The following is a 57,671-nucleotide window of genomic DNA, read 5'->3' as shown; positions in this document are numbered from 1 at the left end:
TTCTTTCCAGTCTTCAGATTTTCTCATATTTTTGGCTGGAGATATTATTGTTATCATTTTTTCCACCCTTTTCCTTTTTTTAGAATTTTTAATTATGATTTTCTGATTTTTAAACTATATTAAACCATCCTCTTTTAGAAGTCTGTATAGTGTCTGATCAAAGTTAAATTCTTTAACTAGATTATCTACTTCTTTTAGCGCTTTTTCTCTTTTTTCTTTTGATATGTTTGATTTTACTGCTCTTACTAAGATATTTTTAGGAGAGTGAGCTATGTCTATAAATTCAAGTAGCTGAGTTTTGTATCCCACGCTTTCAAGTAGGTTGGCTCTTATGGCGTCTGTCATAAGTGCTGCCACTCTTTCCTGTATTATCCCATAGTTTGTAAGGATTGATAAATCTTCTGAATTCATCTGTGCATTTAATTCATGCTGACAACATGGCACTGAGAATATCATCTTAGTGTTCCATTTTATAGCATTGTAAAGTGCGTAATCTGTTGCTGTGTCACAAGCGTGAAGTGTGATTACCATATCTACTTTGTTGTTGTATTTATATCCATTTATATCTCCAAGCTCGAAGTGAAGATTTTCGTAGTTATATCTTTTTGCTATTTCGTTACATTTTTTTATGACATCTTCTTTTAAATCAAGGCCTATCATTTTTACGTTTATTTTCTTTATTTCTACAAAGTAGTAGTAAAGTACAAATGTTAGGTAAGATTTTCCACATCCAAAGTCTAGTATTGTTAGTTCTTTGTAGTCATTTTTCCTTATTTCATGGTCTATTAATTCTATGAATTTGTTTATTTGTTTGTATTTATCGTACTTAGATTTGACTACTTTCCCATCTTTTGTGAATACTCCAAGGTCAACTAGTGCAGGTACATCCATACCTTCTTTGATTATGTATTCTTTTTCTTTGTTGTGTGATTTTGACCGTTTAGCTTTAGACGCGTTGTTTCCGCCTTTTTTTCCAAAGAATACTTTTCCTTTTTTAGATATTTTGATGTTGAAGTTTTCATCTTCTGACCAAGCGTCTAGCTGTTTGAAGTCCTCTTCCATAAATTCAAATATTTTAGCTTCTAAGTTAGCTATTTCTATATTTTCATGGAATACCTGCTTCTCTGTAAATTTTTCCACCTGATAGAATTCTCTTCCCTTAGCTTCTTTTAGGTTTATGTTTATTTTTTTATATTCCACATCTTTATTTTTTCTATTGCTTATAACTATTTTATACGGCTTTGAGTTTGATATTTCTCTTATAGCATTTTTTAATTCTTCCACAATTATTTCTCCTTTTTGTTTTTTTGTAATCCTCTATTTTTCAAGAAAATCTACTAATGCATACCAGATTTTTAAAGCTGATATTATGTCTAGTTTTTCTTCTGGCGTGTGTATGTCTAGCATATTTGGACCTATTGATATTGCATCCACACCTTCTACGCCATCTACAAAAAATCCAACTTCTAGTCCAGAGTGTACTGCTAATTCTTGAGATTTTCTTCCGAATATTTTTTCTATGCTTTCGTTGAATGATTTTCTAACTTCTGATTTTGGATTGAATTTCCATCCAGGATATGAGTATTTTATTTCTAGCTCTATTTTTAGAGATTTTGAAAGTTCTTCCATATCCGCTTTTATTTCTTCTATTCTTTTTTCTTCACAACTTCTGCACTCGTTGACTATTATTATTTCGTCTTCTAAACTATTTATTGTTCCAACATTGTCAGAGGCTTCCACCAATCCTTCTATGTCTTCACTCATCGTTAGTGCGCCATTTTTGAATTTTTCAATCCAAGATATTACTCTTTCTTTGGCATTTTTTTCTATTACTTTCTGTTCTAGGCAATCTACTTTTTCTGCTTCTATTTTTTCTAATTCTATTTTTATTCTAGTTTCTGATTTTACGTATTCTTTTATTATATTTTCTTGTGCTTTTTGAACAGTAGACATAGCTTTTTCTATGTTTTTTTCTTCTACAAGCACTATAGTTTCAGATTTTGAAGGGATTACGTTTGGAGCTTCTCCTGATTTTATAGATACAAGTTCAAATTTTATTTTATCTCCTTCAAGATATTCTAATACTTTAGCTACCAATTTTATCGCATTTGCTCTACCTAAGTGTATGTCAGAACCAGAATGCCCACCTTTTAATCCAGATATTTTTATTTTGCAAGCTACTGGATTTTCTAGTTTTGAATTTACTCTTTCAAATTTTATTCTGTTTTCAAATGCCATTCCACCAGCACAGCTTACAATCATCACATTTTCGTCTTCTGAGTCTATGTTTAATAGCGTTTTAGATTTTAGTTTACTCATGTCTAAATTCTCAGCACCTATAAAACTTCCCTCTTCATCTGATGTAAATACACATTCTAGCGTTGGATGTTTGATGTCTTTGTTGTCCATTATGCTCATCATATATGCAACTGCAATTCCATCATCACCACCAAAAGTTGTACCCCTTGCTCTTAACATTCCATTTTCTGTGTATAATTCTAGTGGATCTGTGTCAAAGTTATGCACATTTCCACCTTCTTTTACACAAACCATGTCAGTATGTCCCTGTATCATTATAGAATTTCTGTCTTCCATCCCCTCAGATGCTGGCACATACACGATAAGATTATTAAATTCATCCCGATAAGTTTTGTATCCTCTATCTTCTGCAAATTTTTTAATAAAATCTCTTATTTCCTTTTCTTTACCAGAATTTCTAGGTATGTCTGAAATCATTTTGAAGCATTCATATGTCTTGTACTCCATATTTTCAGATTTTAGGTATTCCACTAAAGAATTTACAGTTGATATTTTTTCAATCTGAGCTTTAAATTCCTGTGAGTTTAATTTGTTTTTTATGCTATCCATATTTAATTTTGTATTCGACATATTAACACCTCGATTTCTATATATTTTATTTACTATACATTTTAACTACTATAGTATTTAATGCTATTACTATCAGTTAATTTATCTAGTAGTTACTTAATTGCCATCATCTACTCCCTGGAAAAACCTAATTATATTTCCCAGGTAATATTTTTTATCTACACACGTATCACTTGAATAATTTTCATTATGATGATTTCTCACAATCTCTAAGAAAACATTATCCTCGTTTATTTCTTTTAATATCTCGTAGCTATACTCTGAATGATTATAGTAACATTGGATCTTCTTTAAATTTATATTTCTAAGCTTTCCACTAGTCAATTTATTCAGTATAACTATTATAGATTTATCTATTATATTGATTCTCTGTCTGCTCTTTCCCACATCGTGAAGCAAGCCAGCCTTTACAAGCATTGCTTTATTTTCCACAAGTTCATCACATACGGGCAATATTATATCTCTATCTAATATTTCCCCATTTGTGAGTGTATAACCGCTCTCAAAGTCATTTTCTTTTTCAACTTCATCTATTATACACTCTATCTCACGAGCAACTCTCACACTGTGTTTCTGCTCAGACTTTGAAATAGTATTAAAAACTTCATACTCTCTATCATCTAACTTTGACTTTACGTATTCGTAATCATCTTCATTAATTCTATCAGTTAAATTCATTACAAACTGTCTTACTCTCTTAGGAAGCATAATTTTCCTTCTTTCTTCTCTTGGACTTACTATTTATCTTTTTATTCTCTATAAAGTTTAACTTTTTCCTCTTTTTCATTACATTTCGCTTCTTTTTAATTATACCATATCGAGTTTTTATCTTCATTATAATGGCACACAAATATATATCTCTTTCTATTCTTCTAAACATTTAACTATACATCTTCCTCACTCTTAAAAAACAAATAATAGAATTAATCTGGCTGTTGGCAAATTTTACAACAAAGCCTTTTTATTCTCACAAAAAAAGGCTGTTGCAAAATTGCAACAGCCTGATTAATTCTATTGATGTGTTTCTTTATACTCATTATACATAGCTTCATCTTGAGCTCTTTTTTCTTCAATAGCTTCGTTAAGAACCATATCCTTAACTTTCATTAGTCTTGTCTGATTTCCTCTTTCATTTTCGTCAAGTTTCATTGTTATGTATTTGATAGTTTCCTGAAGCTGAGGTATCATTACATATTCAAGTGCATTAACACGACGTCTTGTTTTTTCGATTTCATCAGCAAGTAGATTTGCTTCTTTTTCCATAGCTGCTAGCTTTAGCATTACTGGGAACACCCTAGATAATTCACTTATAGCTGCATCTAGTTCTCCTGAAGTTGTTGCAAATCCATATGAGTATATATCTGTAACGTCATTTGTAGTTGTTTCAAAGTCAAATACTGGTACATCAACACTCATTACGTTCTTTTTGTCAACATTAACTATTACACCCTGTTTTGGATACATAAGTGCTTCTTCAACGGCTTGTGATGACATTACAGCATTTGCTATACTGAAGTTCTGATAAACACCGCTTATCATTATTTCAACTTCTTCACGTAAAACCTTATTTTCTCTTGCTAAATCTAAGAAAGTTTTCATTAGCTCATCACGTTTGTCTTTTAGAAGTTTATGTCCTCTACTGGCAACACTCAGACGCTTTTTTAAAGAAGCAAGTACCATTCTGGTAGGATTTACATTTAGTCTTGCCATAGCCTACTCCCCCTTCTTTTATTTAGCATCTGGATCATATGTTTCTTCAGGGTAGTATTTTTCTATGTTAGCATCTTTTATACGTTTTAACTCACTCTTAGGAAGTATAGTTAATAATTTCCATCCTATTTCAAGAGTTTCTTCTATAGATCTATTAGTTTCATATCCCTGATTTACATATTCCATTTCAAAAGCATCGGCAAATTTTGCATACTTTTTATCTATGTTTGTAAGTGCAGCTTCACCAAGTATTGACATAAGCTCTTTAGCTTCTTTACCACGAGCATATGCAGCGAATAACTGGTTCATTGTATCTGCATGGTCTTCTCTAGTTTTTCCTTTACCTATACCTTTGTCTTTTAGACGAGATAGTGAAGGAAGTACGTTTATTGGTGGTGTAACACCTTTACGATAAAGTTCACGAGAAAGTATTATCTGTCCTTCTGTGATGTATCCAGTTAAGTCTGGTATTGGATGAGTTTTATCATCTTCTGGCATTGTTAATATAGGTATCATTGTTATTGAACCTTCACAACCCATTTTTCTACCAGCTCTTTCATACATTGTAGCAAGGTCAGTATATAGGTATCCTGGATATCCTCTTCTACCTGGAACTTCTTTTCTTGCTGCAGATACTTCACGAAGAGCTTCTGCATAGTTTGTTATATCTGTTAATATTACTAGTACGTGCATATGTTTTTCAAATGCAAGATATTCAGCAGCTGTTAACGCCATACGTGGAGTAGATATACGTTCAACAGCAGGGTCATTTGCTAAGTTCATGAATAGAACTGTTCTATCTATAGCACCAGTTCTTTTGAAGTCAGATACGAAGTAATCTGCTTCTTCGTATGTTATACCCATTGCAGCGAATACAACTGCGAAGTTAGATTCACTGTTAAGAACCTGAGCCTGTCTAGCTATCTGAGATGCTAGTTCTGCATGAGGAAGACCTGATCCTGAGAATATAGGAAGTTTCTGTCCTCTAACTAATGTATTTAGTCCATCTATTGCAGATACACCAGTCTGTATGAATTCAGACGGATAGTCACGAGCTGCAGGGTTCATAGGTAACCCATTTATATCTAATTTCATTTCTGGTATTATGTCTGGTCCACCATCTTTTGGTCTACCCATACCATCAAATACTCTACCTAACATTTCTTCTGATACAGCAAGTTCCATACCATGTCCAAGGAATCTTACTTTACTGTCAGCTAGGTTTATACCTGCTGAGTTTTCGAATAACTGAACAAGAGCATTATTTCCATTAACTTCTAGTACTTTACATCTTCTTTTTTCACCAGAAGGAAGTTCTATTTCTCCAAGTTCGTCATATGTTACGCCTTCTACGTCTTTAACAAGCATCAGTGGTCCAGCCACTTCTGCAATAGTCTTATACTCTTTTATCAATTACTCCACCTCCTTAGCTGTTAAGTCTGCTAAGCAACTTACCATTTCTTCATCTATTGCTGCGTAAACTTCATTTACGTCTTTTTCTTCTACGTATTTAAATCTTCCTATTTTTTCTCTTACTGGAAGTTCTACTAATTTATCAAAATCAGCTCCGTTTGCTATTGCTTCTGCACTTCTGCTGTAGAATAACATTATTAATCTTAATAATAGGAACTGTTTGTTTAGTGAAGAGTATGTATCTACATCGTGGAAAGCATTCTGATGTAAGTAGTCTTCACGTATTGTTCTTGCTATTTCAAGTTTTAATCTATCTGAGTATGAAAGTGCATCCACACCAACTAGCTGTACTATTTCCTGAAGTTCTGCTTCTTCCTGAAGTAACTTCATAGCGTCTGCTCTATTTGTTGACCAGTATTTATTAACGTTTTTGTCAAACCATTTGTTTAATCTGTCTACATATAGAGAATAACTTGATAACCAGTTTATAGCTGGGAAGTGACGTTTGTAAGCAAGGTCACTATCTAGTCCCCAGAATACTTTTACTATACGAAGAGTAGCCTGAGAAACTGGTTCAGAAGTATCCCCACCTGGAGGTGAAACAGCACCTATTGCAGATAGTGCACCTTCTCTTCCTTCTGTTCCTAAGCTTACTACTCTACCAGCTCTTTCATAGAACTGAGCTAGACGAGATCCTAGGTATGCTGGGTAACCTTCTTCACCTGGCATTTCTTCAAGACGTCCTGACATTTCACGAAGAGCTTCGGCCCATCTTGATGTAGAGTCTGCCATAAGTGCTACTGAGTATCCCATATCTCTGAAGTATTCTGCTATTGTTATACCTGTATATATAGATGCTTCACGAGCTGCAACCGGCATATCTGAAGTATTAGCTATAAGTATAGTTCTCTTCATTAGTGATTCACCAGTTTTAGGGTCCTGAAGTTCTGGGAACTCACGAAGAACGTCTGTCATTTCATTTCCACGTTCACCACAACCTATATAAACAACTATTTCTGCGTCTGCCCATTTAGCAAGCTGATGCTGAACAACTGTTTTACCACTTCCGAAAGGTCCCGGTACAGCTGCAACCCCACCTTTTGCTATAGGGAACATTGTATCTATAACTCTCTGACCAGTAACTAGAGGCATATCTGGAACTAGTTTTTCTTTGTAAGGTCTTGCAACCCTAACTGGCCATTTCTGCATCATTGTTAATTCTTTTTCTGATCCATCTTCAAGAGTAAGAACACAAACTGTTTCTTCTACAGTGAATTCACCAGATTTTATTTCTTTAACAGTACCTTTTACTCCTACAGGAACCATTATTCTATGTTCTACAACAACAGTTTCCTGAACTGTACCTATTATATCTCCAGTCTGTACAGCGTCACCAACAGATACTTTAGGAACAAATTCCCATTTTTTATCTCTGTCTATTGCTGAAACGTCTATACCTCTTGATATATTAGATCCTGCAACTTCCACCATTTTTTCTAGTGGACGCTGGATACCGTCGTACATATTTTCTATAAGTCCTGGTCCAAGTTCAACACTTAGAGGAGCGTGAGTTGATACAACTTTTGTTCCTGGTCCAAGACCTGCTGTTTCTTCATATACCTGAATAGATGCTTTATCTCCACGCATCTCGATTATTTCACCTATAAGTCCCTCATCTGAGACACGAACCACGTCAAACATGTTGGCTTCTTGCATACCTTCAGCAACAACAAGTGGTCCAGATACTTTAACTACTTTTCCTTGGCTCATTTTATCACCGTTTCTTTCTATATTAATTAAAATTAATAATTTGTTTTCTTACTTATCTCCGAAAAGAATATCAGCTCCAACTGCTTTTTCTACATTCTTTTTAACTCCTGCTATTCCTATACCTAAGCTTCCGTCAACTCCTGGTATTGGGATTATAGCTGGTGTTATTAGTGATTTATAGCTGTCTATTTCTTCTATCATATCTTTGCATAGACCTTCTGTTATGTAGATAATAGCGAAATTCTCTTCAGTTACAAGCTGATGTAGAATTTTTTTAGCTTCGTCTGAGTTCATACAAGGGTATGTATCAAGTCCAACAGCTTTGAATCCTACAACACTATCTCTGTCACCTATTACTCCTATTCTATACATAACTTACTCTCAGCCTTTCTCTTATTCTATCTGATGGAAGTCCAGCTAACTTACCAGCCATTATTATTCTAGCTGCTTTTATTTCGTTTTCTTTAGCTAATATATAGCCAACTATTGCTTCTATTCCAAAAGATTTATATCTTGAATCTTTTACATATTCCATCAAACGATTATCACATAATTTTTCAAGCATTGTGAAACTGCCACTTTCTTTAAGCATTGGAATACTTTCAGCTAGGACATCTGATAGTCCATAAGAAACTAGCTTTTCAGCAAATGTTTCAAGCTGTTCATCGTATCCAGCTATAAAGAATTTTTCTGTTATATTTCCACCTTCTATAAACACTTTAGAGAAGAAGTCCCAAGACTTATTCATTCTTCTCATTCTAACAAATATTCTTAAATTAATAGTATCTATTAGAAGTTTTACATATCCTTTTAAATATGCATTTTCTGATTTTTCCGCAAGTCTTATCATATCTTTATAGCATGCTTTATCAAGAATTATATCTACTTGCTGAGGATCCTTAGTTCTTCCGAATACATCAAGAACTTCTTCTATAGCATCCTTCATTTCTGTAGACATTCCAACGAAGTCTCTTTCTCTTACCATATTAACAAGATCTTTAGTATCTATACTTCCACTTCCCATAAAGAATGGTTCAGGATCTGTTCCTAAAAATTCTGCTTTTAATATAACCTTTATATTATGGTAGTCTGACTGATATAAAAATATGTTAAAGTACTCAGGATCGTGAACTATTGATTTAACAAATTCGTAAGTTCTTTTGTGTTCCCGTGTTAAGAGCACTTCGAAATCCTGTGGTTTCACATCCGGAATAGCTCCACCGTACTCCATTTCTGTAAGTACTTTTAATGCTTCTTCCGGATTTTTACTTTCAACCATTTTTTCGATTTTGTCGTGGCTAAGCATATTTTTTTCTCCGCTTCTTACACAGGCAGTGGCAAATACGTAATCTCTATCGTTAATCTTTGCCAAATCAATCAATCCCCTTTCTTTAAAGTGGATAAGCCTTGTATTATTCGAACAATGCCTTTACCACATCAGGTGTTATTTCTTCTTTTATATCTTCAATTATAGATTCTATAGTAGCAGTTATTTCAACTTTACCAGCTACAACTTTGAATCCTCCACTAGCATTTATTGTTTTTTCTGATAATTTAAAATCATTTCCTTTTTCATTTGCCAGAACAACTACTTTTTCTCCAACAGCTTCAGCGTCTTTAGCATTGAAAAGAACTTCTCCACATTTAACACCTATGTCAGATAAAGTATCTGCTAGAAACTCTATGTATTTTTCTTCGTCCATATTGTGGACTTCTGCAACTGCTCTTTCGAAACATTCATTAACTGCATCCTGTTTAGCTTTTAGAAGCATTTTTCTTGTTTCAAGCTGAGCAAGTGAATTTCTTCTGCTGAACACTTTTTCTGATTCAGCTTTTATTTTGTTCTGGACATTTAAAAGTATTTTATCTGCATCGGCCTGTGCCTTAGCTATTATTTCTTCTTCCTGTTTTCTTGCTTCAGCAACAGCATTATCTGCATATCCCTGAGCTTCAGAAAGTATTTTTTCTGTTATTTTTTCAATACTCATTATATCCACATCCTTAAACTGTTACTGTTGTTATTATAAAGCTATTGCGTTTAACATTAAGAAAGATACTAGTAATGCTAATACGGCATATGTTTCAACCATTGCTGCATATATCATACCTTTTGCTAATTCTTCTGGTTTTCTAGCTATAAGCATTATACCAGCTGCTGCTGCTTTCCCCTGAGCTATAGCTGAGAATACACCAACTATTCCTATAGGTGCTGCTGCTGCTAATATTGCTGCACCCTGTGCAACTGTTAAATCTGCTATTCCACTTCCACCCATAAGACCTATTTTAAGCATTATGATGAAAGCTATTAATAATCCATATATACCCTGAGTACCTGGTAGAGCCTGCATGATTAGTGTCTGACCGAATTTTTTAGGGTCTTCTGCCACTACTCCTGCTGCTGCTTCCCCAGCTATACCTACACCTATCGCACTTCCTATACCTGCTATTGCTGCTAATGATGCTCCTAAAATTGCTAACATTGTACCGATTGACATATTAATCTTCCTCCTTAACTATGTCGACATATTTTGTCTTTTTATCAAATGGTTCAAACGCTGTTCCTCCGCCTTTGTAGAATTTTCCGAAGAATTCAACGTACTGTAGTCTGCTGGCGTGAACGAAACTTCCTAATGCATTTATTGCTAAGTTGAATAAATGTCCAAATACCGCAACTACTATTAATAATATAGATCCTTTTATTCCTCCGCCTGCTAAGCTACCCATTGTATTTATAACCTGAGCTATAACTCCAGTAGCAAGACCTAAGGCAAGAAGTCTTGAGTATGAAAGAATATCAGCTAAATAAGAAGTTATATCGTATAAGCTTCCTAAACCGCCTGTAATCTTTCCGAATATTCCTTTTTTCTGTCTTCCTCCTGTTAGAAGGATACCTACAACACCTATGATTGACATATATTTACCTGCTGTAGCAAATGCTGGTCCTATATTTCCACCTACACCAAATAGAACTAAACCTACTAAAAGTACATACCATAAACCTATATCAAATAATGCATCTAGAGGTTTACCGTCTCTTATTAGCATATATGCCTGTATTCCCATACCTAGGAATAAATGTATACCACCTAGTATGAATGAGAATATTAATAATTTCATAGGGTCATTTACTGGGTTAAACCATAGTGGCTTGATTACAAAGTTGTCTATTCCAAAGAATGTCTTAGCTGCAACTGTTGGTAAATCTCCAAACCAACCACCAAATAGTGCTCCCCAAATTGCTGTTGAAATACCACACCAGAAGAACATATTTATAAGTTTTTTCATCATTCCCTCTAGTCTGAATTTCTTAGATATTATAAAGCATCCAACTGCCATTATTATTCCGTATGCTGCATCACTTAGCATCATACCGAAGAATATAAAGTAGAATGGTGCTAACCATTTTGTAGGGTCTATTTCATTGTATTCAGGTAATGCGTAAAGATTTGTTATTGCTTCGAATGGATATATAGCTCCTGTATTGTGTAGTAATACTGGTGCTTCTTCTCCTTCTGGAATTTCATTAAATTCGTAATAACATTCATTTTCTTCTAGCACTCTCTGAACGCTTTTTTCTGCCGCTGCCGGCATATATCCGTCAAAATAGAAAGAAGCTTCTGTTTTTAAAAGCCTATTTCTTATCTGATTTCTATCTTTTTCTATAACAGTATCGTCGTATAAACATTCTACTTTCTTGATTTCTCCAGTCATAGAAGTTATATTTGCCTCTACTGCTTCTTTTTCTTTTGCTATTTCAGCAAGCTCTTTTTCATAGCTTCCTGTTATTTCAGCTGGTGTTCCGTACATGTTTGAGAATGTAACTTTGTTAAATCCAAACTGTCTAACACAATCTAAAACAAGTTCGATATCATCTTTTAGAGCTATTATAGATAAGTAATGTTGATCTGCATCGCTTCCGATAAGTCTAAATACTGTTCTATCTGTAGCTTCCTCTACAGCAGCTCTCATAGCTTCTATCTCTGTTACGCTAGGAACAACCCCCATTAGAATTTCAGTACTTTCTGTTTCCCTCAATTCAACAGGTATATCATAAGAAAGCCATGGCTTTAATGAAACCATATTAGTTTCTATTTTATTTTCTTGTCCTTTCAGATTCACAAGACTATTGTAAAGCTTATAAACCTTTTCTACTGTATCTTGGATAGATTCTCTATCCTCCATAACCTTTTTAAATTCTCTCTTTGTAATAGCTCTTCTAGTCTTTATAAGAGGCCCTTTAGATTTGTCGTACTGATTAAGTGTATCTAGTACTGTAGAAATCTTCTGAAGCTCTGAATCAATTCTACTTACTTCATCTTCATTGCCGTCTTTTACAACTATATTAGCCCATTCTTCATCAAGAAGTTTTTGATCCTGTGCACTTAATTCAACTACCCCAAGATCCATTAAATGTTTTATAAGCTCTTCTTTATTGTTGCTCAGTCCTATGACAGAAAGTTTTTTCATCTTAACAATTGACATTAGACTTCACAATCCTTTCTAGAACAACCTTTACTCCAGCTTGAATGTTTTTTTCAGCTTCTGATAAAATCACTCTGCTTTTTTCTGATGTTTGTTCAATAGTATCATCATATACCTTGCCAGCTTCAACTTCAGCATTGCTTATTGCTAGATTGTATTCAGCATCTGCCTTGTCTTCTGCTTCAAGCACTATCTGTGATGCTCTTTTATTTGCATCAGCTACGATTTGTTTTGCTTCCTGAACTCCATCTTTTTTAATTTTATCGGCCTGTTCTTCTGCTTCATTGATAACTTTTATTAATTCAATAGATGACATCTCTTCACCACCTGTCTTTTTGAAATTGGCCAAACTTTTTATAATATTCTTAGATTATATTTATTATATTTTTATTTTACGATTTTGTCAATTTCATAAATTTAACTTTTTGCATTGTTTTTTAGTTTATTTTTCAATTTTCTAATTTATTTTGCATAATCATTTTTCATTTCTATCGTTTTGAAATTAATTTGAATACGTTTTTCATTTTTAAGTCAGATAATAATTTTTCCCATAAAATTTTTATTATGCATAGAATTTTTATATAGTTTTTATCTGTATTCATTGAAATATCAATTCTTATTTACAATACCTATTCTTTTTCATTTGTCATAATTTTGAAAAAACTTAATTTTAACTTTGATTTTTTTTGAAACAATTTGAAGTATTACAGTTTTTATAAATATATACAACTTGTCACTTTTTGCAAGTTGTTTATACTTAAAAATTCTATTATCTGAATATTACTTCTTTTATCTTTTTAGCTATTTTTTTATCAATCAATGCTTTTTCTATTAATTTAAACCATAATTCTTATTCTTTTGTATACAATTTAGATTGTTTTTAACTGTATCTATAGATTTTACAGCATAGATACAAATCACTTTAGCCCCTCTTAGATATTTTTTTAACTTTTATTTCTTAAGCCTATATAAAATTCTCTTTCTAAAAATAGCTTTTATACTATTCAGACAATTCTAGCTAATAACTTTTACTTATCAATCGTAAAATATTAATACAATTCTTGTTTTACTAATGTCTTTTATTTAACCCTTATTAAAATTTATAAACTCAAAATATTTATAAAAATTATATACAGAAGTTCTTAGATTAAAATATCTAGAATTAAAAATAATATTCAAGATATTTTATAATGTTATTGCAATTGTTTTACGATTTATCCCACAAAAAAAGAGAGATTTATTCTCTCTCTTTTTTAGTCAGCCTATTATTAGTTTATTACTTTCTCATTTCTTTTACCATATTATCATAGTTATCAAGTCTTTCACCATAACTATCTTTCATATCAAATTCACATTCTATTCCTACTTCTTTTAATCTTTCTGATATAGCAACTTTTTCTTTAGGGAATTCTACTGGATTTATTGTCATAAATACACCATGAGCTACATTATTAAACATTTCTCTAGGCATTGAAATACCAATTTCTCCTTCAGTAAAAGCACCATATTTTCTAGCCCCTTTACAGAATAATGTAAGATTTATATCATTATTGTAGAATGGTTTTGAAATAATATCTCCACACATAGCCTGATTTCCTATAAAACTTATATTTTTAGGTGCTCCATAATAATAAGCATATCCCTGCATTATTCTCATAGCCTGTCTAGTATTACAAACAATAAATACCAAATCTGCGTTGTCTAACTCTGTTAATGGAGCTATTTCTATGCCATATACATCTTGTTCTAAATAATGTACACTTTCAACTATCGAACGGGAAACTGATTTGCTATTATATAAACCACAAGCTGCATAACTTTGACCTGAAGAAATTGTTATATCTGGTTTTGTTATACCAAGAGCAAATCCACCATATGAACAAAGTATATGTTTTTCATCAGCTTTTAAATGTTTCCCCTCAAGTCCTCTTCTACATAAAAGACATATACTTCCTTTCATTTCTGGGACATCTAATTTATCATATTCACTTTTAAATTCTATAAAACGAGCCGCTGCTACATTTCTTTCTAAATTTAATATTAAATGCAAATATTTAAAAGCATTATTTTTATCTATCATATAAAATCCTTCTTTCTAAAAAATATTAATCAACAATTATATCATCAAATTTTCTTTTTCCTTTATTAAGTTTATTATTCCAAACAACACCAATTCCCATATATGACATTATTAATGAAACTAATGGAGAAAGATAATTTAAAAATGCATATGGAGCAAATTCTAAACCAGAAACTCCTAGTGTAGAAAGACAGAATGCACCAAATGTAGTCCAAGGCATCAATGGAGCAAGCATCAATCCACCCTCACTTACTAATCTAGCTAACATTGATCGATTTAGTCCTCTTTTATCAAATTCATTTTTATAAACAGAACCATTAAGTATAAATGATAAATAAGCCTCTCCAAGACTAGCTGTTGAAATAAATGAACTCATTAAAACTACAAAAGAAAGAGAACCTACTGTGTTAATTTTTTTCAATAGACCTGAAACCAATGCATTTAGATAACCACATTTATCTAAAAGACCTCCCATACATATAGCTAAAAATGCTATTGAAAATGTATTTAGCATACTTTGAAGTCCGCCTCTATTTAAAATAGGATCAACATATTCTGAACCAGTTTCAATTACAAACCCAGAGTTTAAAGCTTCTATACAATTAGAAATAGTTTCACCTTGGAAAATTACAGATATAATCATTCCCGCAAATATTGCAATCGCCATACTTGGTAAAGATGGATATTTCTTAAATGATAAAAATAGAAGTATTAGCATAGGTAATAAAACTATAGGATTTAAATTAAAGTTCTGTGCTAGAACAGACTGTGTTTCTTTTATTATTTCATAATTTATATTTGATCCTGCAAACTTAAATCCAAGAACAGCAAAAAGTACAAATGAAATAATATATGCTGGAAGCATAGTAGTAATCATAGCCTTGATTGTATCGTATAAATCTGCTCCACATGACATAGATACTAAGTTAGGTGTATCAGATACAGGTGACATCTTATCACCAAATGCAGCACCAGAAACAATCATAGCTGCTGTAATAGGAAGTGGTATTCCCATTCCTTGACCAAGAGCAATTAAAGCTATACCAACAGTACCAACTGTACCCCAAGATGTTCCTGTGCAAAGTGCTGTTATACTACATAAAAGCAATCCTGCTGGTAGAAATATCTTAGGGCTTATTATATTAAGTCCATAATATATAATAGCTGGAACTGTACCCGACATCATCCATGATGCAATTATACCACCTATAGCTATGAAAAATAATAAACCAAATGTACCATTTTTAATACTTTCAGCCATTATATCTATAAGTTCATTAAATTTATATTTAAGCTTTAAACAACTTATTAAACAAACTAAAGTAATAATAAGTATTAAACACGCAGGGATAGAAATAGTTTTTAACCACATTACCCCAACAAACATAATAGAAATTATCATCAATAGTATCGCTACTGAAAGTCCAAAAGTTGCTGACTTATGAATCGAAGAATTATTGTTTATTTTTTCCCCCATTATTCTTTCTCCCTTTTTTATTACAATTTTTACATGCATGCGTCAATATTATACACCAAAAATCATACTAAAGCATTATTTTTTGTGTATTATACAAAATAACTATATTTTACTGTATTTATATTGATAAAACAAATACTTGTATACTGTTATCTTGAAACTAACTTATAGGCTAATACTAAAACTTAGTGTTCTGTAGTCCACAGTTTAATTTCATATAATAATCTAAATAATTTTACTACAGATTAATAACATGCCCGTCATACCAAAAAAGGACTATTGCAAATTATCGCAACAGTCCCTATGTTTTTTATAAATTTTCTATCATATTTTTAACTAGTTCGTATGACACTACATCGTAATTCATTTCATTTGGTGCACTTGCATAAGAGTAGCTTACATTATTCTTATGAGTTGTTGGATCTTCAACCCAAGCCTTACAAGAACTATGAACCTGGTTTATTCCTGTATAATCCATTATTTCATCCATATTTCCTACATTAACTCCACTACCTGCAAGTATTTCTATTTTGTCGCCGTATTTTTCTTGAAGATTTTTTATTACTTCTTTTCCTTCTATAGCTTTTGGCTCCAATCCACTTGTAAGAACTCTATCTATTCCAAGCTCGATTAAAGTTTCCATAGTTTTGTATGGATCTGCTACACAGTCAAAAGCTCTGTGGAATACAGCTTCTCCGTTGTATTCTTTTATTATTTTTACAATCTCAGCAGTTTTTTCTTTATCTACTTCTCCATCTTCAGTTAAAAATCCAAACGCTAAACCATCTGAACCATTTTTCATAAGAAGCTCTGCATCCATCTTCATCACTTCATAATCTACATCGCTGTAGTGGAAGCCCGCACCTCTTGGTCTAAGCATTGATATAACTGAAAGATTTGTATTCTTTTTAGTTAATACTAGTGTAGCTAAAGAAGGTGTAAGTCCTCCTAGATGTAACGCACTGTTTAACTCTATTCTCTTTGCACCTGCTCTATCTGCATTGTATGCATCTTCATAACTTCCGCAGCATATTTCAACTATTTTTTCCATTTTATCAAATCCTATCTATTAAATAATAATCCTTATTTTGACGTAATCCGTCGTTTTTAACTTGCGTGTTTCTGGTAACCTTTAAATCAAATCTTTTTTACAATCAACCTTTAAATAATCTTTTATATACTTTTAAAATAATCCTCTAAATAATTTTAATAACTAAACAATCCTATATATTGGCTAAGTAATATATACCTAGTCCGTATATCTTAGCATTTGATATTAAGTCTTCTACCTTCATCCATTCATTTGGAAGATGTCCTATTCCCTTCTGTCCAGGGAAACTTGGCCCAAATGGAACAATATTAGGCATTAGTTTTGCATATGTTCCGCCAGTTGTTGTCACAGGAGTTCCGTCAAGTCCTGTAACCAACTCATACGCATTCTGAAGACTTCTAACCATATCGCTGTCTTTTTCAAATCTAACTGGAGTATAATGGCTTACGCATTTTACTTCCATTCCATTTGATTTTTCCTCTATTGTACTTATTATCTTCTCTACAGTAAGTCCCACAGGATATGAGAATGTTACAGAGAAAATAACTTTGCCGTCCTCGTATCTTAATTTATAATTTCTCATTTCATTTACACCAAATTCTTCGCTCTTATAATCAAGACCTAAGCTTTCCGCATTTGGCTTAGCGTTCATAAAGTATGTATTTACAAACGCAAAGAATTCAGCTATATTTTTTTCTTCTGTTGAAATTTCTACAACAGCTCTACCTCTTTCTGCATATACAACTGGGTATTTGCAGTCTGGTGTCCATCCCATTACAGGTGGTTTTTCTTTTTCTAAGTAGTATTTTAAATCTTCAAATCCTGTTTCTTCATCGCATCCAAAGATTATTCTGACCGGTCTTTTTAATTCTACATTTAACTGCTTTATTGCATATAAAGCGTATAAACAAGATAGTATCGGTCCTTTATTGTCTAATATTCCTCTTGCGTAAATATATCCTTCTTCTTCATGCGCACTAAATGGATCGTGTTTCCAGCATTCTCCAACTGGAACAACATCTAAATGACCTATTATACCTATATAATCGTCACCTTCTCCATACTGTGCCCATCCAATGTAATTATCAAGATTTCTAGTTTCAAAACCTAAGCTCTCTGCTAATTTCAATGTTTCATCTAAAGTTAAGGCTATATCCTTACCAAATGGAGCATTTTCTTCGGCTTTTGTTTCGACACTCGGCATCTTGACAATCTTTTTAATTCCTTTAATCATTTCTGATGAATTTTTTTCAATCTGCCGAATTATCTTTTTTTCCATTTATTTTTCCTCCAATGGTGCAGTTCTTGTTTTCATGTAGTTGTCTAACCATTCCTGGCTAGCTACTTCATGTACACATTTACCATCTACATTTTTAGTTAAGTATACTATTGGTTCCTGTCCTTCTGTAGCTACTGCAAATGAGAAACCTTCTATATTTGTAGCAACTCCCCATTCTCCTTTGTTGTTCATAGCTATTAGAGATAAATCTCCTGCTTTTCCTCTTCTTTCTATTAATTCTTTGTTTAAGTCGTTTACTGCTATTTCACAAGCTTCCTGAGGATGTTTTCCTTCTTTCATAAGTCTTACTATTTCATAAGATATACATCCTTTCATAAGGTCTTCACCTAATCCTGTTGCACTTGCTCCACCTATTTTTGAATCAACATAGAATCCTGATCCAGATATTGGAGAATCCCCTACTCTACCTTTTCTCTTCATGAATAATCCACTTGTAGAAGTAGCTGCAGTCATTTTACCATGAGTATCTAGACAAACCATACCTACTGTATCATGTCCTGAATATGGGCTTATTTCCTGCTGTTTAACTTCTTTAACTCTATTTTTGTAGTGTATTTTTGCTCTATCTGTTAGCATATTTTTTCTTTCGAATCCTTCTTTATGAGCAAATTTTTCTGCTCCTTCTCCAACTAACATACAGTTTACTTTTTCATGAGATAATCTTCTAGCTATTGATATTGGATTTGCGTAGTCTTTTATTGCTGCTACTGCACCTATATCTAATGTATCTCCATCCATGTATGCTGCATCTAGTTCTACTTCCATTTCTTCATTTGGAAGTCCACCGTATCCTACTGATTTGTAGAATGGGAAGTCTTCTACTTCTTTTATTGCTGTTTCTATTGCATCCCCTGCATCAGCACCTTCTTTTAGCATTTTATCTGCTTCTGTTATTCCTTCTACTGCCATACGCCATGTTGCTATTATTCCCCACATGCTCTTACCTCCTATATTATACAGAAAGGATGCCTAAAAAAGCATCCTCCCCCATTTTTTAATTTAAAAACAATATTTTGATACTATTTCTGAACAATCATCGCCTTCGTGCATAGCTTTTGCTAATTCACACATAGCGTCTAATGATTCATTTAATCCAAATCCACCTTTTTTAGGTGTTTTTATTATATGCACTTTGTCTTTGTACTCAGCTATTGTTTCTTCATTTTCTACTGACATAGCTGCAAATGCTTTTGCTTCTGTTGTATTGTTTATGTCGTTAGCTACTCTAGCAGCCATTTTTCCATATCCTAAGTAGTTTAAACATGGTCCACACATTACAACATCTGCTTTTAATTTATTTACCATTGCGCAAAGTTTTCTACTTACTTCATCTGGATTAGCAGCATAAGTACCGTCACCGCAGTAAAGACAAGCTATTACCTTTCCGCCTATTTTCTTTAAAGACTGTTCCATCATTACAGCAGGACCTATTACTTCTTTTTTAGCTCCTAGTGGCACATCATGGTCATCTTTTATACCTGCACCTGACTGTATCTGATCGTAAATCATTATAATTCTCATATTAATTCATCTCCTAAATCTTATAGATCGTCGAATGATAGGTCATCTAATGATATATCTTCATCGTCTTCTTCAACGTTGCTCATTTCTTCCTGTAAGTACTGTTTGTCTAGTATTTTTATGAATGGCATGTATATAAATACACCTAATACTAGAAGTAATGCCTGAAGTATTGCTCCTACCCAGTTTGTAGCAAGGAATCCTGATATTACAAGTGGTGTTGTCCATGGTATATTAACACCTGAACATATTGGAACAAAGTTCATCGCCATTGCAAAGTATGATATTACTATGTTTATAGTTGGTACTAATATGAATGGTACTAACATAGCAGGGTTTAAAACTATTGGTAAACCGAATAATATTGGTTCATTTATTCCGAATATACCTGGTACTAATGACATTTTACCAAGATTTTTTATACGTTTTGATTTACAGAATAATAACATTGCTATTACTAGTGATAATGTTGAACCTGCACCACCAAATGTTGCAAATAAATCCTGGAACTGCTGGCATATTATATGATGTTCTCCAGCTACGTTTCCTGCAGATAAAGTCTGAAGTATTGGGTTGAATACTGCACCAACAACAGATCCACCATTTACTCCGAAGAACCAGAATATATGTAAGAATATGTAAGCTATTACCATTGCTCCTAAAGTATCTCCAAGGTTTAGAAGTGGAGTCTGTAAGAATTCGAATATTATCTGGAATACATCTGTTCCCATGTATCCGAATATTAAGTTAACAGCAAAGAATATTATCATAACTACTGCTGCTGGTATTAAAGCTGCAAATGATTCCTCAACTGTTGGAGGTACACCTGCTGGCATTTTTATTGTCCAACCTCTTTTTTCAACAAATGTATATATATGTACTGATATGAATGCACAGAATATACCAACGAAAATACCTTTAGCTCCTAGCCATCCTAGAGGCACACCAGTTAAACTAACTGCCTGAGCAACACCATTTACATCAACTTCACCAGTTACTGTATATGGCATTATTAAGAACCAAGAAACTAATGCTGTTGCAGCACCGAATAATTTATTCGTACCTAATTTTTCTGCAAAAGAATACGCAATACCCATAACTGCAAATACCGCCATTATTGTGAATGTAGCATCTGCTGGTTTTGCTATATAACTTGCTAAAGTCCGTCCAGTTGCCTGATTTACAACTGTTCCTTCAAGAAATTCTATCCATGCTGGGATAGGGAAGTTTGCTATTAATAGGAATATAGATCCACCTATTAATAGTGGTGTTGATAGTAAGAACCCATCACGAATTGACATTAAGTATTTGTTACGTCCTATAGCTTCTGCTAAGGGCATTAAAACTTTTTCAAGTTTTTTCATCATAAGCCTATCTCTCCTTTTTAATTTTTGTGTTTTGATTTTTGTGTTTTGTTGTTTTGTATTTTGATATTGTTTTTAATTTCTTACCTTTTGCTACTTCATTTTACTTTTTTAACTTTTGTGTTTTATTTTTGTGTTTTATTGCTCTGTAAACTTTTACTAATTATTTGTTTGATTTTATTAATTTTATAGCTGTTTTTAGAACTTTTTCTCCGTTCATCATACCGTAATCTCCCTGATCTATAAGAGCTATTGGTACATTTAATGAGCTATACTGTGCAACTATTTCTTCGTACATGAATTTTATCTGAGGCCCAAGTAGTATACAATCTGGACAATCATTTTTTAATATATCTCCCATCTGTGGATAAGGGAAAGCTGCAACTTTTATTGGTAAATTGTGGCTATCTGCTACTCCCTGCATTTTACTAGCTAACATACTAGTTGACATTCCGTTACTGCAAAATAAATAAACTTTTTTCATTTTATATATCCTCCTATTTTTCTAACGCTGCTATACGTTTATTTAACTTGATTATTTCTTCAGCCATAAGTTTAGCTGTTTCTGCTGCCATTAACTGATCTTCGGCATGCATTAATAATATATTTATATTTACTGATTCTCCTGCAGCTTCTTTCTGTATTAAACCTGCATGAGCTTTATGTCCTTCTAAGAACACTTTCTGTCCTTCTTTTATAATTTCTTCAGCTTTTTCAAATTCACCTTTTTCTGCTAATCTCATTGCTTCTATATAATTTGATTTAGCAGTCCCTACTGCTGATATAATCTGAAAACTTATTAATTCTAATTCATTCATTAACTTTACCTCCACTTTCTATAATGCTATTATACTAGGCAATTGATTTCCTATGACTGTACTCACATTTCCTAAACTTAGGAAATTATTTACACATAACTACTCTAGTACTTCCTATGTAGTCGTGAATTGCCTTATGATCTTTAGTAAATATAACCATACCAGCACTTACAACACATACTGCTAGACCAACATACATTAATCCAGATACTATTTCTATACCTGTTAATAATGTAAATACCTGATGCCATATTGCACTCGCTGTCACTAAAGAACCTTCCACCACTATTATTCCTACTAACTGTCTTAGGAACATATTCTTAAATGTAATTTCTTCTTCATCATCTTTTACTATTTGGATTTTACAAATTTTCTTACCTAAAGTCTGTCCCTTTGTAATCCATGTCGGAACAGCTACAAAGTAAAATAAAGCAAACACAAAACCTAAACATCCCGCTATTAGACCATAATTTTTAGGAAATTCTAGTATATTCTGCTTAAGCACACTTCCAAAAAGCTTCTGAGATATCATAGCTATTGGAAAAGCTGTAACAAGACCACCTAAATACCAATCTATTAAATAACTTAAAAATCTTCTTGTTAAAGGCACATCTTCGTATCTTTTTTTAGTACTTTTATCTATTTTTTTAACTAAATTGCTCTTTTTATTTTTCTTACTCATATTTCCTCCTATTAATTTTCTACATTTATAATATGCTTATTCTAATGCTTCCTTTTTTATCCCTACTCTAACACTTCTTTCATAAAGTCGTCATAGTTGTTTACAGCCAGAAGTCTAGCCAATTTTTTTGAATCAGTTACCGTATTTGATAACCATTCAAAGAATATCTTCAATAAACTATTGTCTGTATCTCTTATTCCAAGAAGGATTATCAATCTAACATCGAAATCCCCCCATTTTACAGGCTTATCTAACACCATAACAGAAAGACAAGATTCTTTTGTTGATACTTCCATTGAATGAGGCACCGCAAACCCATAAGAGAACGATGTGGCAGACATACTCTCTCTTTTAAATACATCTTCTGTATATCTCTCATCAGCTAAATCTTTCTCAACAAGCTCATTGCATAGCTTATTTATTATCTCATCTGATGATTCATATGTTTCATGAACATGGAATAAATCTCTTCTAATCATCTTTCTTACCAAAATTTTAAACTCTGAGCTATATCTTTTCTTATCAAGCTGATTTAAAAGCTGGAATATTTTACTCTCATCTTCATAATTTAAAAACAGACTTATCTGAATTGTAGGCACATCTAAATTATGCTTAATCTGTAAAGTAGTTATTATAAAATCTGGTTCGTATTCCATAACCTGACTTTCCTCAAAGAACGTAAACATCTTAACTACTTCCATCCTATCTCCAAAGCGGCTATTTAATTTTTCAATACACGGTTTTGAAAGCATCTGATTGTGCGGCATAATCATAACTGCTCTATATTTCTGCACACTGTCTATTCTCTCATATGCAGCTCCAAGATGTAGCGCTAAAAACTCTATCTCTGACTCGTCTATTACATATCCTGTGAATTTTTCTATAACCTTTGCTGAATGTATCGCCATTTCAAATACTAAAGGATATTTACGTTTAATTTCCTTTAAATATAAATTTGTAACATTGACCTTGTTTCTCTGTCTTTCTATAAGTGACCGTATATGTGTTTCAAGACCAACTTTTAAATCCCAATCCTTAGAAAAATCAACCCCAAAATACTCGGCAATCTGTTCTATTAACCGGTCTATAAGTCTTTTAACCTCTTCCTTATTATTATTTGACTTTCTATAATTTCCTGAACTCTTTCCTAAAAGAAGAAGTGAAAATCTTTTAACTTCGTCATCTACTATCTCAATATTAAGAAGCTTGCTCACCCTTTCAAAAAATTCATAAGACACATGATACTCAGTGCTTTCCATAAGTCTTTCGTCGATATCACTTGTAAGGTAGTTGTGATTTATAATTCTCTCAATCGCAATACCTGCGTGCATCATAATCATAGGAAATGTAGTTTCCCTTATCTTGTAGTCGTACTTCTCACAAACTTCCTCAAAAATATCTTTTATCGCAAGAAGATCAAAATCTGTCCAAAAGTCAGCTATAGAATTTAAGTTCATAAAATTACCATGAGTTTCCTCTGTAAGAAGATACTTATATAACTTTCTCTTATCTATCTCCTCGCCCTCAAGTCTAATATGATTCTTAGATCTAATCAGCTTTAAACTAGGATAATTCTCTATAATCTTTCTTATCTTCTTTAAATCGTTGTCTATAGAATATCCACTAACAAAAACTCTCTCTTGCAGCTGAATCAAATTAATCTCCTTATTTCTAAACAGCAACTCCTGAATAATCCAAATACATCTCTCATGTGCTGTCTGCGGAACAATTTCCTTAACCTCTATATCCTGCTTATCCAAAAGAATCTCGTCTATATGATACCCTGCTCTCCTATTAGACTCTATAAGCTGACAATCATAGTATTTATTTATAGCTTCAATATCTGAGCGAATAGTTCTATCGGTAACATTAAGAATCTTTGCAATCTCTTTTCCTGTCATCCAATTATTTGAATCACTCAATATATTTATAACATTCATCTGCCTATTGCTCAGCATACCTATCATCCTTTCCCAGACTTAATTTATATTAGTTATTTATATATATTCATTACTTTTACTAATTTTTATTTTGATTTTTATAAATTCACTAACTTTTTTTTACTCTAGTTCCTATATTAATAATATACTAATACCTTTTCCTAATCTACTATTTCCATTTCCTAACAGACAGGAAAATTCCTAACTCATTAGGAAAAATAAATTCTATATTCTCATAAAATTTACTATATAACGTCCTATTTTTAATAATAAATCTACAAAAAAAGAGACTATTGTAAATATACAACAGTCTCAATGAATTATTTAGAACTAACAAAATAGATCTTCATATGTATTTTTAATTCTATTTAAAGCTTCATTTAATGTAGCTCTTGGGCATCCGATATTGATTCTTACGAATCCTTCTCCGTCCCGTACAAAATAACTTCCAACTACCATAGTTAGATTAGCCTTTATAAAGAAGTCTCTCATTTCTTCTTCATTTGTAAATATTTCTCTAACATCTATCCAAGCAAGGAATGATGATTCTGATTTCATAACTTTTGCTTTAGGCATATTTTTTTCGAAAAAGTCGTAAACTATTTCGAAGTTTCCTGCAACATATACAGTCATCTGATCTAACCACTCTTCACTTTCATTGTAAGCTGCTACTATAGCAGGAACAGCAAACACATTTGGAGAAGTTATTGAGTTGCTTTTTAATCTAGTTAATAAAGTTTCTCTTACTTCTTCGTTTCTTATTACAACATAAGAAGTTTTAAGTCCACCTAGGTTAAATCCTTTATTAGGTGAAACACATACTATACTGTTTTCATGTATTTCAGGATGTGCATTCCATAAAGATGTAAACTTACTTCTATCAAATACTATATCTCTATGTATTTCATCACATACTAAAAGTACATTGTATTTTAGACATAATTCTGACACTCTATATAATTCATCTTTTGTCCATATACGACCAGATGGATTCTGTGGGCTACAGAAAATAAATACTTTTATATTATTAGATTTCATTTGTTCTTCCATATCTTCAAAATCTAAATAATATCTATTATCCACTAATTTTAATGGACTGCAGTATAACTGTCTGCTGTTGTTTTCTACAGCTTCAGCAAAAGGATCATATGCTGGTGTATTTATTAATACTCCCTCTCCTTCCTTAGTATATGCCTGAACTATATAATGAAGAGTTGATACTGTACCAAAAGTAAGTTTTATCCATTCTTTTTCTATATCTACATTGAATCTTCTTTTATTCCAATCTATTACAGCATCGTAGAAATCGTCGCCTACAAATGTATAGCTGTAATCTCCAACCGCTGCTCTTTTTGCGATTGCTTCTTTTATAGCTGGTGAACATTCAAAATCTATATCCGCTAAATCCATAGGAATAGCATCTTCACCTAAGCCGAATTTTTCTTTTAATACATGGTTACTCCATTTTCTACAGTTACCTTCTTTTCTATTTATTACCTTGTCAAAATTATATTCCATATTAATTACTCTCCCAATATTATAAATTCTTTAGTTGTTTTATTAAGCGAAACACCTTTTCCGTCTATTATAACAACATCATCTTCTATTCTAACCCCACCTACATTAGGTATGTAGATTCCTGGTTCACAAGACATAACCATTCCTTCTGTTAGAATATCTTTACTTCTCTGGTTTAGTGTTGGAACTTCACCATCTCCTAGACCTATTCCATGTCCTAGGCCATGATTGAAATATTCACCAAATCCATGCTCTTCTATAATTTGTCTAGCCACGCCGTCGACTTCACTTGCCTTTGCACCTTCTTTAATAGCTGCAATAGCTGATGTCTGAGCTTCTAAAACAACATCATATACTTTTTTAATAATTTCAGGAGGCTCTCCTATAGATATAGTACGAGTCATATCTGATTGGTATCCTTCATAAACAACACCAAAATCTATTGTTATTGCTTCATTTCTTTTTAATTTTTTTGTTGTCGGTCTTCCATGAGGCATTGCACCTCTATCACCTGAAACAACTATTGTTTCAAAAGACATTCCACTTGCGCCTTTTTTAAGAGCATGGTATTGAAGTAGAGCTGCTACCTCTAACTCTGTCATACCTTCTTCTATTACTGAAATAACTTCACTAAATACTTTATCTGTTATCTCGCATGCTTTTTTGATAAGAGCAATCTCATCATCTGATTTGATTGCTCTTGCTTTTCCAAGTTCATTTGTCAATAGAGTAAGATCTAATCCTGCTTCTTTTAACCGGATGTAATCCTGTATAGTCATAGCCTGGCTTTCTATTGCGAGATTTTTTATATTTAGTTCTTCTAATAATTCTAATATACTAGGTATATAAGACCCCTGTGGTACAACTTTTTTAATAAATCCAGTTGTTCTCTTGTCAGCTTCATCTATGTATCTTCCATCTAAAATCTGATATTTTGCATCTTTTGTTATAAGTACATAGACTCCACTTCCAGTAAGTGCACCGACATATCTCTTATTGTTTTTTCCTTTTATTAAAATTGCTTCTGTGTTTAATTCCTCTATTAAATCTCTTAGTTTTTTTACTCTATCGTTCATGGTTTTTAGTCCTCTCTATATAAATTAGAAGTCTAAGTCTAAATCTCCAAGTAAATCTTTATCTTCACTTGAGAATATATCTTTTGTTTCTTCTACTTTTTTAGCTTCTTCAACTTCTTCCTGGCGTTCCATAATCTTGAAGAATGGCCAGTATAATGCAACTGATAATACTAACTGTAATGCATTGACTAATATTGTTCTCCAGTCACCGTTTGTTAAGAATCCTTCTAAGAATACTCCAACGTATGGTGGGTCGAATATTGGTTTATCTAATAATCCCCAGTGCATTAAGAACATTGGTAATGTACCTATTATAGCTCCACCGAATACATGTGGTATGAACATCATTGGGTTTAGTATTATTGGAGCACCGAATAGTATAGGTTCATTTATACCGAATAAAGCTGGGAATAATGAAACTTTACCGATCTGTTTGTATCTTTTGTTTTTAGATAGTAAGCATGCTACTACACATCCTATACTTATACCACATCCTGTGAATCCGAAGAATGCACTTGATGTTCCTGCTGTATAGAAGTGAGGTAATGCCTGTCCAGCCTGCATAGCTGCTATATTTTCTGCTATAAATGTAACCATTATTGGTCTTGTTATTGGACTGAACACTGATGAATGTATTCCGAAGAAGAATATGAAACATATAGCAAAGTTTAATCCAAGAACAGCCCATGGGTTATCCATAGAACCAACTAATGGAGCTAAGAATCTAGTAAGTATCTGTGGTGGTAATTCACCGAATATTGTTAATGATAAGAATCTTGCGACTATAAAAGTTCCACCAACGATTATACTTGTTGGTATTAACTCGAATGATTTAGATACGAAATCTGGTACGCCTTCTGGCATTTTTATTGTAAGGTTTTTAACTTTACAGAAGTTGTATAATTCTACTGAAAGTAAACCTGCTATCATACCTGTAAATAGCCCTTTAGCACCTAAGTTACCTAGGTCTAAAGCACCTTCTGGAGTTATATCTGCAACTAAGAATAAGAATGCGAATGTTGCAAGAGTTATACATCCTGGAATATATAATTTATAATGATTACCTAGGTTATAAGCTATACACATACAAGCATATAAACCTATTAAACCTATTGAAAGTGTTACTGGTAAATCTAATATTGCCGCGTTATTTAATATAAACTGGCTTACTGGGTTGTTTTCCCCAATCATATTTGGTAAAGCTGGAAGTACTGCGAATAAACTTCCTAGTATTGTGAATGGTGTCATCGCAACCATTCCGGCTTTTATCGCACTTAAGTGTCTCTGATTATCTACTTTATGTGCTAATGGCATAAAATACTTATTCATAAATGCTTCAAATTTAGCAAACATATATTCAATCTCCTTTTTTATTCTATTTAATTTTTATTTTCCCATCTGATGTTTTTTGTAAGTTACTAGAGCTAATTTCATAACTGTTGCTCCGTCCATTTTTCCGTAAACGTCTTTATCTATTACAACATAAGGTATATTTCTTGGTTCGCATAAAGATGCTATAAAGTCAGTTTTATGAGAAACCTGAGGTCCTATCATTACTATATCCCAGTTGTCTATTTCACTTTCTAGTGAATCTGCTGGTATAGCAGTGAATGCGAAATCATCTTCGTTTAATTTAGCACTTTCTTTTACTACCTTTTTCATATTCTGCATAAGCATGTTTGTTGAAAATCCACCTGCACAACATAATAATATTTTCATAACTATTATTCCTCCTAAAATTTTGTTTTTATTTTTACTGGATTTTTTTATATTATTTATATTTTAAAAATATAATTAATTTCTAATTTACTTTTGACAAATTTATCTTTCTGATTTATTTGTTTCTAATTTTTTAAGTTCAAATCTTATTCTTCTTCGAAAATATTTATAACTGCTTCTATTATGTCTTTAGCTAACTGAGAAGTCATGTAATGGTCCTGAGCGTGAACCATTAATAAGCTCATTTCTGGGCTTTCCATATCTTCATTTAAGTCCCGTGTTATAAGCTGAGTCTGTATATTGTGAGCTGCTACATCTATTTCTCTAGCTTCTTTTAATAAAGCTCTTGCTCCATCAAAATCTCTTGTTTTAACTTTTTTTAATGCTTCAAAAGCTTTAGCTTTACTTTCCCCTGCTGTAGATATAAGTTCCATTATCTGCATTTCTGTTGACATTTTTTAAAATCTCCTTTTTTTAACCAAATTTTCTTATTTTATTATATTTTTCTTTATCTAAATCTAAAATTAATTTAGTATATAGCTCTATAGTATCTTCAAGATCTTTATTACTTACTATTGAGAATGCACAGTGTCCGTATCTTACTGGTATACAAGTAACAACTGCTGCCTTTCCTTCATTTACTAGATGAGCCTCACCTGCATCAGTTCCTCCTGACTGGAACATATCGTGCTGTAACGAAATATCGTTTGCCTCAGCTACATCAATAACGTAATTAACTAATTCCTTGTTTGGAACTAAAGTTCTGTCTCTATGCATAAGCATGATACCCTTATCTATCTGTTTCTGATTTGTGTAATCTCTTACAAATTCATTTTTTGCACATGCAACATCTATTGCGAATACTATGTCTGGGTTTACGAAATAAGTAGCTGTCTTACCACCTCTTATTCCAACTTCTTCACTACTTGTAGCTGCAAAATGTACATTACAGTTTAAATCTTCTTTTTCTAGTCTTTTTAAAACTTCTCCCATAACAAAGCATCCTAATCTATCGTCAAATGCTTTACCAACTAATCTATTTGGTAGGTCGAATTTTTCAAATTCAGTTGAGTATGTAACCATATCTCCAACTCTTATCCCTAGATTTCTTACTTCTTCTTCTGTATAAGCACCGATGTCTGCGTATATATTTTCTGCTTTTCCTTCATTATAAGTAGCATTTATTATAGCAGGTATTTTCTTACCTTCTCTTGTTGTTATTCTTACTCTCTGCGTGAAATGGGCTAAAGGTTTAACACCACCTATATTTATAAGGTGTATCATACCTAATTTATCTATACTTCTTACCATAAATCCTACTTCATCCATGTGAGCACAAAGCATTATGTTTGGTAGGTCTTCACTTTTTATTTTTGAAAATATTATACTTCCTAAACCATCATATTCTACTTTATCACTATAACCTTTTAATTCGTCTAGCATAACCTTTCTAACTTCGCCTTCATTAGAAGCTATGGCGTCTGCTTCAGACAATTTTTTTAGAAAATCTATATTCATCTTTTATCCTCCTATATATATTTTCAATTTATATATAAATTCTTCATAAGACTGAGATTTATTTAGCATATCCACTATTTCATCACTAGACATTACCTTATCTAAGTATTTAGATATCTGTCTATGTAGTTCTAGATCTCCTTTTTTAAGAGAAACCATAAATATTACCTTTGGAGTTTTTCCTTCACTTTCAATATCTGTCTGAACAAGAGCAACAGATATTAAGTTTTTATTTCCTGTCATCTCTATTGGATGAGGTATTGCAACTCCATTTTTATATATAGTACTTAGGCAAGACTCTCTTTCCCAAACATCATCTGGGAATGTTGGAGAACAAGCTCCTTCATCTACAACATCCTGTGCCATAGTGTATAGAACATCTTTGTAATCCATCTTATCTATTACACATCTAAAATGATTTTTGCTAAATAAGCTTAAAATATACTCCTTAGGATTATTAGCACTTTGCATATGGTCTACAAACATCACACTTTCTTTAATGTTCATATTGTCCAGCTCATCCAAAATTTCGTTTATTAAAATTACCGGAGCATCTATTTTAAATCCTAGCTTTGTTATAGAGAAAATTAAATCTGGTTTAAACTCTATAACCTCTTCTTCATCTAATAATGAGAAGTTTTCTATTATCGCATTTCTAAAAATCTCAGTTAATCTAAGCTTTATTAAAAATGCACTTCCTCCTCCAGATGAACAAACTATTGCTATTCTGTATTTCTTATCAAAGTTGTTCTTTTCTCTCTTTTCAAAAGGAACCGCTATATGAGTAGCTATAAATCCTATTTCATTCTGATCTATTTCTATATCATATTCCTGCTCTATCCTTTTTGATAACTGTATGGCTAAGTTAAAAACTGTAGGGTATTGTTGACTTATTTTTACTGAAAATGGGTTTGATATACTTTGATTATTTTTAGACCTTTCTATTAAAGCAGCTACATGTAAATATAGAAGCTTTAAAAACTCTTTATCTTCTAAAAAACTTGTACTGTATCTCTTGTCCACTTCTTTAAAGTACTCATATATAACTTCCTCTAACTTGCTTTTATCTATTGCAAGAGAAGCAGCTTTCTTATCTTTTGTTTTTTCTCTTATAAGTCTTTTTAGGTAATCATTTTCCCGAGGTGTAAAATAATATCTATTTTCATCAAAGATTCCACTTAATATGCCTTCTAATACTTCATCCTCTTCTTTTTTATCTATCATATATACATCAGAGCTTTTTCTTAAGCTTGTCTTTATATATAGGATAACTAACTGTGATAGTATTTCTTCCAGCTCGGTTATATTTACCTCTAGTGAATATTCATTGAAAATATTTTTTATAGTAGATTTTATATTGACTATCTTAGCTTTACTTACATATGTCATTTTATATTTCATAAAATTTCTATTTTTCTTTACATAAAGCTCTCTGATTAATTTTTGAATTGAATCTATCTGACCTTCTACCTTTAATCCATAATGAGGTTTTCTATCTAACCTCAAATCGTATTTAAGTAGCCTATCATCTATCTTTTTCAAATCATTTTTTATCTGGGATGTACTCACTAAAAACTTATCACTCAAGCTTTCAATTGTTTTGTATCCATCCTTTAGCAATAATTCCACTATAATTGAATCCAATCTTTGTTCCGGACTTTCAACTATATAATCGGGTAATTTTTCTAAGTAAGTTTCAAACTTATTCTTATCTGTTATTTTAAGAATATAACCTAACCTTGTTTTGTATTCCAAACAAAATCCGTTACGCTCATAATCTTTTTCCATATTCTTTATATCGTTTCTTATGGTTCTTGTTGAAACTCCTAATTTTTCTGCAAAATAATCTAATTTTAAGTATCCATCGCTATTAATTAGTTCTTCAAGAATAATACGTTGTCTGATAAGATCACCCCCTTAATTAGTTGTGTCCTTTGTCTTTAAGGTTATTATATTAAAAACATATCCTTTACAAAAGACGATTTTTTTCATTACATATCTTGAAATTTGTATCTCATTACATTTAAAGTTATTCTAAATTAAATTAAATTTTATTATTTAAAACTGTTAGTAAACTTTATTAAATATACATTTTTCATAAAAGAGTATATTTATTTTATTTTCTTATTATATTATACATTTAGCACAGAGTTTACAAAAACATATTTTTTTCACTTTAACTAGGAAAACATTGCCCCATTATTTTTACAAACGCAAATAAATAGTATATCTACTTAAATACCCTAAATCCATACACAAATAGTATGAATTTAGGGTATTTAAAAGGTTGGTTTATTAAATTATGCTCTATTTATTGAACCACAAACTTCCATTCTTCCTTTAACAAATTCTTTAACAGAGTCACGTCCAGCTGCTCCATATTTTTTAGGGTCTATTACATCTGGGTTTTCAGCTAAAACTTTTTTAACTCCATTACTGAATGCTATTCTAAGTTCAGTTGCATAGTTTACTTTTGCTATACCTCTTCTTATACTTTCTTTTATTGTTTCGTCAGGTATACCAGAACCACCGTGAAGTACTAGTGGAACAGATACAACTTCTCTTATTTCTGATAATCTATCTAAATCTATTTTAGGTTCACCTTTGTATATACCATGAGCAGTACCTATTGCTACAGCTAATGAAGACACGCCTGTTCTTTCAACGAATTCTTTAGCTTCCTGTGGATCTGTGTGAGCATTTCCTTCTCCACCGTCTAAATCATCTTCTTTACCGCCTACTTTACCTAATTCAGCCTCTACTGGTATATCTGATGGTCTACAAGCATCTGCAACTGCTTTAGATACAGCTATATTATCTTCAAATGATTCATGAGAACCATCTATCATTATTGAAGTATATCCAGTTCTAAGTGCTTGCATAGCTAGTTCAAAGCTTGAACCGTGGTCTAAGTGCATTGCTACCGGTACACTAGCTTTTTCGGCTGCAACCTTAACATTTGCTAAATAATAATCTAAACCTGCGTATTTTACTGTAGATGGAGTAGTCTGTAGTATAACTGGAGAATTTAATTCTTCTGCAGCTCCTATTACAGCCATAACCATTTCCATATTTTCAACATTAAACGCACCTACTGCGTAATGACCTTCCTGCGCTTTTAAAAGCATTTCTTTTGTAGTTACTAATGCCATAACTAAACCTCCTTCAAATTATTCAATCTATCCAATCAAATTTCTATTTTTCGTATTCGTGTATTATTACACCTTTAACAACTCTATTAACTGTTCCTGTTGGAGATGGAGTATCTGGTTTGTTTCCAACTTTAACTGAAACAAATAGAGATAATGCCTGAGCAAACATTATGTAAGGGAATGCAAGGTATGCATCTGGAAGATTAGCGTATTCTTTTCCAAATCCGAATGTTTCCCCAGAGAAGTTTGCTTCATTTTCTACAGATATAGCACAAGTTAATTTTGCTATCTGGTCTGCATTTATTTCTTCAAGTACATCTAAATCGTACTGTCTTGTATATGCATTGTTAGAAACAAATACAAATACTAGAGTATTTTCGTTTATGAATGATTTGGGGCCGTGTCTGAATCCCATTGAAGAATCGTATCCTGTAGCTATTTTACCTGCTGTTAATTCAAGTAATTTTAACTGAGCTTCCTGAGTTAAGGCACCTAATCCGCCTGAACCTAGGTAAACAACTCTATCAAAATCACCTTCTATATATTTATGTACTTCATCTTTTCTTTCTATTACATTTCTTCCCATTTCAACTATTGTTCTTACATATGAGCTTTCTTCGTCTTCATTTAAGTTGTCGAATATAAGCATTGCAGATAACATCATGCAAGAGAAACTACCAGTCATAGCGAATCCCTGGTCATTAGATCTTGCTGGCATTAATAATAAGTAGTTGTGTTCGTCGTTTTTAGTCATCTGTGCTAATTTACCTTCTGGAGCACAAGTTATAGCTAAATGATAGAAATCTTTAACTACCTGTTTTCCTAGGTTAAGAGCTGCTAAACTTTCTGGACTGTTACCACTTCTTGCAAATGATACTAATAAAGTAGGCATATCTTCTTTTAGATAGTCGTAAGGATTTGAAACTATATCAGTTGTAGCTATAGCTTCTATTATCATTTTTTTCTGGTCATTTTTTCTGTTTAAGTAAGGAACTATTGAATTACCTACATAAGCAGAAGTACCAGCACCAGTAAATATTACTCTAAACTGTCCGTGTTTTTCTCCTATGTTAGATATGAATTTATCTAAGTTTTCTTTGTTTTCTTTGTATATTTCGTAAGCTTCAGCCCATAATTCTGGCTGCTGTTTTATTTCTGTTGTTGTTATTATTGCACCTAAATCTTTTAATTTCTGTTCATCGAATTTAAACATTATTCTTCTCCTTTTTATTTTTGGTCTTCATTTGGTAATAAGGTTATAACCAGTTAAGAAAGTAAAAAATATAATCGCCTTTCGAACGATTTTTTTTAAGCTGGTAACTACCACTTTCTATTCATAGAATAATTTATTTATTTTTCTTTGTCAATAGAAAATTTTAAACCTTATCCGTTTTTATTATATAAATAACCTTCTTTTATCGTTTCAATTAAGCTATTTTAGTTACTTCCACTAAGTTTTTGTATTTTTCAACTTCTTCTAATTTAACAAATCCTGTATCTACGTTTAATGCATTACTTATACCACATGCATTTGCAAGTTTTATAGTTTCTTCTAGGCTGTATCCTCTAAGAATACCTACACTGAATCCTGCTATTGTACTATCTCCACTACCAACAGTATTTACTGCCTCTACTTTTGGAATTTTAACATCGTAAACATTTTTTCCATCTAGGTATATCATTCCATTTTTTCCTAGGGATATGCATACATTTTCTGCACCTAGCTCTAAAAGTTTTTTACCAGCTTCTATTATTTCTTCTCTTGATTCTACATTTACATCTAGTAGCTGTTTTATCTCGTCTGTGTTAGGTTTTATAAGATATGGTTTAGATTTAAGAGCTTCCTTTAAAGCATTTCCAGAAGTATCTAGTACAAACTTAACTCCATTTTCTCTGCATATATTTCCTATTTTTTCGTAGTATTCAACAGGCATATTCTGGCAAAAACTTCCAGATGCAGCTAAAACCTTAGTATCTTTTATAACTTTTTTTAAATCTTCTTCAAATCTTTCTAAATCACTAGCTTCTACAACTGGCCCTTTTTCTAAAAACTCTGTACTAACTTTATTATTTTCTATAATATTTAAGCAGTTTCTAGTTTCAGAATCTATTTTTGTGAATCTATTTTTTATTTCTTTCTTGTCTAACTCATTTTTTATAAATGCACCATTAAATCCACCTAAGAATCCAATTGCCATAGGATCTTCACCAAGAATTTTACACACTTTTGTTACATTTATTCCCTTTCCTCCAGCAGTGGCATTAGATTCGATTACTCTCTGCACTTCACCTATATTTATTTCACTTACTCTATATAATCTATCTATAGATGCATTGAATGTTATTGTAGTAATCATGACTACCTCCCTATTTAATTTTTATTTTAATTTTTTTAATAAGTTTCAATACGCAGTGGTTATTACCACTTCTGAATATAAATTATTTCCTCTGTCTTGTCAATAGAAAATAGATTATAATTATTATATTGAGTTTTATATAATTTTATATATTGACATGATAAATTATCTATTTTATAATTCAAATGTGGTTATAACCACTTTAGAGAGAGAGGGTATTATGATAAATAGACAAGATAAAAGACCGATATATGATCAATTAGTTGAAATATTGAGAAACAAAATAGAAACTGAAATGCAGCCAAACGATAGGATGCTATCTGAAAGAAAGATTTGCGATGAATACGGAGTTAGTAGAACAACTGTTAGACTTGCAATGGCGGATTTAGAACATATGGGGTATATATACAAAAGACATGGCAAAGGTACATTTGTATCTGCTCTAAACCAGCAGTCACAAAATCTTATGGACAGCTACAGTTTTACAGATCATATGAAATCTCAGGGCAAAACTCCTACAACAAAGGTTCTTTCATTTGAAATCCTTGAAAGCACTAATTATTTTGCCGAAAAATTAGGTATAACTCCTGGAGATAAGATGATAAAAATAGTTCGTCTTAGACTTGCAGACGATATTCCTATGATGCTTGAAAGAACTTATCTTCCATTCACTGAATTTACAGGATTGACTGAAGAAAAGGTTGTAGAAAGACCTTTATACGAAATATTTAAAGATGATTATAACGAAATAATAAAGGTAGCAGACGAAGAGTTCTCTGCTGGTATTGTATCTGATAAGGAATCTAAACTTTTAGATGTTCCTGTAGATTCAGCATGTTTAAAGCTACTTCGTACTACTTACAATGACAACAATATCGTTATCGAATTTACTCTAAGTGTCGCTAGAAGTGATAAATTTGTGTATAAAATAAGACACGTAAGATAACTAAAATATATTTAAATAGAGAAGTATTTAGATAGCGATAAATTTTAAAATTTTTAGGAGGCCGTTTTGAAAACTTATATTTACGCTGATAAATTTTTTATGAATTATGGAATTGAGGAAAATGGATATTTATCTATAATAGACGGTAAATTTGGTCATTTTCAGAAAGAAAAACCTGAGTCTGCTGAAATTGTAGATTTTTCAGGAAAATACATAGCTCCTGGTTTTGTAGATACACACATACATGGGCTTTTAAACTCAGATGTTATGGACAACACTCCAGAAGCAATAAAAACTATATCAAAAGGACTTCTACAGTTTGGTGTAACTAGCTTCTTACCTACTACACTTACTGATTCTGTAGAAAGACTTGATGAATCTGTAGAAAACATCAAAAACGTATACCATGATGTAGAAGGTGCAAAAATACAGGGTATATTCTTGGAAGGTCCTTGTTTCACTGAAAAATATAAAGGTGCTCAGAATAAAAAATACTTTATAAACCCTACTGCAGAAATATTAGACCAGTGGCAGGAAAAATCTGGAAATTTAGTAAAGAAAATAGCTATTGCTCCAGAAAGAGAAGGTGCTGTTGAGTTTGCAGAATATGCAACAAAAAATGGTGTAACTGTTGCACTTGGACACAGTGCTGCTACATTTGAAGAGGCTAAAAGAGTTGTAGGGGCTGGAGCAAATGTATTTGTTCATACATACAACGGTATGAGCCCTCTTACACACAGAGAACCTGGTATGGTAGGGGCTGCTATGGAGCTTAAAAACACATTTGCTGAGCTTATATGCGATGGACATCACGTAAGCCCTGTAGCCGCAAATATTATGATGAATGCTAAAACAAGAGAAAACATAGTACTTATAACAGACTGTATGAGAGCTGGAGCTATGGAAGATGGACAGTATACTCTTGGAGAATTTGATGTAATAGTTGAAAATGGAACAGCAAGACTTTTAACAGGAAGCCTTGCAGGAAGTGTACTTAGCATGAACAATGCAATAAAAAATGTAGTAGATTGGAACATAGCTACACTAGAAGAAGCTATAAAAATGGCATCTTACAACCCAGCAGTTAGTTGCAACATAGACGACAAATGTGGATCTATAAAACCCGGCCTACCTGCCGACTTTGTAGTTATAGACGATTTACTAAATGTATACAATACATACCTAGATGGTGTTTGTAAATACTCAAAATAATGTAAATTTGAATAATAGATATAGATATTAAAACACGATAATAGAAAAACAATATACCTATCATTTTATATTTGTTTTTTATTATAAATTTTTTTCTATTCAGTCATTAAAAATAATGGGAGCTCCAAAAGGGCTCCCATTATTTTTGTGTTATATTTCAAAATCAAATCCACCTATTTGTACTATATCTTTTCCTTCTAATATACTATTATCTGATTTTTCATTTACAAGAACTACACCTTTTTCCTGAGCAAGTATAGATGCTGTAAGTGCATCTACAACAATATCTGCTGGTGCATCTCCTCCAGCCTTTATAGCGTCATGTGATGATGCTATATTTCCAATTCCATGCTCTCCAACAAAACCACCCTCTTTATGTTCAAATGTTGTAACTGTACTTTCAACATTTACTTTTGATAAACAATTTTTTATTTTTCCACCATCGTTATATCCTACAAATCCTCCTAAACACCAATTTCCTTCTATACTTCCAATTGATACACAGTTATTAAAGATACACTTTTCTGATGATATGCCTATAATTCCTCCATTATTATAACCATTTTTTATTGAAATATTAGTTTCACAGCCTTCAACAGAGCATTTATCAAGCCCGCCTATCATTCCACCAGAAATACTAGATGTATCTATACTTCCTGATACAGTTATATTCTTAAATACTATACTTTTATTATCTGAATCATTATTTAAAGCATATCCTGCAAGAATACCAGAGTAATCATCCTCAGCTAGAATGTGCAATACTCATCAAAATATTCATATAAAAAGCAGTCAACCGAAGGTCCTCGCCCCATTTTTAAAAGAAAGAAGGCTAGTGCTTTTATGCATTAGAATATTTACTTTCTGCCAAAGAGGGATTACAAATTCAGTTTTAAGACAATCTGCAGACGACTCGTAACATATAAATGTGTTACACATATGGACGAGTCGTCGAAGCCTGGAGAAAAACTGAATTGTAATCCCTCTATGCGAAAAAAGAGCTAATGCATAATGCACTAGCCCTCTATATCACTTTTTCTATTTGCAAAGTTTTTTGAATTCATCAGCAACGAACTGAACTTTTGTTCCTATTATAACCTGTACAGAAGTTTTTCCTGGTCTTATAACACCAGCTGCTCCTGAAGATTTTATTTTAGCTTCGTCTACTTTTGTACTATCTTTAACTTCTAATCTTAATCTTGTTATACAGTTGTCTATAGATGTTACGTTTTCAGCTCCACCTAAACCTTCTAATATAACCTGAGCCATAGCTGTGAAGTCGTTGTTATCTAAAACTATAGCTTTTTCTGCTTCTACAGTATCTTCTTCTCTACCTGGAGTTGCTAAGTTGAATTTAACTATAACGAATCTGAATACTACATAGTATACAACACCAACTACTAAACCTATTCCTAATAAGTATAATGGGTTTAAAGCTAGAGGAGCTTTGAAACTTAAGAACCAGTCAACGAACCCTGCTGAGAAGTTGAATCCAGCTCTTACTGGTAACATTGCACAAACTGTCATTGATATACCAGTTAATAAAGCGTGAACTAGGTATAATGCTGGAGCTAAGAACATGAATGAGAATTCAAGAGGTTCTGTAACACCTGTGAAGAATGAACTTACTGCTGCAGCTAATAATAATCCGTAAACAGCTTTTTTCTTGCTATCTTTTGCAGTGTGGTACATAGCTAAAGCACCTGCTGGTAAACCAAACATCATAACTGGGAAGAATCCTGTCATGTACATACCTGTTACACCTTTAACTCCTGTTCCACCCCAGAAGTTACCGATATCATTTATACCTGCAACGTCGAACCAGAATACTGAGTTAAGAGCGTGGTGTAATCCTGTTGGTATAAGAAGTCTGTTGAAGAATCCGTATATACCTGCACCTACTCCACCTAAAGATATTATTCCTTCACCAAATGCAACTAGCGCATTGTAAACTGCTGGCCATACGAAGAATAATATAGCAGCTGCTAACATTGAGCAACCTGAAGTAACTATCGCAACACTTCTCTTACCACTGAAGAAAGATAAAGCGTCTGGTAATTTAGTACCTTTGAATTTATTATAGCAAGTTCCACCTATAAGACCAGCTAAGATACCTATGAACTGAGTCTGAGTTTTAGTGAAAGCTGCTGCAACCTGATCTTCAGGTATACCTTTGAACATAGCAACAACTGCTGGAGAAAGTAATGTAGTTATCATTAACCATGATACTAGACCTGCAAGACCTGCAGTACCATCGTTATCATCTGACATACCAACGGCTACCCCTATAGCGAATAAGATACCCATGTTATCTATAAGAGCTCCACCTGATTTTAATAAGAATGCTGCTATTACGTTATTAGCACCCCAACCACTTGGGTCTATCCAATAACCTATACCCATGCATATACTTGCAACAGGAAGTGCAGCAACTGGTAGCATTAAAGCTTTACCTAGTTTCTGTAAATATTTCATCATAAGAAATATTCTCCTTTCATGTATAATTTTTTATTATTTCAGCTCTATTTTTGAGCAAAATAGACATTTTTAATGCTCTAAACCTCTTTGATTTAAAGACTTTTATTTTTTATAATTGCTTTTTACTATTTTTTAGTTATTTTTATTATTTCATCGCCTATGCTAACTGGACCGTACTCTGTTGGTTCAACTGATTCAAAAGCATCTGGGTTACAAACAAGTACTGGGCTTGTTACATCGTATCCAGCTTCTTTTATTTTTTCCATATCGAATTCTACTAAAAGATCTCCAACATTTACTTTCTGTCCAACTTCTACATGGCTTGTGAAGTGCTGTCCCTGTAGGTTTACAGTATCTAATCCTATGTGTATTAGTACTTCAGCTCCATCTTCACTTAATATAGAAACTGCATGTTTTGTAGGGAACATTATTGTTATTTCACCTGCTACTGGAGCTACTACTCTACCTTCAGCTGGTTTTATTCCTACACCTTTTCCTAACATTCCGCTTGCGAAAGTAGGGTCGTTTACTTCTTCTATTGCTATTGTTTCACCGTTTATTGGAGAAACTAATTTACAAGAGTTATCTTTTTTTCCAAATAATTTTTTAAACATCGTTACACCTCAAAATTCTTAATTTTCATCCTCTATTGTAGAAACACGTCTTATATGCACCGCAAGATATACAAGTTCTTCATTTGATATCCTCTGATTATACTGTTTTTCTATATAATCCCTTATCTTTAGTGCGCACTTAAATTCTTCAGGATATTTCATTGCTATCATTTCAGCAAATACATCGTCAGAATCTTTTAACATCTCTCCCATAAATATCCTCTGTGAAAGGAATTTCAGATGTGTAATAAGTCTTGAATAATGTAAGCTTTCTTCATCTAGTTGTATATCAAAAGTATCTGTTACTATTTTTAGTATATCTCCTATAAGAGTAGTTATTTTTAATGCGTCGTTCATCTCTGTGTTGTACTCAGCATTTACTATATGAAGTGCTATATTAGCCGCCTCATCTTCACCCATTTCCACACCTAATTTTTCTTTTATTAGGTTTACAGCATATTCTCCAATTATATATTCTGGATTATAAAAATGCTTTACTTCCCATAAGAGAGGATTACTAAATTTCATACCATTTTTAAATCTGTACACTGAAAAGCTTATGTGATCTGTCAGAGTTATGTATATGTTCTGATTTAATCTCTTGCCAAGTGTACGTTTTGCGTAGTTTATTATGTCATTAGACACTTTAAAATGCTCAATAGGCAGCTCCTCAATCAAGCGTTTGAATTTATCTATTGCAGATTTTCCATTCATAGTGAATACTTTCTCTACTTTAGATGCATCTATCTCGTCGCCTTCTTTAGCTTTAAATCCTATTCCTTTTCCCATTACAATAATCTCTTTATTCTTTTCGTTGCATGAGCATACAAAATTATTATTTATAACTTTTGTAACTTTCATAAACATTCCTTGCCTTTCCAGATATAATATAAATTCCACATCATACTACTATACCTTAAATAATAATAATAATAAGATTATCATAACAATAAAAAAAAGACCTAACTTTATACAATACACCTATAGTGCATTCTATAAAATTCGGTCTTGCCTGCTCTACCAGTAACACTCCAAATTGTCATATCCATTTTTCAACTGTATTTAGGATAACATTTTCATAGATTGGTGTCAAGTATTTTGGGCAAACTTTTTCAAATTATTTTCTAATTTGATTCAAGTTATTCTTATTACCTTCATTTGTATTATAGTTGGCACTTTTTAATATTTTATATTTTCGTTGATTTAATATTATATCTATATTTTTAGTGTTCTATTTTTAGAATAGAAATTTTTCAAATCGATCTACTTCTTCTATGAATTCATTTACAGTAGATACAAATGAATTTACTATACTTTGAGAGTTAAATTTAACTACTTCGTTTTTTATCATTTCAAATTTATAATTTTTATTTACGCCTATTCCCTGGCTCATATTTTTTCCAGAGTGTTTTTCTGCATAGTAGTTGTTTCTCTCGTATATCATGTTTAAAAAAATATCTCTCTCAGCCTCGTTATTTATGTAGATTTGCTCTTCCAAGTCTATTACTATACTGGTAAATCTGTCCTTACCTGTGTGGATTGAGGTCGAGTATTTTAGCCCTTTGTATTTGTTTATAGTCGATACCAAAATTACGCCATTGCTGATTCTAAGTCCACAGTTTTCCACACCATAGCCATTTATTATATCTACTATTTTTTCTGCCATTAATTGGTTTTCGTCGATATTTTTATTCTCTATTGTATCTACCTTTTTTAGCATAATTTAATCACCTTATTATCTATATACTTTCTTTTTCTTCATTTCTTCTAATAATACGTAAACAGTTCCATCGTCTACACATTTGTCTACAGCTCCTGGATTAAATATTTCCTGTCTTACAATGCTAGTAAGCATCGCTCTTAAAAGATATGCTCCAGAATCGGCTGCATTTTCTCTGTATAAGTCAGAGTCCATTTCTATGTTGTGAAGGTCTAATGTATCTATATACGCCTTGTCTGTTATCTCAGGAAGGTGAGCTGTATTTATAAGTTTTTCAACTTCTTCTGACATCTCTGGCTGATTAAACATAAACATAGGAACTGGTCTTCCTGTGTCTTCTTTTATTCTTTCTTTGAAGTATTTTATGTCGTCAAATATTTTATCGTAAGCTTTTTTTCTTTCGTTTCTTCTATACATTACGATATATGTGTAATCATTTATTCCTCTTTTTAAATCATCAGGAAGATAAGTGAGTACAAGCTCTTTAGCTTTTTCATCTATTCCGTAGTATGCTTCGGCAATAGATCCTGTAATTGCAGCTATTGTGTCGGTATCTCCACCTATTGTAACTGCAGTTATTACAGCATCTTCAAAACTTTCGCTCTCTAAAAATGCAGCCATTGCCTGAACAACTGCTGTTTCACATAATGCGTCCCTTTTCATTATGTCTGCACTTCTGTAATCTTCTATAGATTTAGATAAGTCGTATCCATATTCTTTTTCTATATATTTCTTTATCGCTTCTTTTTTGCTTCCATTTCTCGCTAGGAATATTGCACTCGCTATTGCCTGAGCACCTTTTATCCCCTCTTCACTGTTGTGTGTAACTTCAGCAGATAATCTTGCGTAGATATCCACTTCATTTAGGTTGTTTGCAAGCCATCCAACAGAAGATACTCTCATAGCAGATCCATTTCCTATGCTTTCGTAAGGTTCTGGTTTCTGAGAAATTAGCCAATTGCTAAACAATGTTCCATATCCGGCAGTTATGTGGCTTCTTCCAAACATCTGCATATTGTATCTTAGACATAATTTTATTTCTTCTGCAGGTTTGTCAAAAGTCTGAGAAAGAGCTTTTCCAACAGCTACAGTCATTACTGTATCGTCGGTAAATATTTCCCTAACTCTTGGATTTATTTCTATTCCTTCTTTGAATAGTTCGTCGTATTTTTTCTGTACTTCTTCGTATTTAGGGATTGTTAGACCAAAGTCGTATCCATTTCCTAGAATATCCCCAATTATTGCTCCTAACATTTTATTCACTCCTTGCTTTTAGATAGAGGTTCTACTTTCCTCTATTGAATATAATAAGGTTTTCTTTAGCTATAGTAAAGGAATTTTCCAAAATAAAAACTGCTACAAAAATATTGTAACAGCTTAATTACCTTTTCTTATATTATATGCATTGATATTCCAGTTACTATCACTCCAGCCATCATATTTCCCACTACAATTCCCAAAAATGCATTTCTTATTCTCATATGTAGTATCGATGCAATTGCTGCAGCAGTCCATGTTCCCGTAGTCGGAAGAGGAACACCTACAAACAGAATAAGTCCTAGAACAGATGCGCTCTTTAACTTCTTCATAGACGACTCTATCTTATTGTCTATTTTTTTAGCTATATTCTTTAAAAAAGAAATCTCTCTTATAAAGTTTAGTATATGTCTAAACGTCAATATTAATGGAATTGCCACTAAGCTAGAGCCTATAACACTTGCAATATACACGCCTATTGGATCTAGGTTCATAGCTATACCAATAGGAATTGCACCCCTCAGCTCTGTGACAGGCATCATTGACAGAAATAATATATTTAAATAATCCAATTTTTTTCTCCTTTATTTTAGTTTTTTATAATTATATTTTTTAACTTTTCTTCTACTCATAAAGTATAACATACACTATCAGATAATCAAAAAAATACTACCACTTTTAACACTTGTGGTAGTATTTTAAGATATTATTTGTTATGTTTTACTAAATTTTATAAAATATAATATTTTTTCTATTACATATGGCTTGGTATTATTTCAACCCAGTAGTTATCTGGATCCGCTATAAAGTATATCCCCATAGCTTCATTTTCAAAACATATACATCCCATTTCTTTGTGAAGCTCGTGTGCTGCTTCAAAATCGTCTACTCTTAAAGCTAGATGGAACTCGTTGTCACCTAAATTATATGGTCTATCCCAGTCTCTTAACCAAGTAAGCTCAAGATTGTGAGGAGTAACACCATCTCCAAGATATACTATTGTAAAGCTACCATCTTCAGACTCTATTCTGCTAGTTTCTTTTAGTCCTAGTGCTTTTTCATAGAACTCCATACTCTTCTGTAAATCTAATACGTTTATGTTATTGTGTGCAAATGAAAAGTTCATAATTTACCTCCAAATTTTAGTTTTTCTTTATTATATCAAATTTCTATATATAAAATATATATTCAACATTAATTTAATATAGATTTTAATTTTTTTTTATACTTTTTTTTATGTTATAATTAATATCATAAAATAAGTTACAATTTCTAAAGGGGTTTTTAGTTATGAGTTCAATTAAAGATAAAATTATTTCCAATTTTGATAATTTTTCAAAAAACGAAAAAAGAATTGCAACATTCATTATAGATAATTACGATACTATTTCGTATTACAACGGCAATGAAATTGCAGAAAATGCAGATACAAGCAAGGCAACACTTGTTAGATTTAGCCAAAAGATAGGGTACAAAGGATTTATAGAATTAAAGAGAGAAATAAATAATGAGCAATTATCCTCAATTAAGCACAATCCATATGAAACATTTTTGCCAACACCTTGTACAGAGTCTATATTTTCTAATTTGGTGAATGATATAAATAATTTTGAAAAGACGATATCTCCAAATACAATAAAGAAAATAGTTAAATATATAGCAAATGCTTCAGCAGTTTATTTGATAGGATTTGGCTCTGATTCGATTGCTATGAAATATTTATACAATTATCTACCTATATGTGGGATAAAGTGTATCTATACAGATGAGCAAGGAGTTAGTTTAAGAGAAAAACTTATCACTCTTTCAAAGCATGATTTAGTGATTATGTCCAATTTTTCAGATATGGAAGACGATGACTATATGGTTGCACGTTATGCAAAAAAAGTCGGAGCAAAGTTTGTTTCTATGACAAATTCTGATATAGTAGGAAACTCTTTAAATGCCGACGCCTATGTTGTAACAAAAGAGTCAGCTGAGACTTTTTACAATTCACCAATTCTATCTATTCTTCTATGTAATATCATACTCTCAGAGCTAAGACATACATACAAAGAAAAGATAGAGCCAGAACTAAAAAAATACAGTGATGCTATTGATTTTATGAAAAATAGTAAAGAAGACCAGTAGCTTTAATCGTGGTAGGTTTAGTAAAATATCAAATAATTATGAAGGGAATTATTCAAATATGAACAATTTTAAAAAAACAATTTGTAATATAGTAGATGAATATCAGCATAATTTTGAAGAAATATCAAATTATTTATTTAATAATCCCGAACTTGGAGGAGAAGAATTTTTATCTGCAAAGTGTATTGTAGATACGTTAAAAAAGCATGATTTTGTTGTAAAAGAACCTTATGAAACTCTTCCTACAGCAATTGTCGCTTCTTATATAAACAATCCTTCTTATGAAAATTACGCATTTATTGCAGAGTACGATGCACTTCCAGGATATGGAGATGATAGATGCACAAATGCACATGCTTGTGGACACAACTGGATAGCAGCTACTATGACTGGTTGCGCCGTTGTACTTTCTAAAGTGTCAAAAGAACTAGGTATAAATGTATCTTTAATAGGTACTCCTGCAGAGGAAACTTTTGGCGCTAAATACGATATGATAAATTTAGGAGCATTTGACGATGTAGATTATGCATTTCAGGCTCATCTAGATGCACATGACAATATGTATGTACATAATTTAGCTATGAATTCATTTGAATTTGAATTTAAAGGACTTGCTTCTCATGCATCTCAGGCTCCAGATAAAGGAATAAACGCACTTGATGCTGTTATCTCTATGTTTGTAAACATTGGACTTCTTAGACAGCAGCTACCTCCTTCTGCAAAGGTGCACGGTATTATAAGCAATGGAGGATCTGCACCAAACATAATACCTGACTTAGCTGCGTGTCAGTTTAGTATTAGGGAAAAAGACAAGGCTTCACTTAAAGTTTTAAGAGAAAAAATTATAAACATAGCAAATGCAGCTGCTCTAAGCACTGGATGCACTTTGGAGTACAGATTAATAGAAAATCCATTTGACGATACGGTTCATCTTGATAGCATGATAAAAGCTACTGAAGACAATTTCAAACTATATGGTATGGATAATTTCTTAGACAAGGACAATAGACTTCCTGTGGGTTCATCAGATATCGGAAATGTAAGCTACGTATGCCCTACTATATATGCTGAAATAGCCCTAGACTCTCCAGAGCCACTTCCTATACATACACAAAAGGCTCTTGAACTAGTAAACTCTCAATATGCATTCGACAAAATGAATACTGTAATAAAAGCATTCTGCTCAACTGTAGTTGACATCTCTCAAAACAGAGAATTAGCAGAAAAAATAAAAAAAGAATTTAAAGAAAAGACAATCTAACAAAGTATAAAAAAAGACAAGAGTGTATAACTGCTCTAAAGCGACAATACTGCAAGTGCCCCCATACCTATAAATGTGTTACATAATAGGATGGGGCACTGAAGCCTGAAGCAAAGAGCAGTTATACTCTTGTCTTTACTTTTTTATATGTATATCCATGCTTCCAGAACGGAATCCTTCTAAGTCTAGAGTGATATAATCGTATCCAAACTCTTTTAATTTTTCAACGATTTCTTCCTTCTTTTCTAAAAGCATCATCATTTCATTTTTATCTACTTCTATCCTAGCTATATCCCCATGAACTCTTATTCTTACATTATAAAATCCTAAATCTCTAAGCCATTTTTCAGCTTCTTCAACCTTTTGAATACTTTCATAATCTAACATTGTTCCATAAGGGAATCTAGTAGCCATACATGGAGTAGATGGTCTATTTGATACAGATACCCCAAGTTCTGCAGCAAGTTTTCTAACTTCTTCCTTTGTAAATCCAGAATCAGCTAGAGGGCTTTTTATTCCAAGCTCTTTTATTGCTTTTATTCCTGGTCTGTATACATGTAAATCGTCCTCATTTGTACCTTCCACTACCTGTTTTACACCAAGTTCTTCTGCATATCTCTGTAATTTTTCAAATATACTCTTCTTACAAAGATAACATCTATTTACAGGGTTGTCCTCTATTCCAGCTTCTTTAAGCTCGTCTATGGATATAACTTTGTGTTCTACACCCATTTCATCCGCTACTCTCCGTGAAATCTCTAAATCTTTCATAGGATGTATCTTTGTGTGTACTGTTACCGCATAGACTTTTTTGCCTGTTTTTTTAGTTGACTTTGAGAACAACTTTAAAAGAAGGCTGCTGTCTACACCACCTGAAAATGCAAGTACAACATCTTCCTGAGATAATTTATCTACCTCTTCTAAAAGTCTTATCTTTTTTTCTTCATAACTCATATTATTACTTGCACTCCTCGATTATTTGACGATATACATCCTGCCAAGTTTTACCAGTTTCTTTGCATATTCTAGCTATGCTATCGTGTTCTGGGTAAATTCTTTCACCTGATGGAAGTCCACAAATTTTTATCTGCACTGTTCCCATAGATGTTTCTCTCATTTCAGTTCTTCTTTCTAGGATTTTTCTATCCATATACTGAATTCTTATACCTATACTTGTTGTGTCTTCAAATATTATTCTCTGTAATTCGTCCATTTTATCTTCTTTACAGATAACATTTAACTGATAGCCTGGTCTATTTTTTTTCATAAAAACTGGCATATAATGCACATCTCTCGCACCTGCATCCATTAATTTCTGCATAACATATCCAAGTGCTTCACCTGTACAATCGTCTATATTAGTTTCCATTTTTACTATTTTATCTTTTTCTATTTCTGTTTCTTCTTCCTCTATTATCATAGCTCTAAGAAGGCTAGGTCTTTCATAATTTCTCTTACCTGCACCTATACCAGTTTTAACTACTCTAAATTTTTCTGGAAGTTTTTTTTCTGTGCATATAGCTGCTGCTATTGCTGCACCTGTTGGAGTTACAAATTCTCCCTGAACACCAGTTATGCTAAGAGTTAGATTTTCTGCATTTACTATATTTAAAACTGCTGGTACCGGAACTGGAAGTACACCATGCTGGCATCTAACTGTTCCAACTCCTTCGTATAATGCTGGTATTATAACGTCTTCTATACCTAGATTATCTATGCATACAGCTGCTGCAACTATATCTACTATTGAGTCTACTGCCCCAACTTCATGGAAGTGAACTTCTGTTTTTGGTTTTCCATGAGCTTTAGCTTCTGCATTTGCAACTATATCAAATATTTTATTAGCTATTTTTTTTGCATTTTCTGTTATTCCACTGCTGTTTATTATATGCTGGATTTCTATAAGTCCAACGTGTTCATGACTGTGCCCATGGTCGTGGCTATGTCCGTGATCATGACTGTGGTCATGGTCATGATGATGGTCGTGGTCGTGACTGTGGTCATGGTCGTGATGATGGTCGTTGTCATGACTATGTTCATGGTCATGATGATGATCGTGGTCATGGCTGTGTTCATGATCGTGATGATGATCGTGGTCGTGACTGTGGTCATGGTCGTGTTTATAATTATTAGAATGTAGATATTCCATATCGTGATCGTGATTGTCTACATCTAATACAACAGAAAAATCAAGTGCATCTAATCCAGATTTTACAACTCTGCTTGTTTTTATTTCAAATTTATCCTTAATTGACTCAAGGCTTTTTAAAGATTTTTCAAGTACTTCTAAGTCAGCCCCTAAATCTAAAAGAGAGGCAACAAACATATCTCCACTAATTCCAGAATAGCATTCTAAGTATAATTTTTTCTTACTCATGATCGTTCACTCCTAGTTTATTAATTTGTGATGCAATATATCCTGCTCCATACCCATTGTCTATATTCACTGTTGCAATACCATTTGCACAAGAGTTTATCATTGTAAGTAGGGCAGATATACCATTCATACTAGCTCCGTATCCTATTGATGTAGGTACGGCTATAACAGGTTTATCAACTAAACCTCCTATAACACTAGCTAGTGCTCCCTCCATTCCAGCAACTGCTATAACACAGTTTGCATCCTGTATTGTTTCCATTCTTGATAGAAGTCTGTGTATTCCACTTACTCCTACATCGTATATTCTTTCTACTTTATTTCCAAAGAACTCAGCTGTCTGAGCTGCTTCTTCTGCAACAGGAATATCTGCTGTTCCTGCTGTACATACTGCAATTTTTCCAATATACTTCTTATCTTCTTTTTCTATCTTTAAAATTCTAGAAATAGGATCGTACTGGACACAAGGAATTTTTGATTTAACTAGTTCTGCCTGTTCTTTAGATGCTCTTGTTCCTAAAACTTCTCCTTCCATAGAATAAAGATGTTCGTATATACTTAATAAATGTTCGTTTGCCTTTCCACTACAAAAAACAACTTCTGCGCATCCAGAACGAACCTTTCTATGAGTATCTAACTTAGCATATCCTAATTCTTCAAAAGGCTGTTTACGGAAAAATTTTTCTGCTTCTTCAACTGATATTTCTCCATTTTTAACCTTGCTTAACATTTCTCTTGTCTCCATTTAAGTACCTCCATTTTATTTCCTATAATTATTTTAATTACTTGTGATTTATTTCCCTTAAATCAACTATTCTTGTGCATACTCTTTTAGCCAATTCCATATTATGTGTTACTATAAGCATCCCATAATCCTTTTCTTCAGCTATACCTAGAAGCACATTCCATATCTGTGCCTGAGAAATAACATCTAACATAGTAGTAATCTCATCACATATAAGAAATTTTGTTTCTGGCGCCAAAACTCTTGTAATACAAAATCTCTGTAATTCTCCGCCAGAAAGTTCATTTGGCCATCTTTTTAGCCATTCTTTTTCTATTCCAAAACGCTTTAGCATTTTGTCATCTGGTTGCCAACATTCATTCAGTACCTTATCCATCTTCCATCTAGGGTTGACTGATAACTCTGGGTGCTGATGAATCATCTGTACGGGACAAAATCCCTTTTCACTAATAGGTTTGCCATCTATAAGTATTTTTCCAGATGTAGGTTTTTCATAACCTGCAATTATCTTGGAAAGTGTACTTTTACCATAACCTGATGGCCCTATAATTCCTACTCTTTCTCCTGATTCTACCTTTAAATTTACATCTTTTAAAATCCAAGGAGATTTTTCTGTATATCTAAAATTTATATTTTCTATACTAAGTTGCATTTACACACCTAACCTTTCCGCCTCTAAGCTCTCTCATAGGAATTTCACCTGAACATTTTTCCGATACATAAGGGCATCTACTTGCATATAAACATCCCTTAGGTAGCTCACCTGCATAAGGCTGTAACCCTTCTATAGACTTAAATTCGTTTTGTGGTAATGCTGATATAAATTCCTTGCTGTATGGATGTCTAAGTGCATCCCTACCTTCAAGGAAGTCTTTTGTAGAAGCTATCTCAAATATTGTACCTGCATAAAATACTGCTATTCTATCTGCTACGTGAAGTGCCAAGTCGATGTCATGTGTTATAAGTAGTACACCTGCACCTTTATCTGCAATTTCTCTAAAATGTTTTAGAGTATCCATAGCCATATCCACGCTAAGTCCAGGCGTTGGCTCGTCTGCAACTATAAGTCTAGGCATTTCCATAAGCGCTGATGATACAAGTACTCTTCTCGCCATTCCACCAGAAAGCTGGAATGGATACATATCTTCTACACTTTTATCTAATTTATATTTTTCAAATAACTCTTCTTGTCTTTCTTTAGTAGAATAAACTCCCTGAACCTGTTTGCCTACTTTCATAACTGGATCCAGATAATCAATAGACTGAGGTATGAAAACTATCTTTCTTCCAAGAAGTTCGCTTCTTTTTTTATCTGTAAGCTCTTCACCTTCATAAAGAATTTTCCCACTTGTAGAGGCATTCTTTGGAAGTAATCCTAAAACAGCGTGGGCCAAAAGACTTTTTCCAGAGCCACTAGAACCAACCACCGCTACAATCTCACCTTCATTAATATCAAGTGATAGAGAGTGTACAACCTCTAGATTTTCCTTTTTGAAGAGTCCTTTATACATACTAAATGATACAATTAGATCATCTACACTCAATATATTCTTTTTTTCCATATTAAACTCTCCTTATTCATTTCCACTTTCAGGATTCCAAAGTTTCTTTAGATTTTCACCAATAATGTCAAATAATAGCACTGCTATTAAAAGCATTAATCCTGGGAATAGTGCAAGCCACCATTTTCCTGTTGAAATATGCTGCATAGCTTCTGATAAAATTACACCTATCGCAGGCATTTCGGCAGGCATACCAAATCCTAAGAATGTAATAGAAGCTTCATGCATGATTGCATGTGGAAATAATAAAACTAGTCCTATTAAATAAGCTGGTATTACATGAGGAAGTATGTGCTGAAAAGCAACCTGTGTTTTTGTTCTCCCCATTTTATAAGCCGCTTTTACGTATTGAGATGAACGAATTTGCATAACCTCAGATCTAACTATTCTTGTTAAAGATGGCCAATGTGTAAGAGCAACTGCAATAGTTACACCTTTTACACCTTTTCCCATCATAAAAGATATAAGCATTAATAATACTAAATGAGGTAATCCCATACATAAGTCGACACACCAGTTTACAAATTTATCTACCCATCCGCCAAATACAGCAGATGCAATTCCAGCTAATAGTGCAATAATTGAACTAAAAATAGATGCAAGTACACCTATAATTATACTGTTAGAAAGACCTTTTATAGTTCTATGGAACATGTCCCTCCCTATAAAATCAGTCCCAAATGGATGTGCTAAACTAGGTGATAAAAATTTGTTCGCATAATTTGCCTCATAAGACCGAGGATTCATAAATAATCCCCAAACAAATACACCTATTAGATATGTAACCGCAACAGCCATTAATATAACAACTAATACTCTTCTATTAAATACCTTATCTTTATTCACGAGCATCCACCTCTCTTATTCTAGGATCAAATACTCCATATAAGATATTTGCTATTAAGTTTCCGACAAATACAAATATTGCGCTGAAAACTGAAATACCTAATAGAAGTGGAACATCTCCATTTAACGCTGCAGCAGTTATTGCAGTTCCTATTCCTGGGTAGGCAAATACTGTCTCAGCAAGTGCCATTCCACCAAATAGTTCACTAAATGAAGCGAACTGAACTGTAATCGCAGGTAGCGATACATTTCTTAAAATATGTCTTGCTATAAGCTGTTTTGTATTTTCACCTCTAGCTTTTGCATATAATATGAAATCACTATTCATTATTTCTATAACTTTTTGTCTTGTGTATAAAACTACTTCACTGATACTTACTATTGTAAGTGTAAGCACAGGAAGAATTAAATGATGTATCTTATCCGCAAGCGTTACATCTGCCGCCAATTTTCCCGCTGGAACTGCCATCCCTAGTGGGAACCATCCAAGCTTGACTGCAAATATAGATACCATGATAAGTCCTATCCAAAATACCGGTGCGGATTTTACTATCAAGCAAAATGTTTTTATTATTCTATCAAAAATACTTCCGTCTATAATTCCGCATATAACTCCCAAAATAAATCCTATTATTCCAGAAAGAAGCCACGAAACAGCCATTAAAACTATCGAATAAGAAAATCTAGTCTTTATTACTTCAGCAACTGGTTTTTTATAGGTAATTGACATACCTAAATCTCCATGAAGTGCGTGTTCACCCCACGTAATAAAACGCTGAGAATGTGGGGCATTTAAGTCCCACTCCTCAGCAATTTCCTGCTTAGCTTCTTCTGAGATAGTTGTATTAGTTCCTACGTATGAAACTAATGGATCTATAGGAGATTTTACTATTAATAAAAATGCTATTATACTAACTGCTACTAAAAGCAGTACCATTCTTAGGCATTCCCCTAATATTTTTCTCCAACTCTTCATAATCTATCTCCATATTATTTTAATTTCCAATCTGCTATATTACATACGATTGGTGTTCCATGTCCATGAGGATGAGGTATCTGTGTATCTGTTGATATATCTAATTTATCTGATACAAAGTAGCAATGTTCTATATTTACTAAGAATAAATTAGAATGATCTTTATCTGCTAACCCCTGAACTTCTTTCCATGCTGCTACTGCATCTTCCTGAGAGTTTGCATTTATAGCTTCTTTTATTTTTGCATCTACTTCTGGATTATTGTAACCAACAACATTGTCATATCCTCCAGATAAGAATAATTCTGAATTATATAATGAAGATAAAACTGTTGGTGAATACTGTCCCCAACCCCATAAGATTGCTGAAGTATTCTGTAATGTCAATATTTCATCCCAAGTAGCTGTTTTTACTGGTATATCTATACCAAGTTCTTTTGCATTTTCAGCAAGTGCTACACATAAGTTGTAACGGTCCATTTCTCCTGCTGATGCATATAAATCAAATGTACATTTCTGTCCGTCTTTTTCACGAATTCCGCTTTCAGTTTCTTTCCATCCAGCTTCATCTAAAAGTTTTTTAGCTTCATCTACTTTATTATCTTCGTAGTCATCTGTACTAGCCCATACTAAGTTGTCTGTAAAGTTTACTGCAGGCTTTCCTATTCCGTTTGAAGCATTTTCTATTATTTTTTTACGATCTATACCTATCGCAAGCGCTTTTCTAACTGCTGGATCTGATGTTACATTGTTACCAACTTTTACCATTTCTCCACTTGGACTCTTAACTTCACTAACAGGTCTAACTGGAAGTCCTACATTACGAACGTCCATAGTTTCTAATTTTTCTAATTTCATACCTGGAATTTCTTCATTAGCGTAGTTTGTTCCAACCATTGCAACATCTAATTCTCCAGCTTTAGCTGATGAAAAGGCTGCGTCTTCTTCCATATTAACTATTGTAACTTTCTTTATTTCTGGAGCTTTTCCAAAATAGTTTTCATTTGCTTCTAATATTATCTGCTGATTAGCATCGTACTGAGATACTTTATAAGCACCAGTTCCTATTGGCTGAGTGTCAAATTTTTTGCTATCGTAAGCATCTGAAGGAACTATTCCCAGCTGAGCAGTTGTGTCTAAGAATGGTGAATATGGTTCTTTTAATTTGAATTCTACTGTATCCTTATCCACTTCTTTTACAGACTCTAAATATGTTAAGTCAACGTTTTCATTATGAGCCTGATTTTCTTTCACTGTATTATATGTAAATACAACGTCTTCTGCTGTTAATTCACTGCCATCGCTGAATTTAACTCCATCATTTAAATCAAATGTATATGTTAAAGCGTCATCGCTTACTTTCCAATCCTTAGCTAAGTCCCCTACGTACTTAGACTCACTATTCACCTTTAAAAGTGCATCATTTGTAAATGGATATCCATTTGACATCCCGCCTTTTATAGGGTCTAAACTATCATCAAATATTGATGAACCTATATAAATTTTTATTCCATCTTCTGGATTTGAATTACTCGCCTCTGATTTTCCACAACCAACAAGTAGCATTGGTAATACCATCGCTGTAGCTACTAAACTTACAATTTTTTTGTTCATATTAGTCCTCTTTTCCAACAAAAAAGCATATCTTTTATTCTACTGAATTTACTCATACCTTCTGGTACTTTTTATTTATATAGATGTCGAAATATGCCTTAGTTTTTATATATAATTTTTATTGTTTTTATACTTCCTGTATAAATTGTAAGCTTCTTGCTATTTTTTAATACTTTCTAGTAATTATAAATATGATTTAAGATCATTAATTGTTTCTGAAATGAACTCATTCATTCTTTTATTTTCTACTCCAACAATTATATTGTTGCAGTGATTCATAGGTATAAGTAGTTTTTTTGCATCACTCTGTCCAACAGCTACAGCCATTTTAGGAGTTATTTCTCCGTACATAGAGTCTGCTATAACTATACCTACTGGTCCTATTATAATATCTGCTTTTCTACATCCAACTACAACAGCATTTTCTCCTGTAGCTGCGTTTTTTGCTCCTGCTTTTAACATATTTGTTGTTGCAACTGAGTTTGTTCCAACAGCAGTTATGTGTGCATCTTTAAAATTTTTGTTTATTTCTATTATTAATTGTTTTCCTATTCCGCCACCCTGTGCATCTATAATTAGTATTTCCATGTCTAAAATCCTCACTTTATTATAAATTTTCTTATTTTTAGGATAGCAGAGTTTTTTTGTACTTACAAGTTATATTAATCAAAATTATATCGGCGATAGATACCTACCGCCGATACATATCATAATAAACTTAATGAAATTTATTAAATTTTAATTTTATTCAGCTACTTTTTTCTTTTTTAGGAAAGAAAGCTGTGTTTCAGCTATTATTATAGCTAAGAACATTAGAATAAATCCTACTATTGACTGTGGAGTAAATGTTTCTCCAAAGAACACTGCTCCAAATACTAATCCGAATATATTTTCGAAACTTAATATTATAGAAACACTTGTTGGATCTTCTGTTTTCTGTGCGATTGTCTGTAATAAGAAACATATACCAGAACAAACAACACCAAGATATAGTACTCCACCAACAGCAGCTGTATTCCACTGTATTGCAAATGGATCTTCCATTGTTAATGTGAAAGCCCAAGCTAATATAGCACATACGACAAATTCTAATATTGTTATTAAAACTGGGTCTTTACCATTACCCCATTTAGCTATAGCTATTATCTGTGCTGCCCAGAATACTGAACTTATTATAGATAAACTATCTCCATAACTTATACTGAAGTTTCCAACCAAAGAAACTAACACTATACCTGTAGCACACATTACTGCTGCTATTATGTGGTAAATCTTAGGTCTTTCTTTTAATACTATCCATCCTAAGAATGGTACAAATACACAATATGCTGATGATAAGAAATGACTCTTACCTGGCATTTCAAGCATAACACCTAATGTCTGTGTGAAATATGCCATAAACAAGCATATTCCTATAAATATCCCACTCTTTATATATTCTTTATCAATTTGTTTTAATCTTTTTATGTTTACTAGTCCTAAAACTAGTGTAGCTATTGTAAAACGCCATGCAAGAAGAGATCCAGCTGGTAGTATATCAGTAGAACCCTTTATAACAACCATTGAACTACCCCAAGCAACAGCTACGAATAGCAAAGCCAATTTTCCGAATACACCTTTTTTCATAACAGCTTCTCCAATTTTGTATTATTTTTTGAACAAGTTACATTAATTATTTTATTAAATCAAGTCCTTTAGCAACACGAGTTATAAAGTCCTGAACGTTAGTTACCATTGTTGTTGCTGATAAACTACCTCTATCAAGAAGTTTGTTAACAACGAACTCGTCTGCATCTATAGTGTATAGATATACTGGACGTATTGTTCCATCTTCTAATACACGGAATGAAGGTGTCATATTTCCTACAGCTATTGTATGTAGCATAGTTGCTAGACATATAACAGTTGTAGCATCTTTAACTATAGCTCTCATTGCATTTGCTGCTTCATATACATTTCCCTTGAATTTATAATCTAAGTGCAACAAAAAAAAGAACTCATATCATTTTCTTGGTATAATATTCATGCCAACAAAAATTAAAACCAAGGAGAAAATGATATGAGTCTATATAACCATCTTACAATAAATGAGCGAGA

Annotated in this window: 57 protein-coding genes (1 of these 57 running past the window's edge); 4 read left to right on the top strand and 53 right to left on the bottom strand. The window is 32.6% G+C overall.

Annotated elements, in window-relative coordinates:
* From yaaA to pfkB, 34 genes are all read right to left on the bottom strand, one after another.
* A protein-coding gene (yaaA, locus tag ACK2WN_RS01500) for a peroxide stress protein YaaA (protein WP_300531599.1) crosses the window boundary here: on the bottom strand, positions 1-57 show its 5' portion. The gene continues 777 nt to the left of window position 1, outside the view; the window shows 57 of its 834 coding nt (coding positions 1-57); its start codon is at positions 55-57; its stop codon lies off the left edge, out of view.
* A gap of 57 nt (positions 58-114) precedes the next feature.
* The gene (locus ACK2WN_RS01495; RefSeq protein WP_300531601.1) at positions 115-1,284 is read right to left on the bottom strand and encodes a class I SAM-dependent methyltransferase; all 1,170 of its coding nucleotides are present in this window, start codon (positions 1,282-1,284) and stop codon (positions 115-117) included.
* A gap of 33 nt (positions 1,285-1,317) precedes the next feature.
* Entirely contained in the window at positions 1,318-2,889 is a 1,572-nt protein-coding gene (pepD, locus tag ACK2WN_RS01490; protein WP_329999247.1) for a beta-Ala-His dipeptidase, read from the bottom strand.
* A gap of 96 nt (positions 2,890-2,985) precedes the next feature.
* Complete coding sequence (locus tag ACK2WN_RS01485) at positions 2,986-3,597, bottom strand: HDIG domain-containing metalloprotein (RefSeq protein WP_416154600.1); 612 nt, start codon at positions 3,595-3,597, stop codon at positions 2,986-2,988.
* Positions 3,598-3,900: 303 nt separating this feature from the next.
* Positions 3,901-4,599 carry a V-type ATP synthase subunit D gene (locus tag ACK2WN_RS01480; protein WP_300531186.1) on the bottom strand — a complete coding sequence of 233 codons (699 nt, stop codon included), beginning with the start codon at positions 4,597-4,599 and terminating at the stop codon, positions 3,901-3,903.
* Positions 4,600-4,617: 18 nt separating this feature from the next.
* Complete coding sequence (locus tag ACK2WN_RS01475; protein WP_300531189.1) at positions 4,618-6,012, bottom strand: V-type ATP synthase subunit B; 1,395 nt, start codon at positions 6,010-6,012, stop codon at positions 4,618-4,620.
* A complete protein-coding gene (locus ACK2WN_RS01470; protein ID WP_300531192.1) occupies positions 6,013-7,782 on the bottom strand; it encodes a V-type ATP synthase subunit A in 1,770 nt (589 codons plus the stop codon).
* A 48-nt stretch (positions 7,783-7,830) separates the two neighbouring features.
* Complete coding sequence (locus ACK2WN_RS01465) at positions 7,831-8,154, bottom strand: V-type ATP synthase subunit F (RefSeq protein ID WP_300531195.1); 324 nt, start codon at positions 8,152-8,154, stop codon at positions 7,831-7,833.
* Positions 8,147-9,154 (bottom strand): V-type ATP synthase subunit C, encoded by a 1,008-nt coding sequence (locus ACK2WN_RS01460; protein WP_050754649.1) that lies wholly within the window; start codon positions 9,152-9,154, stop codon positions 8,147-8,149. Before ACK2WN_RS01460 ends, ACK2WN_RS01465 begins: the two co-directional genes overlap by 8 nt.
* Before the next feature lie 40 nt (positions 9,155-9,194).
* Positions 9,195-9,770 (bottom strand): V-type ATP synthase subunit E, encoded by a 576-nt coding sequence (locus ACK2WN_RS01455; RefSeq protein WP_329998238.1) that lies wholly within the window; start codon positions 9,768-9,770, stop codon positions 9,195-9,197.
* A gap of 33 nt (positions 9,771-9,803) precedes the next feature.
* Positions 9,804-10,277, bottom strand: a complete 474-nt coding sequence (locus tag ACK2WN_RS01450) for a V-type ATP synthase subunit K (RefSeq protein WP_118549788.1) — start codon at positions 10,275-10,277, stop codon at positions 9,804-9,806.
* Position 10,278: 1 nt separating this feature from the next.
* Positions 10,279-12,264 (bottom strand): V-type ATP synthase subunit I, encoded by a 1,986-nt coding sequence (locus tag ACK2WN_RS01445; RefSeq protein ID WP_416154599.1) that lies wholly within the window; start codon positions 12,262-12,264, stop codon positions 10,279-10,281.
* Entirely contained in the window at positions 12,251-12,580 is a 330-nt protein-coding gene (locus ACK2WN_RS01440; protein WP_300531205.1) for a hypothetical protein, read from the bottom strand. Before ACK2WN_RS01440 ends, ACK2WN_RS01445 begins: the two co-directional genes overlap by 14 nt.
* Positions 12,581-13,540: 960 nt before the next feature.
* Positions 13,541-14,344 (bottom strand): DUF169 domain-containing protein, encoded by an 804-nt coding sequence (locus ACK2WN_RS01435; RefSeq protein ID WP_416154598.1) that lies wholly within the window; start codon positions 14,342-14,344, stop codon positions 13,541-13,543.
* A 25-nt stretch (positions 14,345-14,369) separates the two neighbouring features.
* Positions 14,370-15,821 carry a Na+/H+ antiporter NhaC gene (nhaC, locus tag ACK2WN_RS01430; RefSeq protein ID WP_416154597.1) on the bottom strand — a complete coding sequence of 484 codons (1,452 nt, stop codon included), beginning with the start codon at positions 15,819-15,821 and terminating at the stop codon, positions 14,370-14,372.
* A gap of 310 nt (positions 15,822-16,131) precedes the next feature.
* Positions 16,132-16,872 carry a copper homeostasis protein CutC gene (locus ACK2WN_RS01425; RefSeq protein ID WP_331683476.1) on the bottom strand — a complete coding sequence of 247 codons (741 nt, stop codon included), beginning with the start codon at positions 16,870-16,872 and terminating at the stop codon, positions 16,132-16,134.
* Positions 16,873-17,044: 172 nt separating this feature from the next.
* Positions 17,045-18,151, bottom strand: a complete 1,107-nt coding sequence (locus tag ACK2WN_RS01420) for a Sapep family Mn(2+)-dependent dipeptidase (RefSeq protein ID WP_416154596.1) — start codon at positions 18,149-18,151, stop codon at positions 17,045-17,047.
* The gene (locus tag ACK2WN_RS01415; RefSeq protein WP_201416272.1) at positions 18,152-19,108 is read right to left on the bottom strand and encodes a N(4)-(beta-N-acetylglucosaminyl)-L-asparaginase; all 957 of its coding nucleotides are present in this window, start codon (positions 19,106-19,108) and stop codon (positions 18,152-18,154) included. It abuts the gene before it with no gap.
* Positions 19,109-19,171: 63 nt separating this feature from the next.
* Positions 19,172-19,693, bottom strand: a complete 522-nt coding sequence (locus ACK2WN_RS01410) for a GrdB-related putative oxidoreductase (RefSeq protein ID WP_300529939.1) — start codon at positions 19,691-19,693, stop codon at positions 19,172-19,174.
* Positions 19,694-19,713: 20 nt separating this feature from the next.
* On the bottom strand, positions 19,714-21,060 hold the full coding sequence (locus ACK2WN_RS01405) for a PTS sugar transporter subunit IIC (RefSeq protein ID WP_300529941.1): 1,347 nt from the start codon (positions 21,058-21,060) through the stop codon (positions 19,714-19,716).
* A 160-nt stretch (positions 21,061-21,220) separates the two neighbouring features.
* On the bottom strand, positions 21,221-21,541 hold the full coding sequence (locus tag ACK2WN_RS01400; protein ID WP_118549935.1) for a PTS sugar transporter subunit IIB: 321 nt from the start codon (positions 21,539-21,541) through the stop codon (positions 21,221-21,223).
* A gap of 13 nt (positions 21,542-21,554) precedes the next feature.
* A complete protein-coding gene (locus tag ACK2WN_RS01395) occupies positions 21,555-21,875 on the bottom strand; it encodes a PTS lactose/cellobiose transporter subunit IIA (RefSeq protein WP_300529944.1) in 321 nt (106 codons plus the stop codon).
* An 85-nt stretch (positions 21,876-21,960) separates the two neighbouring features.
* Positions 21,961-22,557, bottom strand: coding sequence for an RDD family protein (locus tag ACK2WN_RS01390; protein ID WP_300529946.1), 597 nt, complete (start codon positions 22,555-22,557; stop codon positions 21,961-21,963).
* Between the two features lie 62 nt (positions 22,558-22,619).
* Positions 22,620-24,515, bottom strand: a complete 1,896-nt coding sequence (locus ACK2WN_RS01385) for a BglG family transcription antiterminator (protein WP_416154595.1) — start codon at positions 24,513-24,515, stop codon at positions 22,620-22,622.
* A gap of 312 nt (positions 24,516-24,827) precedes the next feature.
* Positions 24,828-26,015: a MalY/PatB family protein gene (locus tag ACK2WN_RS01380; RefSeq protein ID WP_416154594.1), complete on the bottom strand. Its 1,188-nt coding sequence runs from the start codon at positions 26,013-26,015 to the stop codon at positions 24,828-24,830.
* A 5-nt stretch (positions 26,016-26,020) separates the two neighbouring features.
* A complete protein-coding gene (locus ACK2WN_RS01375) occupies positions 26,021-27,091 on the bottom strand; it encodes an aminopeptidase P family protein (protein WP_416154593.1) in 1,071 nt (356 codons plus the stop codon).
* 24 nt (positions 27,092-27,115) lie between these two features.
* Complete coding sequence (locus ACK2WN_RS01370; RefSeq protein WP_300529953.1) at positions 27,116-28,444, bottom strand: PTS sugar transporter subunit IIC; 1,329 nt, start codon at positions 28,442-28,444, stop codon at positions 27,116-27,118.
* A 33-nt stretch (positions 28,445-28,477) separates the two neighbouring features.
* On the bottom strand, positions 28,478-28,810 hold the full coding sequence (locus ACK2WN_RS01365; RefSeq protein WP_300529954.1) for a PTS sugar transporter subunit IIB: 333 nt from the start codon (positions 28,808-28,810) through the stop codon (positions 28,478-28,480).
* 146 nt (positions 28,811-28,956) lie between these two features.
* Complete coding sequence (locus ACK2WN_RS01360) at positions 28,957-29,265, bottom strand: PTS lactose/cellobiose transporter subunit IIA (protein WP_300529955.1); 309 nt, start codon at positions 29,263-29,265, stop codon at positions 28,957-28,959.
* Between the two features lie 19 nt (positions 29,266-29,284).
* Complete coding sequence (gene ypdE, locus ACK2WN_RS01355) at positions 29,285-30,328, bottom strand: aminopeptidase (protein ID WP_300529957.1); 1,044 nt, start codon at positions 30,326-30,328, stop codon at positions 29,285-29,287.
* Positions 30,329-30,331: 3 nt separating this feature from the next.
* Positions 30,332-32,218 (bottom strand): BglG family transcription antiterminator, encoded by a 1,887-nt coding sequence (locus ACK2WN_RS01350; protein WP_416154641.1) that lies wholly within the window; start codon positions 32,216-32,218, stop codon positions 30,332-30,334.
* A 410-nt stretch (positions 32,219-32,628) separates the two neighbouring features.
* On the bottom strand, positions 32,629-33,480 hold the full coding sequence (gene fba / locus ACK2WN_RS01345; protein ID WP_178412324.1) for a class II fructose-1,6-bisphosphate aldolase: 852 nt from the start codon (positions 33,478-33,480) through the stop codon (positions 32,629-32,631).
* 43 nt (positions 33,481-33,523) lie between these two features.
* A complete protein-coding gene (locus tag ACK2WN_RS01340) occupies positions 33,524-34,693 on the bottom strand; it encodes an SIS domain-containing protein (protein WP_178412323.1) in 1,170 nt (389 codons plus the stop codon).
* 214 nt (positions 34,694-34,907) lie between these two features.
* Positions 34,908-35,837, bottom strand: a complete 930-nt coding sequence (gene pfkB, locus ACK2WN_RS01335; protein WP_416154592.1) for a 1-phosphofructokinase — start codon at positions 35,835-35,837, stop codon at positions 34,908-34,910.
* A 220-nt stretch (positions 35,838-36,057) separates the two neighbouring features.
* Between pfkB and ACK2WN_RS01330 the strand changes: the two genes are divergently transcribed.
* Positions 36,058-36,783 (top strand): GntR family transcriptional regulator, encoded by a 726-nt coding sequence (locus ACK2WN_RS01330; protein WP_329999408.1) that lies wholly within the window; start codon positions 36,058-36,060, stop codon positions 36,781-36,783.
* Positions 36,784-36,849: 66 nt separating this feature from the next.
* Entirely contained in the window at positions 36,850-37,995 is a 1,146-nt protein-coding gene (gene nagA / locus ACK2WN_RS01325) for an N-acetylglucosamine-6-phosphate deacetylase (RefSeq protein ID WP_329999410.1), read from the top strand.
* A gap of 150 nt (positions 37,996-38,145) precedes the next feature.
* Here the strand turns inward: nagA and ACK2WN_RS01320 are convergent, their stop codons facing one another.
* From ACK2WN_RS01320 to ACK2WN_RS01285, 8 genes are all read right to left on the bottom strand, one after another.
* Positions 38,146-38,757, bottom strand: a complete 612-nt coding sequence (locus ACK2WN_RS01320) for a GLUG motif-containing protein (RefSeq protein ID WP_416154591.1) — start codon at positions 38,755-38,757, stop codon at positions 38,146-38,148.
* A gap of 276 nt (positions 38,758-39,033) precedes the next feature.
* On the bottom strand, positions 39,034-40,473 hold the full coding sequence (nagE, locus tag ACK2WN_RS01315) for an N-acetylglucosamine-specific PTS transporter subunit IIBC (RefSeq protein WP_416154590.1): 1,440 nt from the start codon (positions 40,471-40,473) through the stop codon (positions 39,034-39,036).
* A gap of 125 nt (positions 40,474-40,598) precedes the next feature.
* Positions 40,599-41,087 carry a PTS sugar transporter subunit IIA gene (locus tag ACK2WN_RS01310; protein ID WP_300531116.1) on the bottom strand — a complete coding sequence of 163 codons (489 nt, stop codon included), beginning with the start codon at positions 41,085-41,087 and terminating at the stop codon, positions 40,599-40,601.
* A gap of 18 nt (positions 41,088-41,105) precedes the next feature.
* A complete protein-coding gene (licT, locus tag ACK2WN_RS01305; RefSeq protein ID WP_330415657.1) occupies positions 41,106-41,954 on the bottom strand; it encodes a BglG family transcription antiterminator LicT in 849 nt (282 codons plus the stop codon).
* A 370-nt stretch (positions 41,955-42,324) separates the two neighbouring features.
* Positions 42,325-42,807 (bottom strand): hypothetical protein, encoded by a 483-nt coding sequence (locus ACK2WN_RS01300; RefSeq protein ID WP_416154589.1) that lies wholly within the window; start codon positions 42,805-42,807, stop codon positions 42,325-42,327.
* Between the two features lie 15 nt (positions 42,808-42,822).
* Positions 42,823-44,061: an ADP-ribosylglycohydrolase family protein gene (locus ACK2WN_RS01295; RefSeq protein WP_416154588.1), complete on the bottom strand. Its 1,239-nt coding sequence runs from the start codon at positions 44,059-44,061 to the stop codon at positions 42,823-42,825.
* 137 nt (positions 44,062-44,198) lie between these two features.
* Positions 44,199-44,606 (bottom strand): COG2426 family protein, encoded by a 408-nt coding sequence (locus ACK2WN_RS01290; RefSeq protein ID WP_300531124.1) that lies wholly within the window; start codon positions 44,604-44,606, stop codon positions 44,199-44,201.
* A gap of 212 nt (positions 44,607-44,818) precedes the next feature.
* Complete coding sequence (locus ACK2WN_RS01285; RefSeq protein WP_118549340.1) at positions 44,819-45,190, bottom strand: VOC family protein; 372 nt, start codon at positions 45,188-45,190, stop codon at positions 44,819-44,821.
* Positions 45,191-45,354: 164 nt separating this feature from the next.
* Here ACK2WN_RS01285 and ACK2WN_RS01280 point away from each other — a divergent pair, with 164 nt between their 5' ends.
* Together ACK2WN_RS01280 and ACK2WN_RS01275 are read left to right on the top strand one after the other, a co-directional pair.
* On the top strand, positions 45,355-46,194 hold the full coding sequence (locus ACK2WN_RS01280) for a MurR/RpiR family transcriptional regulator (protein ID WP_300531129.1): 840 nt from the start codon (positions 45,355-45,357) through the stop codon (positions 46,192-46,194).
* A gap of 58 nt (positions 46,195-46,252) precedes the next feature.
* Entirely contained in the window at positions 46,253-47,455 is a 1,203-nt protein-coding gene (locus ACK2WN_RS01275) for an amidohydrolase (RefSeq protein WP_416154587.1), read from the top strand.
* 135 nt (positions 47,456-47,590) lie between these two features.
* Here ACK2WN_RS01275 and larE read toward each other — a convergent pair whose 3' ends face one another.
* The 11 genes from larE to ACK2WN_RS01220 all read right to left on the bottom strand — a co-directional run bounded on the left by larE (position 47,591) and on the right by ACK2WN_RS01220 (position 57,561).
* Positions 47,591-48,409: an ATP-dependent sacrificial sulfur transferase LarE gene (gene larE, locus ACK2WN_RS01270; RefSeq protein WP_416154586.1), complete on the bottom strand. Its 819-nt coding sequence runs from the start codon at positions 48,407-48,409 to the stop codon at positions 47,591-47,593.
* 4 nt (positions 48,410-48,413) lie between these two features.
* Entirely contained in the window at positions 48,414-49,832 is a 1,419-nt protein-coding gene (gene larC / locus ACK2WN_RS01265; RefSeq protein WP_416154585.1) for a nickel pincer cofactor biosynthesis protein LarC, read from the bottom strand.
* Positions 49,825-50,577 (bottom strand): nickel pincer cofactor biosynthesis protein LarB, encoded by a 753-nt coding sequence (larB, locus tag ACK2WN_RS01260; protein WP_300530773.1) that lies wholly within the window; start codon positions 50,575-50,577, stop codon positions 49,825-49,827. Before larB ends, larC begins: the two co-directional genes overlap by 8 nt.
* A gap of 37 nt (positions 50,578-50,614) precedes the next feature.
* A complete protein-coding gene (locus tag ACK2WN_RS01255) occupies positions 50,615-51,229 on the bottom strand; it encodes an ABC transporter ATP-binding protein (protein ID WP_118549334.1) in 615 nt (204 codons plus the stop codon).
* Entirely contained in the window at positions 51,219-52,139 is a 921-nt protein-coding gene (locus tag ACK2WN_RS01250; RefSeq protein ID WP_416154584.1) for an ABC transporter ATP-binding protein, read from the bottom strand. Before ACK2WN_RS01250 ends, ACK2WN_RS01255 begins: the two co-directional genes overlap by 11 nt.
* Positions 52,140-52,151: 12 nt before the next feature.
* Positions 52,152-52,985 (bottom strand): ABC transporter permease, encoded by an 834-nt coding sequence (locus tag ACK2WN_RS01245; RefSeq protein WP_331683478.1) that lies wholly within the window; start codon positions 52,983-52,985, stop codon positions 52,152-52,154.
* Positions 52,978-53,961, bottom strand: coding sequence for an ABC transporter permease (locus ACK2WN_RS01240; RefSeq protein WP_416154583.1), 984 nt, complete (start codon positions 53,959-53,961; stop codon positions 52,978-52,980). Before ACK2WN_RS01240 ends, ACK2WN_RS01245 begins: the two co-directional genes overlap by 8 nt.
* Positions 53,962-53,975: 14 nt before the next feature.
* Positions 53,976-55,574, bottom strand: a complete 1,599-nt coding sequence (locus ACK2WN_RS01235) for an ABC transporter substrate-binding protein (RefSeq protein ID WP_329999427.1) — start codon at positions 55,572-55,574, stop codon at positions 53,976-53,978.
* A gap of 183 nt (positions 55,575-55,757) precedes the next feature.
* Positions 55,758-56,162: a DUF3842 family protein gene (locus tag ACK2WN_RS01230; protein ID WP_300530790.1), complete on the bottom strand. Its 405-nt coding sequence runs from the start codon at positions 56,160-56,162 to the stop codon at positions 55,758-55,760.
* A gap of 156 nt (positions 56,163-56,318) precedes the next feature.
* On the bottom strand, positions 56,319-57,200 hold the full coding sequence (locus ACK2WN_RS01225) for a DMT family transporter (RefSeq protein WP_300530793.1): 882 nt from the start codon (positions 57,198-57,200) through the stop codon (positions 56,319-56,321).
* Between the two features lie 46 nt (positions 57,201-57,246).
* Positions 57,247-57,561, bottom strand: coding sequence for a hypothetical protein (locus ACK2WN_RS01220; protein WP_416154582.1), 315 nt, complete (start codon positions 57,559-57,561; stop codon positions 57,247-57,249).
* Positions 57,562-57,671 lie beyond the last annotated feature (110 nt).

This window comes from Peptacetobacter sp. AB800 (assembly GCF_047807365.1).
Lineage (GTDB): Bacteria > Bacillota > Clostridia > Peptostreptococcales > Peptostreptococcaceae > Peptacetobacter.
Note: the sequence above shows the minus strand (reverse complement) of the source record. Positions and strands in the feature narration are given on the sequence as shown.

What these genes read in the sequence shown, in the direction of transcription:
- pepD (WP_329999247.1), bottom strand. Translation starts at nt 2,889, where the DNA reads ATGTCGAATACAAAATTAAATATGGATAGCATAAAAAACAAATTAAAC.
- ACK2WN_RS01485 (WP_416154600.1), bottom strand. Translation starts at nt 3,597, where the DNA reads ATGCTTCCTAAGAGAGTAAGACAGTTTGTAATGAATTTAACTGATAGA.
- ACK2WN_RS01480 (WP_300531186.1), bottom strand. Translation starts at nt 4,599, where the DNA reads ATGGCAAGACTAAATGTAAATCCTACCAGAATGGTACTTGCTTCTTTA.
- ACK2WN_RS01470 (WP_300531192.1), bottom strand. Translation starts at nt 7,782, where the DNA reads ATGAGCCAAGGAAAAGTAGTTAAAGTATCTGGACCACTTGTTGTTGCT.
- ACK2WN_RS01465 (WP_300531195.1), bottom strand. Translation starts at nt 8,154, where the DNA reads ATGTATAGAATAGGAGTAATAGGTGACAGAGATAGTGTTGTAGGATTC.
- ACK2WN_RS01455 (WP_329998238.1), bottom strand. Translation starts at nt 9,770, where the DNA reads ATGAGTATTGAAAAAATAACAGAAAAAATACTTTCTGAAGCTCAGGGA.
- ACK2WN_RS01450 (WP_118549788.1), bottom strand. Translation starts at nt 10,277, where the DNA reads ATGTCAATCGGTACAATGTTAGCAATTTTAGGAGCATCATTAGCAGCA.
- ACK2WN_RS01445 (WP_416154599.1), bottom strand. Translation starts at nt 12,264, where the DNA reads ATGTCAATTGTTAAGATGAAAAAACTTTCTGTCATAGGACTGAGCAAC.
- ACK2WN_RS01440 (WP_300531205.1), bottom strand. Translation starts at nt 12,580, where the DNA reads ATGTCATCTATTGAATTAATAAAAGTTATCAATGAAGCAGAAGAACAG.
- ACK2WN_RS01435 (WP_416154598.1), bottom strand. Translation starts at nt 14,344, where the DNA reads ATGATAGATAAAAATAATGCTTTTAAATATTTGCATTTAATATTAAAT.
- nhaC (WP_416154597.1), bottom strand. Translation starts at nt 15,821, where the DNA reads ATGGGGGAAAAAATAAACAATAATTCTTCGATTCATAAGTCAGCAACT.
- ACK2WN_RS01425 (WP_331683476.1), bottom strand. Translation starts at nt 16,872, where the DNA reads ATGGAAAAAATAGTTGAAATATGCTGCGGAAGTTATGAAGATGCATAC.
- ACK2WN_RS01420 (WP_416154596.1), bottom strand. Translation starts at nt 18,151, where the DNA reads ATGGAAAAAAAGATAATTCGGCAGATTGAAAAAAATTCATCAGAAATG.
- ACK2WN_RS01415 (WP_201416272.1), bottom strand. Translation starts at nt 19,108, where the DNA reads ATGTGGGGAATAATAGCAACATGGCGTATGGCAGTAGAAGGAATAACA.
- ACK2WN_RS01410 (WP_300529939.1), bottom strand. Translation starts at nt 19,693, where the DNA reads ATGAGAATTATAATGATTTACGATCAGATACAGTCAGGTGCAGGTATA.
- ACK2WN_RS01405 (WP_300529941.1), bottom strand. Translation starts at nt 21,060, where the DNA reads ATGATGAAAAAACTTGAAAAAGTTTTAATGCCCTTAGCAGAAGCTATA.
- ACK2WN_RS01400 (WP_118549935.1), bottom strand. Translation starts at nt 21,541, where the DNA reads ATGAAAAAAGTTTATTTATTTTGCAGTAACGGAATGTCAACTAGTATG.
- ACK2WN_RS01395 (WP_300529944.1), bottom strand. Translation starts at nt 21,875, where the DNA reads ATGAATGAATTAGAATTAATAAGTTTTCAGATTATATCAGCAGTAGGG.
- ACK2WN_RS01390 (WP_300529946.1), bottom strand. Translation starts at nt 22,557, where the DNA reads ATGAGTAAGAAAAATAAAAAGAGCAATTTAGTTAAAAAAATAGATAAA.
- ACK2WN_RS01385 (WP_416154595.1), bottom strand. Translation starts at nt 24,515, where the DNA reads ATGCTGAGCAATAGGCAGATGAATGTTATAAATATATTGAGTGATTCA.
- ACK2WN_RS01380 (WP_416154594.1), bottom strand. Translation starts at nt 26,015, where the DNA reads ATGGAATATAATTTTGACAAGGTAATAAATAGAAAAGAAGGTAACTGT.
- ACK2WN_RS01375 (WP_416154593.1), bottom strand. Translation starts at nt 27,091, where the DNA reads ATGAACGATAGAGTAAAAAAACTAAGAGATTTAATAGAGGAATTAAAC.
- ACK2WN_RS01370 (WP_300529953.1), bottom strand. Translation starts at nt 28,444, where the DNA reads ATGTTTGCTAAATTTGAAGCATTTATGAATAAGTATTTTATGCCATTA.
- ACK2WN_RS01365 (WP_300529954.1), bottom strand. Translation starts at nt 28,810, where the DNA reads ATGAAAATATTATTATGTTGTGCAGGTGGATTTTCAACAAACATGCTT.
- ACK2WN_RS01360 (WP_300529955.1), bottom strand. Translation starts at nt 29,265, where the DNA reads ATGTCAACAGAAATGCAGATAATGGAACTTATATCTACAGCAGGGGAA.
- ypdE (WP_300529957.1), bottom strand. Translation starts at nt 30,328, where the DNA reads ATGAATATAGATTTTCTAAAAAAATTGTCTGAAGCAGACGCCATAGCT.
- fba (WP_178412324.1), bottom strand. Translation starts at nt 33,480, where the DNA reads ATGGCATTAGTAACTACAAAAGAAATGCTTTTAAAAGCGCAGGAAGGT.
- ACK2WN_RS01340 (WP_178412323.1), bottom strand. Translation starts at nt 34,693, where the DNA reads ATGTTTAAATTCGATGAACAGAAATTAAAAGATTTAGGTGCAATAATA.
- pfkB (WP_416154592.1), bottom strand. Translation starts at nt 35,837, where the DNA reads ATGATTACTACAATAACATTCAATGCATCTATAGATAGATTATATAGA.
- ACK2WN_RS01330 (WP_329999408.1), top strand. Translation starts at nt 36,058, where the DNA reads ATGATAAATAGACAAGATAAAAGACCGATATATGATCAATTAGTTGAA.
- nagE (WP_416154590.1), bottom strand. Translation starts at nt 40,473, where the DNA reads ATGATGAAATATTTACAGAAACTAGGTAAAGCTTTAATGCTACCAGTT.
- ACK2WN_RS01310 (WP_300531116.1), bottom strand. Translation starts at nt 41,087, where the DNA reads ATGTTTAAAAAATTATTTGGAAAAAAAGATAACTCTTGTAAATTAGTT.
- licT (WP_330415657.1), bottom strand. Translation starts at nt 41,954, where the DNA reads ATGTTTATGAAAGTTACAAAAGTTATAAATAATAATTTTGTATGCTCA.
- ACK2WN_RS01300 (WP_416154589.1), bottom strand. Translation starts at nt 42,807, where the DNA reads ATGCTAAAAAAGGTAGATACAATAGAGAATAAAAATATCGACGAAAAC.
- ACK2WN_RS01295 (WP_416154588.1), bottom strand. Translation starts at nt 44,061, where the DNA reads ATGTTAGGAGCAATAATTGGGGATATTCTAGGAAATGGATACGACTTT.
- ACK2WN_RS01290 (WP_300531124.1), bottom strand. Translation starts at nt 44,606, where the DNA reads ATGATGCCTGTCACAGAGCTGAGGGGTGCAATTCCTATTGGTATAGCT.
- ACK2WN_RS01285 (WP_118549340.1), bottom strand. Translation starts at nt 45,190, where the DNA reads ATGAACTTTTCATTTGCACACAATAACATAAACGTATTAGATTTACAG.
- ACK2WN_RS01280 (WP_300531129.1), top strand. Translation starts at nt 45,355, where the DNA reads ATGAGTTCAATTAAAGATAAAATTATTTCCAATTTTGATAATTTTTCA.
- ACK2WN_RS01275 (WP_416154587.1), top strand. Translation starts at nt 46,253, where the DNA reads ATGAACAATTTTAAAAAAACAATTTGTAATATAGTAGATGAATATCAG.
- larE (WP_416154586.1), bottom strand. Translation starts at nt 48,409, where the DNA reads ATGAGTTATGAAGAAAAAAAGATAAGACTTTTAGAAGAGGTAGATAAA.
- larC (WP_416154585.1), bottom strand. Translation starts at nt 49,832, where the DNA reads ATGAGTAAGAAAAAATTATACTTAGAATGCTATTCTGGAATTAGTGGA.
- larB (WP_300530773.1), bottom strand. Translation starts at nt 50,577, where the DNA reads ATGGAGACAAGAGAAATGTTAAGCAAGGTTAAAAATGGAGAAATATCA.
- ACK2WN_RS01255 (WP_118549334.1), bottom strand. Translation starts at nt 51,229, where the DNA reads ATGCAACTTAGTATAGAAAATATAAATTTTAGATATACAGAAAAATCT.
- ACK2WN_RS01250 (WP_416154584.1), bottom strand. Translation starts at nt 52,139, where the DNA reads ATGGAAAAAAAGAATATATTGAGTGTAGATGATCTAATTGTATCATTT.
- ACK2WN_RS01240 (WP_416154583.1), bottom strand. Translation starts at nt 53,961, where the DNA reads ATGAAGAGTTGGAGAAAAATATTAGGGGAATGCCTAAGAATGGTACTG.
- ACK2WN_RS01235 (WP_329999427.1), bottom strand. Translation starts at nt 55,574, where the DNA reads ATGAACAAAAAAATTGTAAGTTTAGTAGCTACAGCGATGGTATTACCA.
- ACK2WN_RS01230 (WP_300530790.1), bottom strand. Translation starts at nt 56,162, where the DNA reads ATGGAAATACTAATTATAGATGCACAGGGTGGCGGAATAGGAAAACAA.
- ACK2WN_RS01225 (WP_300530793.1), bottom strand. Translation starts at nt 57,200, where the DNA reads ATGAAAAAAGGTGTATTCGGAAAATTGGCTTTGCTATTCGTAGCTGTT.